This window comes from Pseudomonas sp. B21-032, assembly GCF_024748965.1.
In the GTDB taxonomy this organism is placed as follows: Bacteria; Pseudomonadota; Gammaproteobacteria; order Pseudomonadales; family Pseudomonadaceae; genus Aquipseudomonas.
Genome location: NZ_CP087180.1, coordinates 5,734,133 through 5,789,244, shown reverse-complemented (window position 1 = coordinate 5,789,244; position 55,112 = coordinate 5,734,133). Strand labels below are relative to the sequence as shown.

55 protein-coding genes and 1 pseudogene (2 of these 56 running past the window's edge) are annotated in these 55,112 nt (G+C 63.1%); 31 read left to right on the top strand and 25 right to left on the bottom strand.

Going from position 1 to position 55,112, the window contains the following annotated elements:
- A protein-coding gene (locus LOY54_RS26805; protein WP_045199609.1) for a phospholipase D family protein crosses the window boundary here: on the bottom strand, positions 1-1,353 show its 5' portion. 204 nt of this gene lie to the left of the window's left edge; only the first 1,353 of its 1,557 coding nucleotides appear in the window; the start codon lies at positions 1,351-1,353; its stop codon lies off the left edge, out of view.
- A 59-nt stretch (positions 1,354-1,412) separates the two neighbouring features.
- On the bottom strand, positions 1,413-2,843 hold the full coding sequence (locus tag LOY54_RS26800; protein WP_093378042.1) for a PLP-dependent aminotransferase family protein: 1,431 nt from the start codon (positions 2,841-2,843) through the stop codon (positions 1,413-1,415).
- A 178-nt stretch (positions 2,844-3,021) separates the two neighbouring features.
- Here LOY54_RS26800 and LOY54_RS26795 point away from each other — a divergent pair, with 178 nt between their 5' ends.
- A complete protein-coding gene (locus tag LOY54_RS26795; RefSeq protein WP_045199613.1) occupies positions 3,022-3,252 on the top strand; it encodes a DUF1127 domain-containing protein in 231 nt (76 codons plus the stop codon).
- On the opposite strand, the gene LOY54_RS26790 is transcribed toward LOY54_RS26795, so the two are convergent.
- Positions 3,249-4,553 carry an FAD-binding oxidoreductase gene (locus LOY54_RS26790; protein WP_258608628.1) on the bottom strand — a complete coding sequence of 435 codons (1,305 nt, stop codon included), beginning with the start codon at positions 4,551-4,553 and terminating at the stop codon, positions 3,249-3,251. The genes LOY54_RS26795 and LOY54_RS26790 overlap by 4 nt on opposite strands.
- Positions 4,554-4,667: 114 nt before the next feature.
- On the opposite strand from LOY54_RS26790, the gene LOY54_RS26785 reads away from it, so the two are divergent.
- Positions 4,668-5,021 (top strand): YkgJ family cysteine cluster protein, encoded by a 354-nt coding sequence (locus tag LOY54_RS26785; protein ID WP_038998046.1) that lies wholly within the window; start codon positions 4,668-4,670, stop codon positions 5,019-5,021.
- Positions 5,022-5,024: 3 nt separating this feature from the next.
- On the opposite strand, the gene dadR is transcribed toward LOY54_RS26785, so the two are convergent.
- Complete coding sequence (dadR, locus tag LOY54_RS26780; protein WP_008366790.1) at positions 5,025-5,513, bottom strand: transcriptional regulator DadR; 489 nt, start codon at positions 5,511-5,513, stop codon at positions 5,025-5,027.
- Positions 5,514-5,669: 156 nt separating this feature from the next.
- On the opposite strand from dadR, the gene dadA reads away from it, so the two are divergent.
- From dadA to LOY54_RS26750, 6 genes are all read left to right on the top strand, one after another.
- A complete protein-coding gene (dadA, locus tag LOY54_RS26775) occupies positions 5,670-6,971 on the top strand; it encodes a D-amino acid dehydrogenase (protein ID WP_045199621.1) in 1,302 nt (433 codons plus the stop codon).
- Positions 6,943-7,296 carry a RidA family protein gene (locus LOY54_RS26770; RefSeq protein WP_010225843.1) on the top strand — a complete coding sequence of 118 codons (354 nt, stop codon included), beginning with the start codon at positions 6,943-6,945 and terminating at the stop codon, positions 7,294-7,296. The genes dadA and LOY54_RS26770 overlap by 29 nt, the downstream gene beginning before the upstream one ends.
- A 96-nt stretch (positions 7,297-7,392) precedes the next feature.
- Positions 7,393-8,466, top strand: coding sequence for an alanine racemase (gene alr / locus LOY54_RS26765; RefSeq protein ID WP_258608626.1), 1,074 nt, complete (start codon positions 7,393-7,395; stop codon positions 8,464-8,466).
- 108 nt (positions 8,467-8,574) lie between these two features.
- On the top strand, positions 8,575-9,123 hold the full coding sequence (locus LOY54_RS26760) for a cupin domain-containing protein (RefSeq protein WP_010225839.1): 549 nt from the start codon (positions 8,575-8,577) through the stop codon (positions 9,121-9,123).
- 157 nt (positions 9,124-9,280) lie between these two features.
- Positions 9,281-9,685 (top strand): cytochrome c5 family protein, encoded by a 405-nt coding sequence (locus LOY54_RS26755; protein WP_045199625.1) that lies wholly within the window; start codon positions 9,281-9,283, stop codon positions 9,683-9,685.
- A 122-nt stretch (positions 9,686-9,807) separates the two neighbouring features.
- Positions 9,808-11,721: an acetyl-CoA hydrolase/transferase C-terminal domain-containing protein gene (locus LOY54_RS26750; RefSeq protein WP_258608624.1), complete on the top strand. Its 1,914-nt coding sequence runs from the start codon at positions 9,808-9,810 to the stop codon at positions 11,719-11,721.
- A 67-nt stretch (positions 11,722-11,788) separates the two neighbouring features.
- On the opposite strand, the gene LOY54_RS26745 is transcribed toward LOY54_RS26750, so the two are convergent.
- Together LOY54_RS26745 and rep are read right to left on the bottom strand one after the other, a co-directional pair.
- Positions 11,789-12,361 (bottom strand): xanthine phosphoribosyltransferase, encoded by a 573-nt coding sequence (locus LOY54_RS26745; protein WP_045199628.1) that lies wholly within the window; start codon positions 12,359-12,361, stop codon positions 11,789-11,791.
- A gap of 63 nt (positions 12,362-12,424) precedes the next feature.
- The gene (rep, locus tag LOY54_RS26740; protein ID WP_038998055.1) at positions 12,425-14,434 is read right to left on the bottom strand and encodes a DNA helicase Rep; all 2,010 of its coding nucleotides are present in this window, start codon (positions 14,432-14,434) and stop codon (positions 12,425-12,427) included.
- A gap of 265 nt (positions 14,435-14,699) precedes the next feature.
- Here rep and LOY54_RS26735 point away from each other — a divergent pair, with 265 nt between their 5' ends.
- Positions 14,700-16,370 (top strand): bifunctional diguanylate cyclase/phosphodiesterase, encoded by a 1,671-nt coding sequence (locus tag LOY54_RS26735; protein WP_258608622.1) that lies wholly within the window; start codon positions 14,700-14,702, stop codon positions 16,368-16,370.
- A gap of 28 nt (positions 16,371-16,398) precedes the next feature.
- Here the strand turns inward: LOY54_RS26735 and LOY54_RS26730 are convergent, their stop codons facing one another.
- Positions 16,399-17,790, bottom strand: coding sequence for a NorM family multidrug efflux MATE transporter (locus tag LOY54_RS26730; RefSeq protein WP_093378066.1), 1,392 nt, complete (start codon positions 17,788-17,790; stop codon positions 16,399-16,401).
- Positions 17,791-17,945: 155 nt separating this feature from the next.
- On the opposite strand from LOY54_RS26730, the gene LOY54_RS26725 reads away from it, so the two are divergent.
- Together LOY54_RS26725 and LOY54_RS26720 are read left to right on the top strand one after the other, a co-directional pair.
- Positions 17,946-18,890, top strand: coding sequence for a LysR substrate-binding domain-containing protein (locus LOY54_RS26725; protein WP_045199635.1), 945 nt, complete (start codon positions 17,946-17,948; stop codon positions 18,888-18,890).
- A 155-nt stretch (positions 18,891-19,045) separates the two neighbouring features.
- Positions 19,046-21,025, top strand: a complete 1,980-nt coding sequence (locus LOY54_RS26720; RefSeq protein WP_258608619.1) for a methyl-accepting chemotaxis protein — start codon at positions 19,046-19,048, stop codon at positions 21,023-21,025.
- 96 nt (positions 21,026-21,121) lie between these two features.
- Here LOY54_RS26720 and LOY54_RS26715 read toward each other — a convergent pair whose 3' ends face one another.
- Both LOY54_RS26715 and LOY54_RS26710 read right to left on the bottom strand, forming a co-directional pair.
- Positions 21,122-22,519, bottom strand: coding sequence for a VOC family protein (locus LOY54_RS26715; RefSeq protein ID WP_258608617.1), 1,398 nt, complete (start codon positions 22,517-22,519; stop codon positions 21,122-21,124).
- A gap of 95 nt (positions 22,520-22,614) precedes the next feature.
- Positions 22,615-23,511 carry a LysR family transcriptional regulator gene (locus LOY54_RS26710; RefSeq protein WP_038998061.1) on the bottom strand — a complete coding sequence of 299 codons (897 nt, stop codon included), beginning with the start codon at positions 23,509-23,511 and terminating at the stop codon, positions 22,615-22,617.
- Positions 23,512-23,646: 135 nt separating this feature from the next.
- Between LOY54_RS26710 and LOY54_RS26705 the strand changes: the two genes are divergently transcribed.
- Together LOY54_RS26705 and LOY54_RS26700 are read left to right on the top strand one after the other, a co-directional pair.
- Positions 23,647-25,137 carry an aldehyde dehydrogenase family protein gene (locus tag LOY54_RS26705; RefSeq protein ID WP_258608610.1) on the top strand — a complete coding sequence of 497 codons (1,491 nt, stop codon included), beginning with the start codon at positions 23,647-23,649 and terminating at the stop codon, positions 25,135-25,137.
- A gap of 111 nt (positions 25,138-25,248) precedes the next feature.
- Positions 25,249-26,535, top strand: coding sequence for an FAD-binding oxidoreductase (locus LOY54_RS26700; protein ID WP_258608609.1), 1,287 nt, complete (start codon positions 25,249-25,251; stop codon positions 26,533-26,535).
- Positions 26,536-26,538: 3 nt separating this feature from the next.
- On the opposite strand, the gene LOY54_RS26695 is transcribed toward LOY54_RS26700, so the two are convergent.
- The 4 genes from LOY54_RS26695 to LOY54_RS26680 form a co-directional block, all read right to left on the bottom strand.
- Positions 26,539-27,969, bottom strand: coding sequence for a mechanosensitive ion channel family protein (locus LOY54_RS26695; RefSeq protein WP_093378095.1), 1,431 nt, complete (start codon positions 27,967-27,969; stop codon positions 26,539-26,541).
- A gap of 55 nt (positions 27,970-28,024) precedes the next feature.
- Positions 28,025-29,518, bottom strand: coding sequence for a YifB family Mg chelatase-like AAA ATPase (locus LOY54_RS26690; protein WP_258608608.1), 1,494 nt, complete (start codon positions 29,516-29,518; stop codon positions 28,025-28,027).
- Between the two features lie 260 nt (positions 29,519-29,778).
- The gene (locus LOY54_RS26685; protein WP_258608605.1) at positions 29,779-30,132 is read right to left on the bottom strand and encodes a gamma-glutamylcyclotransferase family protein; all 354 of its coding nucleotides are present in this window, start codon (positions 30,130-30,132) and stop codon (positions 29,779-29,781) included.
- Positions 30,133-30,139: 7 nt separating this feature from the next.
- Entirely contained in the window at positions 30,140-30,403 is a 264-nt protein-coding gene (locus tag LOY54_RS26680; RefSeq protein ID WP_195885308.1) for an accessory factor UbiK family protein, read from the bottom strand.
- A 329-nt stretch (positions 30,404-30,732) separates the two neighbouring features.
- On the opposite strand from LOY54_RS26680, the gene glnK reads away from it, so the two are divergent.
- The 3 genes from glnK (at position 30,733) to sutA (ending at position 33,237) form a co-directional block, all read left to right on the top strand.
- Positions 30,733-31,071 carry a P-II family nitrogen regulator gene (gene glnK, locus LOY54_RS26675; protein WP_002555808.1) on the top strand — a complete coding sequence of 113 codons (339 nt, stop codon included), beginning with the start codon at positions 30,733-30,735 and terminating at the stop codon, positions 31,069-31,071.
- A gap of 40 nt (positions 31,072-31,111) precedes the next feature.
- Positions 31,112-32,446 carry an ammonium transporter gene (locus LOY54_RS26670; protein WP_045200968.1) on the top strand — a complete coding sequence of 445 codons (1,335 nt, stop codon included), beginning with the start codon at positions 31,112-31,114 and terminating at the stop codon, positions 32,444-32,446.
- Between the two features lie 464 nt (positions 32,447-32,910).
- Positions 32,911-33,237: a transcriptional regulator SutA gene (gene sutA / locus LOY54_RS26665; protein ID WP_045200970.1), complete on the top strand. Its 327-nt coding sequence runs from the start codon at positions 32,911-32,913 to the stop codon at positions 33,235-33,237.
- A gap of 56 nt (positions 33,238-33,293) precedes the next feature.
- Here the strand turns inward: sutA and LOY54_RS26660 are convergent, their stop codons facing one another.
- From LOY54_RS26660 to lptM, 6 genes are read right to left on the bottom strand one after another with little or no spacing between them, the layout of a single operon-like run.
- Positions 33,294-33,989: an HAD family hydrolase gene (locus LOY54_RS26660; protein WP_045200972.1), complete on the bottom strand. Its 696-nt coding sequence runs from the start codon at positions 33,987-33,989 to the stop codon at positions 33,294-33,296.
- Positions 33,986-34,885 (bottom strand): tyrosine recombinase XerC, encoded by a 900-nt coding sequence (xerC, locus tag LOY54_RS26655; protein ID WP_213602900.1) that lies wholly within the window; start codon positions 34,883-34,885, stop codon positions 33,986-33,988. The genes LOY54_RS26660 and xerC overlap by 4 nt, the downstream gene beginning before the upstream one ends.
- Positions 34,885-35,622 (bottom strand): DUF484 family protein, encoded by a 738-nt coding sequence (locus LOY54_RS26650; RefSeq protein WP_045200976.1) that lies wholly within the window; start codon positions 35,620-35,622, stop codon positions 34,885-34,887. The genes xerC and LOY54_RS26650 overlap by 1 nt, the downstream gene beginning before the upstream one ends.
- 13 nt (positions 35,623-35,635) lie before the next feature.
- Complete coding sequence (gene dapF, locus LOY54_RS26645; RefSeq protein ID WP_045200978.1) at positions 35,636-36,466, bottom strand: diaminopimelate epimerase; 831 nt, start codon at positions 36,464-36,466, stop codon at positions 35,636-35,638.
- Between the two features lie 4 nt (positions 36,467-36,470).
- Complete coding sequence (gene lysA / locus LOY54_RS26640) at positions 36,471-37,718, bottom strand: diaminopimelate decarboxylase (RefSeq protein WP_093378127.1); 1,248 nt, start codon at positions 37,716-37,718, stop codon at positions 36,471-36,473.
- 9 nt (positions 37,719-37,727) lie between these two features.
- The gene (gene lptM, locus LOY54_RS26635; RefSeq protein ID WP_045200983.1) at positions 37,728-37,865 is read right to left on the bottom strand and encodes an LPS translocon maturation chaperone LptM; all 138 of its coding nucleotides are present in this window, start codon (positions 37,863-37,865) and stop codon (positions 37,728-37,730) included.
- Positions 37,866-38,060: 195 nt separating this feature from the next.
- Between lptM and cyaY the strand changes: the two genes are divergently transcribed.
- From cyaY to rnk, 3 genes are all read left to right on the top strand, one after another.
- Positions 38,061-38,393 carry an iron donor protein CyaY gene (gene cyaY / locus LOY54_RS26630; RefSeq protein WP_045200985.1) on the top strand — a complete coding sequence of 111 codons (333 nt, stop codon included), beginning with the start codon at positions 38,061-38,063 and terminating at the stop codon, positions 38,391-38,393.
- Positions 38,393-38,614, top strand: a complete 222-nt coding sequence (locus tag LOY54_RS26625; protein ID WP_045200987.1) for a DUF1289 domain-containing protein — start codon at positions 38,393-38,395, stop codon at positions 38,612-38,614. The genes cyaY and LOY54_RS26625 overlap by 1 nt, the downstream gene beginning before the upstream one ends.
- 133 nt (positions 38,615-38,747) lie before the next feature.
- Positions 38,748-39,167: a nucleoside diphosphate kinase regulator gene (rnk, locus tag LOY54_RS26620; RefSeq protein WP_045200989.1), complete on the top strand. Its 420-nt coding sequence runs from the start codon at positions 38,748-38,750 to the stop codon at positions 39,165-39,167.
- Positions 39,168-39,170: 3 nt separating this feature from the next.
- Here rnk and LOY54_RS26615 read toward each other — a convergent pair whose 3' ends face one another.
- From LOY54_RS26615 to LOY54_RS26605, 3 genes are all read right to left on the bottom strand, one after another.
- Entirely contained in the window at positions 39,171-42,017 is a 2,847-nt protein-coding gene (locus tag LOY54_RS26615) for a class I adenylate cyclase (protein WP_258608599.1), read from the bottom strand.
- 178 nt (positions 42,018-42,195) lie between these two features.
- Complete coding sequence (locus LOY54_RS26610) at positions 42,196-42,441, bottom strand: TIGR02647 family protein (protein ID WP_045200993.1); 246 nt, start codon at positions 42,439-42,441, stop codon at positions 42,196-42,198.
- Positions 42,442-42,525: 84 nt separating this feature from the next.
- On the bottom strand, positions 42,526-42,810 hold the full coding sequence (locus tag LOY54_RS26605; protein ID WP_045200994.1) for a hypothetical protein: 285 nt from the start codon (positions 42,808-42,810) through the stop codon (positions 42,526-42,528).
- A 146-nt stretch (positions 42,811-42,956) separates the two neighbouring features.
- On the opposite strand from LOY54_RS26605, the gene LOY54_RS26600 reads away from it, so the two are divergent.
- Together LOY54_RS26600 and LOY54_RS26595 are read left to right on the top strand one after the other, a co-directional pair.
- A complete protein-coding gene (locus LOY54_RS26600; protein WP_045200996.1) occupies positions 42,957-43,619 on the top strand; it encodes a glutathione S-transferase in 663 nt (220 codons plus the stop codon).
- Positions 43,620-43,738: 119 nt separating this feature from the next.
- Positions 43,739-44,440, top strand: coding sequence for a glutathione S-transferase family protein (locus tag LOY54_RS26595; RefSeq protein WP_258608596.1), 702 nt, complete (start codon positions 43,739-43,741; stop codon positions 44,438-44,440).
- Here the strand turns inward: LOY54_RS26595 and argH are convergent.
- Positions 44,437-45,831 (bottom strand): argininosuccinate lyase, encoded by a 1,395-nt coding sequence (gene argH / locus LOY54_RS26590; RefSeq protein WP_045201000.1) that lies wholly within the window; start codon positions 45,829-45,831, stop codon positions 44,437-44,439. The two genes, LOY54_RS26595 and argH, sit on opposite strands and share 4 nt — an antisense overlap.
- 219 nt (positions 45,832-46,050) lie before the next feature.
- On the opposite strand from argH, the pseudogene LOY54_RS26585 reads away from it, so the two are divergent.
- From LOY54_RS26585 to LOY54_RS26550, 8 genes and pseudogenes are all read left to right on the top strand, one after another.
- Positions 46,051-46,158, top strand: a pseudogene (locus LOY54_RS26585) (sensor histidine kinase); the annotation flags it as partial.
- Positions 46,155-46,901 carry a LytTR family DNA-binding domain-containing protein gene (locus tag LOY54_RS26580; RefSeq protein WP_123566917.1) on the top strand — a complete coding sequence of 249 codons (747 nt, stop codon included), beginning with the start codon at positions 46,155-46,157 and terminating at the stop codon, positions 46,899-46,901. The pseudogene LOY54_RS26585 and the gene LOY54_RS26580, both read left to right, overlap by 4 nt.
- Before the next feature lie 121 nt (positions 46,902-47,022).
- Positions 47,023-47,964 (top strand): hydroxymethylbilane synthase, encoded by a 942-nt coding sequence (hemC, locus tag LOY54_RS26575; protein ID WP_045201004.1) that lies wholly within the window; start codon positions 47,023-47,025, stop codon positions 47,962-47,964.
- Positions 47,961-48,728: a uroporphyrinogen-III synthase gene (locus tag LOY54_RS26570; protein ID WP_093378157.1), complete on the top strand. Its 768-nt coding sequence runs from the start codon at positions 47,961-47,963 to the stop codon at positions 48,726-48,728. The genes hemC and LOY54_RS26570 overlap by 4 nt, the downstream gene beginning before the upstream one ends.
- A gap of 46 nt (positions 48,729-48,774) precedes the next feature.
- A complete protein-coding gene (locus LOY54_RS26565) occupies positions 48,775-49,866 on the top strand; it encodes a uroporphyrinogen-III C-methyltransferase (protein ID WP_195885299.1) in 1,092 nt (363 codons plus the stop codon).
- A complete protein-coding gene (locus LOY54_RS26560; RefSeq protein ID WP_045201010.1) occupies positions 49,863-51,101 on the top strand; it encodes a heme biosynthesis protein HemY in 1,239 nt (412 codons plus the stop codon). The genes LOY54_RS26565 and LOY54_RS26560 overlap by 4 nt, the downstream gene beginning before the upstream one ends.
- 216 nt (positions 51,102-51,317) lie before the next feature.
- Positions 51,318-51,839 (top strand): disulfide bond formation protein B, encoded by a 522-nt coding sequence (locus tag LOY54_RS26555; protein ID WP_045201012.1) that lies wholly within the window; start codon positions 51,318-51,320, stop codon positions 51,837-51,839.
- A gap of 227 nt (positions 51,840-52,066) precedes the next feature.
- Positions 52,067-52,537, top strand: a complete 471-nt coding sequence (locus LOY54_RS26550) for an Rsd/AlgQ family anti-sigma factor (RefSeq protein WP_045201014.1) — start codon at positions 52,067-52,069, stop codon at positions 52,535-52,537.
- 15 nt (positions 52,538-52,552) lie between these two features.
- On the opposite strand, the gene LOY54_RS26545 is transcribed toward LOY54_RS26550, so the two are convergent.
- Positions 52,553-53,218, bottom strand: coding sequence for an FKBP-type peptidyl-prolyl cis-trans isomerase (locus tag LOY54_RS26545; RefSeq protein ID WP_045201016.1), 666 nt, complete (start codon positions 53,216-53,218; stop codon positions 52,553-52,555).
- A 226-nt stretch (positions 53,219-53,444) separates the two neighbouring features.
- Between LOY54_RS26545 and LOY54_RS26540 the strand changes: the two genes are divergently transcribed.
- Positions 53,445-54,521 carry an AlgP family protein gene (locus LOY54_RS26540; protein WP_258608589.1) on the top strand — a complete coding sequence of 359 codons (1,077 nt, stop codon included), beginning with the start codon at positions 53,445-53,447 and terminating at the stop codon, positions 54,519-54,521.
- On the opposite strand, the gene LOY54_RS26535 is transcribed toward LOY54_RS26540, so the two are convergent.
- Positions 54,497-54,979, bottom strand: a complete 483-nt coding sequence (locus LOY54_RS26535) for a TIGR02444 family protein (RefSeq protein WP_258608587.1) — start codon at positions 54,977-54,979, stop codon at positions 54,497-54,499. The genes LOY54_RS26540 and LOY54_RS26535 overlap by 25 nt on opposite strands.
- A 50-nt stretch (positions 54,980-55,029) precedes the next feature.
- Here LOY54_RS26535 and LOY54_RS26530 point away from each other — a divergent pair, with 50 nt between their 5' ends.
- Positions 55,030-55,112: the beginning of an ATP-binding cassette domain-containing protein gene (locus tag LOY54_RS26530; protein ID WP_195885294.1), read on the top strand. It continues 1,828 nt past the right edge of the window; only the first 83 of its 1,911 coding nucleotides appear in the window; the start codon lies at positions 55,030-55,032; its stop codon lies beyond the right edge, outside the window.

Genomic DNA, 55,112 nt, shown 5'->3' with positions numbered 1-55,112 from the left:
CGGGCTGTCGACCAACACCCCGACCTCGGTGTTCCACAGCACCGAGCGTGGGTCGAAGTTGAACGAGCCAATGAAGGTCTTCTTGCGGTCGAAGACGATCGCCTTGCTGTGCAGGCTCGAGTCCGAGCTGCCATGAAAGCGCAAGCCGCGGCGCGAGCCCGGATCGCCTGGCTGGCGGCGTAGTTCATACAGGTGCACGCCGTGCTCGAGCAGTGCCTTGCGATAGGGCGCATAGCCGCCATGCACCGCCGGCACATCGGTGGCTTCCAGTGAATTGGTCAGCAATTTTACCGATACGCCTTTGTCGGCATGGCTGGTCAGGTAGAGCAGGCCGGACTCGCGGGGCACGAAATAGGCCGAGATCAGGATCAGCTCGTGCTGGACGTTGTTCAGGTCAGGTGCCAGCTGTTGGGTCATCAGCAGTTGCGGGTCGGGCTCATCACGGGCCAGTACCTTGCTCGGCGCGTCCCAGAGCGCCTGGTTATGGGCCCAGATCAGCTCGTTGCGCCACACGTCGAGGCGCGGCCGGGCTTGATAGGCCATCAGCCGCTCATACAGAGCCTTGCGCTTGACCCGCGCATCGGCCAGTGACGCCTCAAGGCGCTGGCGGCTGTTGCGCAGGTCGTCGGCATCGGGTTGGGTGAACAGAAAATCGCCAATCGGCCTGCTCAGCGCGCTGTTCCAGTACTGGTCGAAACTGTGCCCCAGCTGTTCGGCCACCGGGCCTACGCCGAGCAGGTCGATGTCAGTAAAGTTGAGGTTGGGTTCGGCATCGAAATACTCATCGCCCAGGTTGCGCCCCCCGACAATGGCCATGCTGTTGTCCACCAGCCACAGCTTGTTGTGCATTCGCCGGTGCTGCAACGACAGGTTGAACAGCCGGCCCATGGCCCGGGTTACGCCAGTGCTGCGGCCCAGGTGCAAGGGGTTGAACACGCGGATGTGAATGTTCGGATGCGCGGCCAGGGTGCCGATCATTTCGTCGAGGCCATCGCTGGTGGTGTCGTCGAGCAGGATGCGCACGCGCACCCCGCGGTCGGCGGCCTGCAGCAGCTCGTGCACCAGTGCGCGGGTGCTGAGGCCGTCGTGGACGATGTAGTACTGCAGGTCGATGCTCGACTGGGCGTTGCGAATCAGCTCGGCGCGGGCGCGGAAGGCTTCGTTGCTGTTGGGCAGCAGGCGAAAGCCGGAACGCCCGTCATAGGCAGAGGCCTGGCGCTGCACTGAACGGCCAAAGGCCGAGTCACTGGCCGGCAGCGCCTGGCTGACTTCCCTTGGCTGGCTGACGCTGGCACAGCCGCCCAGGCCGAGCAGTAGCGACAGCAGTAGTGGCAGCACCCGCTGGCTTTTCAAAAAGATCGTCCTGTTACAACTGAGGCGTAAGAATATGGACCGCGAGCGGCGGCGCAAAGTTACCCGGCGCCGTGCTCCTGGGCCAGTAGACGAATGGCGGTTTCGCCAACCTTGCGCACTGCCGCTTCGATTTCGGCACTGGGGCGTGCGGCGAAGTTCATCCGCAGGCAGTTACGGTACTTGCCCGAGGCCGAGAAAATACTGCCGACGGCAATCTGCACGCCCTGCCCAAGTAAAGCCCGGTTCAGGCGCAGTGTGTCGAAACTTTCCGGCAATTCCACCCACAGCATGAAACCACCCTGGGGCCGGCTGGCGCGGGTGCCCGGTGGAAAGTAGCGGGTAACCCAGTCGCTCATCTGGTCGCGCCCGCGCTGGTACTGGCTGCGCATGCGCCGCAGGTGCGGCTGGTAGTGGCCGCCTTCGATGAAGTCGGCAATTGCCAGTTGCGGCTGGGTGGCGGTGCAGCCGGTGCTGATGTACTTCATGTGCAGCACCCGCTCCAGATACCGCCCCGGGGCCGCCCAGCCAATGCGCAGGCCTGGCGCCAGGGTCTTGGAGAACGAGCTGCAGAGCAGCACTCGACCGTCTTCGTCGAACGACTTGATGGTCCGCGGTCTGGGATAGGTGTAGGCAAGGTCGCCATACACATCGTCTTCCAGGATCGCTACGTCGAAGCGTTGCGCCAGGGTCAGTAAGGCCTTCTTGCGCGCCTCGGGCATGATGTAGCCGAGCGGGTTGTTGCAGTTCGGGGTGATCTGGATGAGCTTGATCGGCCACTGCTCCAGGGCCAGTTCCAGGGCTTCGAGGCTGATCCCGGTGAGCGGGTCGGTGGGGATCTCCAGGGCCTTCATGCCCAGGCCCTTGAGGGTTTGCATGGCGCCATGAAAGCTGGGCGAATCCACTGCGACGATATCGCCGGGCTGGCACACCGCGCGGATGCTGCTCGACAGCGCCTCGTGGCAGCCGGTAGTCACCACCAGGTCGGCCGGGCTGACAGTGCAGCCGGAGTCGAGCATCAGCCGGGCGATCTGCTCGCGCAGGGCGCGGGTGCCAGAGATGGTGTCGTAATACAGGCCGGGCATGTCCTGGCGTCGGCTGAGCTGGGCCAGGCTGCGCAGCAGCGGCTTGAGGGTCGGGCTGTCGATATCGGGCATGCCGCGGCCCAGTTGCACCACGTTTTTATTCGGCTCGCTGCGGATCAGCTCGATGACCTGCTCCCATTGGGAAATATCCACCGGCCGTTGTGCCGGGCGGCTGACATCGGGGAGGGCGGGCAGGCTGCGGTTGTTGGGCACGAAGTAGCCGGATTTTGGCCGTGGTGCAGCCAGGCCGTTGTCTTCCAGCAGGCGATAGGCCTGCTGCACCGTGCTCAGGCTGACACCATGTTCGATGCTCAGGGCGCGTACCGAAGGCAAGCGGTCGCCGGGACGGTATAGGCCTTGTTCGATACGGGCACCGAGCAGCTCGGCGAGGTTGATGTACAACGTCATGGCATACTCCGGAAAACGACTACAGCGACAGACCAATACAGATGAGGAAAAAATACAGCATTCAGTAGGAAATCTACCAATTCTGTATGGAAATAATAGTCGGTCTTTGGATCTGTAATGGTTTTGCCTTGACGCGCATGCTTTCTCCACGGTTCACACACCCTGGAGGTAACAAGCAATGAGCGGCATGAGCGATGTGCGCCTGAAACTGTATGCCGAAGAACTGAGCCGCGAGCAGCGTACCCAGCTGTTCAGTGCGCCCACCGGTCTCAGTCGCTGGGGCCTGATGGCGCACCGTTGGCATACCCGCAGGGCACTACTGGCGCTGGACGCAGCGCAACTGCGCGACGTCGGCCTGACTCCTGAGCAGGCCCGTGAGGAAGGCTTGAAGCCGTTCTGGCGGTCTTAGACCAGCTCTTTCATCCGATGCCAGAGCATGCCCAGGGCCAGCAGCGGCGAGCGTAGGTGTTTACCGCCCGGGAAGGTGATGTGCGGCACCCGCGCGAACAAGTCGAAGCGCCCGCTGTGCTGGCCACTGATGGCTTCACCGAGCAGCCTGCCGGCCAGGTGCGTGGCATTCAGGCCGTGGCCGGAGTACGCCTGGGCGAAGTACACGTTGGGCTGATTGGGTAGGCGGCCGATCTGCGGCAGGCGATTGGCACCGATGCCGATCATTCCGCCCCATTGATAGTCGATGCGCACATCGGCGAGCTGCGGGAACACCTTGAGCATTTTCGGCCGCATGTAGGCGGCGATGTCTTGCGGATCGCGTCCGGAGTAATGACAGGCACCGCCAAACAGCAGCCGGCGATCGGCCGACAGACGGTAGTAATCGAGGGCCACGCGCTGGTCGCAGACGGCCATGTTTTGCGGCAGCAACTGGCTGGCCTGGGCTTCGCTCAGAGGCTCGGTGGCGATGATGTAGCTGCCGGCGGGCAGCACCTTGCCACCGAGTTCGGGGTTCAGGTCGTTAAGGTAGGCGTTGCAACCGAGCACCAGGGTGCTGGCCAATACCGAACCTTGCGCGGTGTGCACGCGCACCTGCTGGCCATAGTCGATGCGCGTCACCGCAGACTGCTCGAACAGGCGCACGCCTAGCTTGCCAGCCACCACGGCCTCGCCCAGGGCCAGGTTGAGCGGGTGCAAATGCCCGGAGCCCATGTCGATCAAGCCGCCAACGTAGCGGTCCGAGCCGACCACGCTGTGCATCTGCTCCGGCGATACCAGGCGTAGCTCGTGGCGGTAACCGAGGTTGCGCAGTTCTTCGGCATCCTCGGCGAAACCTTGCAGGTCGCGCGGTTTGTTGGCCAGGTCGCAGTAACCCCAGGTCAGGTCGCACTCTATGCTGTGCCGCTCGATACGCTCGCGGACGATGTCTACCGCTTCCAGGCCCATCAGCTTGAGCTCGCGCACGCCGTCGCAACCAAGGATCGAGGTGAACTGCTCAAGGCCGTGGCCGACGCCACGAATAAGCTGCCCGCCGTTACGCCCACTGGCGCCCCAGCCGATTTTGCGCGCTTCCAGCAGGATCACATTGAGGCCGCGCTCGGCCAGTTCGATCGCCGTGTTCAGCCCGGAAAAACCACCGCCGACAATACAGACGTCGCAACTCAGTTCGCCCTGCAGCTGTGGATAATCCGCTTGTGGGGCGCTGCTGGCAGCGTAGTAGGAAGCGGTGTGCGAGGCGGGCTGCTGAACGCCGGCGTTCATGGCGATGTCCTGGTTCTGAGTGTTTGGAAAATTTTACGCAGGATAAGCTGCGCTTTCAGGGGTGGGCAACCGTAGGGCAAAATAGAGCGCCAGACTTCTTTGCCGCAGGCCGCCATGAGTTGCAACAGCCACAAGATCCGCTTCCTGCGCGAGCAGATCCCGTCGTTTGAATGTGTGCCGGGCTGTCACGACTGTTGCGGGCCGGTCACCACTTCGTCAGAAGAAATGGCCCGCCTGCCGCGCAAGAGCGCCGCCGAGCAGGAAGCCGCGCTGGCGGAACTGAACTGCGTGCACCTGGGCCCCAACGGTTGCACCGTGTACGAAGAGCGGCCGCTGATCTGCCGCCTGTTCGGTACCACGCCGAAGCTGCCATGCCCCAATGGCCGCGGCCCGGCCGAGATGATCGATCCGCAGGCCGAGAAGCTGGTCCACCAGTACATCGCCAGCACCCGCCAGGTGCTGGTCTGAACCTCAGTCCGGAATCGGCAGGTTGAGGCTTTCCTTCACCTCTTCCATGACGATGTAGCTCTTCGACTCGCGCACATGCGGCAGCTTGAGCAGGATGTCGCCAAGCAGCTTGCGGTACGAGGCCATCTCGGAAATCCGCGCCTTGACCAGGTAATCGAAGTCGCCCGAGACCAGGTGGCACTCGAGCACGTGCGGCAACTTCAGCACGGCACGTCGGAACTCTTCGAAAGTGTCGCCCGACTTGTAGTCGAGGCTGATCTCGACGAACACCAGCAGGCTGCCCTTCAAATGCTGCGGATTGAGCCGGGCGTTGTAGCCCATGATGATCCCTTCGCGCTCCAGGCGCCGGACCCGCTCGGTGCAGGGGGTGGTCGACAGGCCGACCTTTTCGCCCAGTTCAGTAAACGAGATGCGTCCATCGGCCTGCAGGATGCGCAGGATATTGCGGTCGATCTTGTCCAGTTCACGCTTGCTTTGGTGCTGGGTTCTCATAGTGGATGCCCCTCCGTAAAAGCCAACCTTGCCGAGAATTCTCGCCAAATATAGGCTTTTATATAGTGAAAAGCACTGGTCATACCTTCCTATACTGCGCGCATCTACGCCATTAACAACAAATGTCAGCGGTACGCTGCGTCGAGGGTAATAAACATGCGAGTTCTGGTACTTGGTAGCGGTGTGATCGGAACCGCCAGTGCCTACTATCTGGCACGGCAAGGGTTCGAAGTCGTCGTGGTCGACCGTCAACCGGCAGTCGCCATGGAAACCAGCTTTGCCAACGCCGGCCAGGTCTCGCCTGGTTACGCTTCGCCCTGGGCTGCCCCGGGCGTGCCGCTCAAGGCCATCAAGTGGCTGCTGGAGCGCCACGCGCCCCTGGCCATCAAGGCCACCGCCGACATCGACCAGTACCTGTGGATGGCGCAAATGCTGCGCAACTGCACCGCCAACCGTTACGCGGTGAACAAGGAGCGCATGGTGCGCCTGTCCGAGTACAGCCGTGACTGCCTCGACGAGCTGCGCGCCGAAACCGGCATTGCCTACGAAGGCCGTACCCTGGGTACTACCCAGCTGTTCCGCACCCAGGCGCAACTGGACAACGCCGCCAAGGACATCGCCGTCCTCGAGCAGTCCGGCGTGCCGTACGAAGTCCTCGACCGCGAAGGCATTGCCCGCGTCGAGCCGGCCTTGGCCAACGTGACCGATATCCTTGCCGGCGCCCTGCGCCTGCCCAACGACCAGACTGGCGACTGCCAGCTGTTCACTACCCGCCTGGCGGAAATGGCGATCAAGCTTGGTGTCGAGTTCCGCTTTGGCCAGGACATTCAGCGCCTGGACTACGCCGGTGATCGCATTAACGGTGTATGGATCGACGGCAAGCTGGAAACCGCCGACCGCTACGTGCTGGCCCTGGGCAGCTACTCGCCGCAGTTGCTCAAGCCGTTGGGCATCAAGGCCCCGGTCTACCCGCTCAAAGGCTACTCGCTGACCGTGCCGATCACCGATCCGGCCATGGCCCCGACCTCGACCATTCTCGACGAAACCTATAAGGTCGCGATCACCCGTTTCGACAACCGCATCCGCGTCGGCGGCATGGCTGAGATCGCCGGTTTTGACCTGTCGCTGAACCCGCGTCGGCGCGAAACCCTGGAGATGATCGTCAACGACCTTTATCCTCGTGGCGGCGACCTGAGCCAGGCCAGTTTCTGGACCGGCCTGCGCCCGACCACCCCGGACGGTACGCCGATCGTCGGTGCTACCCCGTTCCGTAACCTGTTCCTCAACACCGGTCACGGTACGCTGGGCTGGACCATGGCCTGCGGTTCCGGTCGCCTGCTGGCCGATCTGATTGCGCGCAAGAAGCCGCAAATCAGCGCTGAAGGCCTCGATATCTCTCGCTACGGAAAACACCAGGAGCCTGCCAAGCATGTCAGTCCAGCGCCAGCTCACCAATGAGCGCATGAGCCAGATCGTTACCCACAACGGCACCGTGTACCTCGCGGGCCAGGTCGGTGACGACATGAACGCCGGGATCGAGCAGCAAACCCGCGAGACCCTGGCCAACATCGAGCGCCTGCTGGACCTGGCCGGCACCGACAAGAGCCGCCTGCTTTCGGTGACCATCTATCTCAAGGACATCGACGCGCATTTTCAGGGCATGAACGCGGTGTGGGACAAGTGGCTGCCAAAAGGCGTCGCCCCGGCCCGTGCCACCGTTGAAGCCAAGCTGTGCGAGCCGGAAATCCTTATCGAGCTGTCGGTGGTCGCCGCACTGCCGTAATACCCGATCCCTCACCCGGTGCCGCCGGCGGCCGACCAGCTGCCTTCGAGCACCGGGCTTTTTACTTCTAACCAGACTGCCCAGAAGGCTGCCGTCATGCGTCCCGCCCGTGCCCTGATCGATCTTCAAGCCCTGCGTCACAACTATCAACTTGCCCGCGAACTGACCGGAGCCAAAGCCCTGGCCGTGATCAAGGCCGATGCCTATGGTCACGGTGCCGTGCGTTGCGCCCTGGCCCTGGAGCAGCACGCCGATGGTTTTGCCGTGGCCTGCATCGAAGAGGCGCTGGAGCTGCGCGCAGCCGGGATCAAGCCGCCGGTGCTGTTGCTCGAAGGCTTCTTTGAAGCCAGCGAACTGCAACTGATCGCCGAGCATGACCTGTGGTGCGTGGTGCATTCGCTGTGGCAACTGGAGGCGATCGAACAGGCGCACCTGAGCAAGCCGATTACAGTCTGGCTCAAGCTCGACTCGGGCATGCACCGGGTTGGCCTGCATGCCAAGGACTACCAGGCCGCGTACCAGCGCCTGCTGGCCAGCGGCAAGGTTGCACGTATCGTGCTGATGAGCCACTTCGCCCGTGCCGATGAGCTCGACAGCGAGGCCAGCAACGAACAACTGGCGGTATTCCAGGCCGCACGCCAGGGCTTGAGCGCCGAGGTCAGCCTGCGCAACTCGCCGGCCGTGCTCGGTTGGCCGAACATGCCCAGCGACTGGGTGCGCCCGGGCCTGATGCTGTACGGCGCCACGCCGTTCGAAGTGCCCCAGGCTCAAGCGACGCGCCTGCAGCCGGTGATGACCGTGCAATCACGAGTGATCAGCGTGCGTGAGCTGCCAGCCGGCGAGCCGGTAGGCTACGGTGCCAAGTTTGTCAGCCCGCGGCCGACCCGGGTTGGTGTGGTGGCCATGGGTTACGCCGATGGCTACCCGCGCCAGGCGCCAAACGGTACGCCGGTGCTGGTGGCCGGCAAACGTACCCAGCTGATTGGCCGGGTATCGATGGACATGCTCTGCATTGACCTCACCGACGTGCCTGAAGCGGGCCTCGGCAGCCCGGTGGAACTGTGGGGCAAAAACGTGCTGGCCAGCGAAGTGGCCATGCACGCTGGCAACATCCCTTACCAGATTTTCTGCAACCTCAAGCGCGTACCGCTGGACTACAGCAGCGATTAAGGCGCCAAAGCGGACAGGCTGCGGGTCGAAGTGTTGTAAATACTGAACGCTGTTGCGATGATAACGTTCAATTTCGACCCCACTCGTTCGTTTAGGAGGGCTCCAGCTTTGGACGTCGGTGAACGACTGCAAGCCATACGCAAGCTCAAGGGCCTGTCACAGCGTGAACTCGCCAAACGTGCGGGCGTCACCAACAGCACCATCTCGATGATCGAGAAGAACAGCGTCAGCCCTTCCATCAGCTCGTTGCGCAAGGTGTTGAGCGGTATTCCGATGTCCATGGTCGAGTTCTTTTCCGAAGAGCTGCAACCGGAAAACCCCACCCAGATCGTCTACAAAGCTCACGAGCTGATCGACATTTCGGACGGCGCGGTGACCATGAAGCTGGTCGGCAAGGCGCACCCGAGCCGGGCCATTGCCTTTCTCAACGAGGTTTACCCACCGGGTGCCGACACCGGCGAAGAAATGCTCACCCACGACGGCGAAGAGACCGGCATCCTTCTTGAAGGTCGTCTCGAACTGGTAGTAGGCCTGGAAACTTTCATCCTCGAAGCGGGCGACAGCTACTATTTTGAAAGTACCAAGCCGCACCGTTTCCGCAATCCTTACGATGAGCCGGCCCGGCTGATCAGCGCGGCGACTCCGGCCAACTTCTAGCGGGTATTGCGCGGCGGATTGTCGCGGCTAAGACCCTTTGGACACTAGGGTTGTTTCGGTGAGGCAGGGTTCCCGTTATACTTGCGCCGCCTGCGAAACCGTGGCCGCGGGCGTGACTAGCCACCATGAGGGTGTACGCGTGAATCTAATCAAGAAAATGCTGGCCGTACCAGCTGCCGTATTGGCCCTTTGGGCAGTCAGCGCTCAAGCTGCGACCAACGACGACATCGCCAAGCGACTGGAACCGGTCGGCCAGGTGTGTGTTCAGGGGCAGGAATGCAAGGGAATGGAAGTCGCAGCCTCTGCTGCTGGCGGCGGTGCCAAGACCCCGGATGAAATCATCGCCAAGCACTGCAATGCTTGCCATGGCAGCGGCCTGCTCGGCGCGCCGAAAATCGGCGATACCGCCGCCTGGAAAGAGCGCTCCGACCACCAGGGTGGTCTGGACGGCATCCTCGCCAAGGCCATTACCGGTATCAATGCCATGCCGCCGAAAGGCACCTGCGCCGACTGCTCGGATGACGACCTGATGGGCGCCATCAAGAAGATGTCCGGCCTGTAAGCCCAGCGCTTGCCCAACAAAGCCCGCCACGTGCGGGCTTTGTGCTTTTTAGCGCTGGCCAGCGCAGCAATCTGGCGGCATGCTCGGTGCAACCTGTTCAAGGAATGCCACAGGAGGCCGCGATGGCGTACAGCTGTTCGATCGACGATGCCGTAGACCAGGTGCTGGCGCGCCTGCCCGCGCATATCCACATGGGCCTGCCGCTGGGGCTGGGCAAGCCCAACCGCTTCGTCAACGCCCTGTATGCGCGAATCCGCCAGTTGCCCGAGCGGCAACTGACCATTTACACCGCTTTGAGCCTGGGCCGCCCGGACCTGGGCGACGGCTTGCAGCGGCGCTTTCTTGAGCCCTTCATCGAGCGGGTGTTCGCCGACTACCTTGAGCTGGACTACCTGCACGACCTGCGCCGCGACCAGTTGCCGGCCAACATCCGTGTCGAGCAGTTCTTCATGCAACCCGGCAGCCTGTTGCACAGCACCATGGCCCAGCAGGACTACGTCAGCAGCAACTACAGCCATGCCGCCCGCGATATCAACGCCAAGGGCTTGAACCTGGTGGCGCAGCTGGTAGCCGAAGATCCGGCACATCCCGGCCAGTTGAGCCTGAGCTGCAACCCGGACATCACCCTCGACCTGCTGCCAATGATTGCCCGCCGCCGGGCAGCCGGCGAAACCATCCTCATGCTCGGCCAGGTGCATGCCGAACTGCCGTACATGCCGGGCGCGTCCGAGCTGCCCCGCAATGACTTCGACCTGCTGATCGACCGCCCGGAAAACACCCGGTTGTTCTCCACGCCGAACATGCCGGTGACCACCCAGGACCATTTCATCGGCCTGCATGCCAGCACCCTGGTACGCGATGGCGGCACCCTGCAGATCGGCATTGGTGCCATGGGCGATGCGCTGACCGCAGGGTTGCTGGCGCGACAGGCTGACAGCGAGGCGTACCAGGCATTGCTGGCAGATATCAACCTGACGCCCTGGCATAGCCTGATCGAACGCGAAGGCGGCCTCCAGCCCTTTGCCCGCGGCCTGTACGGCTGCAGCGAAATGTTCGTCAACGGCCTGCTGGCACTGGTCGAAGCCGGAATCATCCGCCGCCCGGTGTACCCGGACGAGTCGCGCCAGCAGGCGGCCAACAACGGCGAGCTGGATGACCAGGGTGTGCTGGTGCATGGCGGCTTCTTTCTTGGCCCTCAGGCGTTTTACCAGCGCCTGCGGGAAATGCCGCCAAGTCAGCGCAAACGCTTTGCCATGAGCGCCATCAGCTACATCAACGAGCTGTATGGCCAGGAGTCGCTCAAGCGCCTGCAGCGCCGGGATGCGCGCTTTATCAATACAGTGTTCACCATGACCTTGATGGGCGCCGGGGTCGCCGACCAGCTGGAAGACGGCCGGGTGCTCAGCGGGGTCGGCGGGCAGTACAACTTCGTTGCCCAGGGCCATGCCCTGGAAGGCGCGCGTTCGATCCTGCTGCTGCGCAGCTGGCGTGAGTCAGGCGGGGAGGTCAGTTCCAACCTGGTCTGGGAATACGGCCATTGCACCATTCCCCGGCACCTGCGCGATATCGTCGTCACCGAATACGGAATCGCCGACCTGCGCGGGCAGACCGATGCCGAGGTGATTGCCCGTTTGCTGGCGATCACGGACTCGCGCTTTCAGCCCGAACTGATCGAGCGGGCGCAGAAGGCCGGCAAGTTGCCGAAGGATTTTTGCCTGGATCAGCGCTTCAGCGACAACACCCCCCAGCGTTTGCAGGCGCTGCGTGACCGCCACGCACGGTTGTTCCCCGAGTATCCGCTGGGCAGTGATTTCACCGCCGAGGAGCGCGATTTGCTGCGGGCGCTGAACTGGCTCAAGAGCAAGTTCAAGTTGAGTGAGGTGCTGGAACTGGGCAAGGCGGCGCTGGATGCACCGGCGCCCGAGGCGTTTCCTGCGCAGTTGGCGCGGATGAACCTGGCGCAGCCGCAGGGGCTGAAGGAAGATCTGTATCAGCGGCTGTTGCTGGCGGGGTTGCAGGCGACAGCTTATAACTGATCGCGGGGCAAGCCCGCTCCTACAGGCTGGTAGGAGCGGGCTTGCCCCGCGAAAAAGTCGGCGTTGATTACTCGATGAAAGTAACCACGCCATCTTTCAGCGACTTGACCCGGGCCAGCGATTCAACGCGGTAGCCCTGGCTGTCCAGCTCGGCGCGGCCGCCCTGGAACGATTTCTCGATGACGATACCCAGGCCGGCAACGGTGGCACCGGCTTGCTTGATGATCGAGATCAGCGCCTGGGAGGCTTTGCCGTTGGCCAGGAAGTCGTCGATCACCAGCACGCGGTCGCTGCTGTTGAGGTGGCGCGGGGAGATCGCCACGGTGTTCTCAGTCTGCTTGGTGAAGGAATACACCGAAGCCACCAGCAGGTTTTCGGTCAGGGTCAGCGACTGGTGCTTGCGCGCGAAAATCACCGGGACGCCCAGTTTCAGGCCGGTCATCACCGCCGGGGCAATGCCCGAGGCTTCGATGGTGACGATCTTGGTGATGCCCGAATCGGCAAACCGGCGGGCGAACTCGTCGCCAATCAGTTGCATCAGCGCAGGGTCGATCTGATGGTTGAGAAACGCATCGACTTTGAGAACCTGATCGGAAAGCACGATGCCTTCTTCGCGAATCTTCTGGTGCAGTGCTTCCACTGTGGTATTTCCTCGATGTAGCAAGAGTGGCCACGGCAATACGCCGCAGCAAAGGTTGATTATCTAACGTTTGAGCATGGCACGGATATCGGCCAGTGCGTTGTTGCCGCGAGCGGCCTTCACTTCGGTTGGCGCGTCGTCCAGGCCCTCCCAGGCCAGGTCGTCGTCGGGCAACTCGTCCAGGAAGCGGCTCGGCGAGCAATCGATGATTTCGCCGTACTGCTTGCGCTTGGCAGCAAAGGTGAAGGCCAGGGTCTGACGTGCTCGGGTAATCCCGACGTAGGCCAGGCGCCGTTCTTCTTCGATAGTGTCGGCTTCGATGCTGGAACGGTGCGGGAGGATTTCCTCCTCCATGCCCATGATGAACACGTAGGGGAACTCCAGGCCCTTGGAGGCGTGCAGGGTCATCATCTGCACGCCTTCGGCGCCGTCTTCCTCTTCCTGCTGGCGCTCGAGCATGTCGCGCAAAACCAGCTTGCCGATGGCCTCTTCGATGGTCATGCCGCCGTCTTCGTCTTTCTCGAGGGTGTTCTTCAGCGCCTCGATCAGGAACCAGACGTTGCTCATGCGAAAATCCGCAGCCTTGTCGCTGGAGCTGTTGGTGCGAATCCAGTTTTCGTAGTCGATGTCCATGATCATGCTGCGCAGGGCTGCGATCGGGTCTTCCAGGGCAACCTGTTCGCGGACCTTGTCCATCCAGCGCTTGAAGCGCTGCAGGCGGTCGGTATAACGGCTGTCCAGGTGCTCGCCAAGGCCCAGCTCCTCGCTGGCGGCATACATCGAAACCTTGCGCTCGGTGGCGTAGTTGCCGAGCTTTTCCAGGGTGGTCGAGCCGATTTCCCGGCGCGGTACGTTGATCACCCGCAGGTAGGCGTTGTCATCGTCCGGATTTACCAGCAGGCGGAAGTAGGCCATCAGGTCTTTGACTTCCTGGCGTCCGAAGAAGCTGTTGCCGCCCGACAGGCGATACGGCACCTGGTGGTGCTGCAGCTTCAGCTCGATCAGCTTGGCCTGGTAGTTGCCCCGGTAAAGAATGGCGAAGTCGCTGTAGGGCCGGTCGGTGCGCAGGTGCAGGCTGAGGATTTCCATGGCTACCCGTTCGGCCTCGGCTTCCTCGTTCTTGCAGCGGATCACGCGGATCTCGTCGCCGTGGCCCATCTCGCTCCACAGCTGCTTTTCGAAGGCATGCGGGTTGTTCGAGATGAGCACGTTGGCGCAGCGCAAAATGCGGCTGGTGGAGCGGTAGTTCTGCTCGAGCATCACCACTTTCAGCGACGGGTAGTCGTCCTTGAGCAGCATCAGGTTCTCGGGCCGCGCGCCGCGCCAGGCGTAGATCGACTGGTCGTCGTCGCCAACCACGGTGAACTGGTTGCGCGTGCCGATCAGCATCTTCACCAGCAGGTACTGGCTGGCGTTGGTGTCCTGGTATTCGTCGACCAGCAGGTAACGGACCTTGTTCTGCCACTTTTCGAGGACATCGGGGTTGTCCTGGAACAGCTTGACCGGCAGCAGGATCAGGTCGTCGAAGTCCACCGCGTTGAACGCCCGCAGGGTGCGCTGGTAGTGCGCATAGACTACCGCGGCGGTCTGCTCCTTGGGGTTGCGGGCGTTTTCCAGGGCTTCGGGCGGCAGGATCAGGTCATTCTTCCAGGCACCGATCATATTCTTGATCTCGTCGACACCGTCGTCGCCCGAGTATTCCTTCTGCATGATGTCGGTCATCAGGGCTTTGACATCGGTCTCGTCGAAAATCGAGAAGCCCGGTTTGAAGCCCAGCCGTTCATGCTCCTTGCGGATGATGTTCAGGCCCAGGTTGTGGAAAGTCGACACGGTCAGGCCGCGGCCTTCGCCCTTGCGCAGCAGGGTGCCGACCCGCTCTTTCATCTCCCGCGCGGCCTTGTTGGTGAAGGTCATGGCCACGATGTACTGGGCACGGATGCCACAGTTCTGGATCAAGTGCGCGATCTTGCGGGTGATCACGCTGGTTTTGCCGGAGCCTGCACCGGCGAGCACCAAAAGAGGGCCGCCGACGTAGTTCACGGCTTCTTGTTGCCGGGGGTTGAGTCGGGACATGACGAAAACCGGGGACGCTAGAAAAATAGCCGGGCATTTTAGCAGGGGTAGAAAGTTTCTGCCGCGACCGTCTGACAGTGTGACGTACCACGCGATCTAAATTTGCCGCATTTGATACTTTCCCGCAGGATGCGTGGCGAAACCTGCGGGATGTCGGCAATGGAATGGCATGACTTTAAGTGAAAATCATTTTCATTAATGGTTTAGGATACGCATTCTCGCTGCCCATCGTCATTTGACTGTGTCTACGTCCTAAGGAGCCAGCTTGTCTACGCCCGTCGAACCCTTGCGTTTGCTCCTGCTGGCCGATGAGCCGGAATGGGCCATTGTGTTGCGCGAGTGTCTGCTGCCGATGGCGGGCCAGGCGGTATTGCTGACCGCCCCGAACTGGGAGGCGGTCGACAGCCTGTTTGCCAATGACCGCAATGCGCTGGTGCTGGCGACCCCGCAACTGCAGCCGGCACCCGGGCGCTGCGTACTGCCGATGGTATTGCTGCTCGAGCATGAACCGCAGGTGCCGCCGCCGGGTGTCAGCGACTGGCTGATTCGTGACCAACTGACCAGCAATATCCTGCGCCGCAGCCTGCGCCATGTTCGCGAGCGCGGCGTCCTCGAAGCGACCCTGCAACGCCTGGCCGAACAGGACCCGCTGACTGGCATCGCCAACCGCCAGGGTTTCCAGACCCTGCTGGCTGCGCGCCTGGCCGACAACGAAGGGCGCGGCGTCGCCCTCGGGCACCTGGACCTGGACAACTTTCGCCATGCCAACGACGCCCTCGGCCACCAGGCCGGCGACCGGTTGATCCTGCAGGTGGTGGGCCGGCTGAAGAGCCAGCTTGAAGCCGGCGACCAGGTTGCACGTCTGGGCAGCGACGAATTCGCCCTGTTGATCGATACCCGCCGCGAGCCGCAGCGCGCCGAATGGATGGCCGAACGCATCACCGAAGCCCTGGCCGAACCTTACTGGATCGACGGCGAAAGCCTGTTGCTCGGCTGCAGCCTGGGGGTTGCCCACGCCCGCGCCCAGGGTGGCGCCGACCCGCTGATGTGGCATGCGCACATCGCCATGCAGCAGGCCAAGAGCACCCAGGGCTGTACCTTTCACGTCTTCAACGAACGCATCAACCGCAACGCCCGCAGCCTTGCCGACCTGGAAAGCGAGCTGCGCCGGGCGCTGCGCCGCGACGAGCTGGAGCTGCATTACCAGCCGCGACTGAACCTGTCCGACGGGCGCATTGTCGGCCTCGAAGCCCTGGTGCGCTGGCGCCATGCCGAACGCGGGCTGCTGCCGCCCAGCGAGTTCGTACCGCTGGCCGAGCAGAGTGGGCTGATCGTGCCTTTGGGCTACTGGGTCATCTCCCGGGCCCTGCGCGACATGCAGGCGCTGCGTGAGCAGGGCCTGGCGCCGTTGCACATGGCGGTGAACCTGTCGTTTCGCCAGTTTCAGGACAGCCAGCTGTTGGCGACCCTGAGCCGGCTGATCATCGAACACGGCGTCGATGCCCGCTGGCTGGAGTTCGAGCTGACCGAAACCGCCGTGATGCGCCGCAATGACCTGGTCAAACAGACCATGGACGCCCTTGGGCGCCTGGGCGTGCGCTTCTCGCTGGACGATTTCGGCACCGGCTTTTCGTCGTTCGTGCACCTCAACAGCCTGCCGATCACCTTGCTCAAGGTCGATCGCAGCTTTGTCGGCGGCATGGAGCAGCGTGAAGAAAACCGCAAGCTGGTGCACGCGATGATCAACCTGGCGCACAACCTCAACCTCGAGGTGGTGGCCGAGGGCGTGGAAACCCCGGAGCAAATGGACCTGCTGCGCAGTTTCGATTGCGATCAGGTGCAGGGGTTTCTGATCAGCCGGCCGTTGCCGATTGATGCGTTGATGGCGTATTTGCTGCGCGGGCCGGCGCAGCAAGCAGCATCGCGGGTCATGTAGGAGCGGGCTTGACCCGCGATGGGGCCCTTCAAACCACTGAAGCAGTCACCTTGTTCACCCCAGCGGCACTGCCCAGCAAGCGCTTCATCCGCCATTCGAATGCCAGGGTCAGGCTCACCGCCGCACACGCCAGGCCCAGCGCCAGCCCCCACCACACGCCTACCGCGCCCAGGCCGAGGTTGAAGGCCAGCAGCCAGGCCGCCGGCGCACCGATCACCCAGTAACAGAACAGCCCGACCAGGAAGGTGGTCTTGGCATCCTTGAGGCCTCGGATCGAGCCCATGGCAATGGTCTGCACGCCGTCGAACAGCTCGAACCAGGCGGCGACCATCAACAGGCTTACCGCCAGCTGGATGATGTCGGCAAAGGCCGGGTCACCGTGGTCGAGGAACAGCCCCACCAGCGGGTCTGGCAGCAGCCAGAAGAGGATGGCGAACATCAGCATCATCGCCGCGCCAAAACCGATACCCACGCGGCCGGCATGCCGTGCCCCCAACAGGTTGTCGGCGCCGTAATAGAGCCCTACACGCATGGTCACGGCGTACGACAGGCCGGCCGGAATCATGAATGCGGTAGAGACGATCTGCAGGGCGATCTGGTGCGCGGCAAGCTCGGTGCTGCCGAGCACGCCCATGCACAGCGCGGCGAAGGCGAACAGGCCGACCTCGACGGTGTAGGTGCCGCCAATCGGCAGGCCCAGGCGCCACAGCTCACGCAGGGCTGGCCACGACGGGCGGCTCAGGCCCTGGCGAATCGGGTAGGGTGCATAGGCCGGGTGCCAGCGGATATACAGCGCCATGGCCACGGCCATGCAGTTGGCAACGATTGCGGTCACCAGGCCGATACCCACCAGGCCCAGCTTCGGCAGGCCGAACATGCCTTCGATCAGCGCATAGTTGAGCAGGAAGTTGGCTACCGTGCCGATCAGGCTGATGACCATCACCGGCGTCGAGCGGCCAATGGCGCTGGTAAAGCCGCGCAGGGCCATGAAACTCAGGTAGCCGGGCAGGGCGAAGGGCAGCAGCAGCAGGAACTGCGCGGCCGCCTCGACGTTGTTCGGGCTCTGGCCGAGCAATAGCAGTACCGGCTCCAGGTTCCACAGCGCCAAAGCCGCCACCAGGGCCATGACCCAGGCCAGCCACAACCCGGCCTGGGTCAGGCGGGTGGCGCCGGCGATGTCGCCAGCACCCTTGCGAATCGCCACCAGGGTGCCGACGGCGGCGATCACGCCCAGGCAAAAGATCGACACGAACGAATAGCTCGCCGCGCCCAGGCCGCCACCGGCCAGGGCCTGCGGGCTGATGCGGGCCATCATCAGAGTGTCGGTGAGCACCATCAGCATGTGCGCCAACTGCGAGGCAATCAGCGGCCCGGCCAGGCGCAGCAAAGCCTTGAGTTCTTGGGTAGGCGCAGCCTGCATGGAGTCGTCCTTTTCTTACGCGATAGATTCAAAGCGTGAAAGTCTGAGGCTTGGTGCGGTTATCCACAAAAGGATAATAGCGATGGTTGGCATGATTAAAACTCATGGGAGTATGATCCAGTCGATTGCCTGTGGATAACCCGGAGCCCGCCGCCATGTCTCGCCGTTTACCGCCTCTGTATGCACTGCGGGCCTTCGAAGCGGCGGCCCGGCATAGCTCGTTCACCCGCGCCGCAGATGAGTTATCGATAACCCAGAGTGCCGTCAGCCGGCACATCCGCACCCTTGAAGAGCACTTTGCCTGCCGTTTGTTCGTGCGCAATGGCCGCAGCCTGCAACTCAGCGAAGCGGCGCGTTTGCTGTTGCCAGGGGTGCGCGAAGGCTTTGCCGCGCTGGAGCGGGCCTGCAACACCCTGCGCAGTGAAGACGACATCCTGCGCATGAAAGCCCCTTCGACCCTGACCATGCGCTGGCTGCTGGCGCGCCTCAGTCGCTTTCGCCACCTGCAGCCGGGCAACGAAGTGCAACTGACCAGCGCCTGGATGGATGTCGATCATGTCGATTTCAACCATGAGCCTTTCGACTGCGCGGTATTGCTCAGCGACGGTCACTTTCCGCCGGACTGGGAGGTCAAGCGGCTGTTTTCCGAGCTGCTCATCCCGGTAGGCGCGCCCGAGCTGCTCAAGGAAGGGCCGTGGGACGAGCGGCGCCTGGCCGGCGTCGAGCTGCTGCATCCAACCCCCGACAAGCGCGACTGGCGCAGCTGGCTGGCGCGCATGGACCTCACCGACAAGGTGTCGCTCAAGGGCGGCCAGGTATTCGATACCCTGGAGCTGGGCATGATCGCCGCCGCTCGCGGTTATGGCGTGTCCATGGGCGACCTGCTGATGGTTGCCGAAGACGTCGCCCAGGGCCGCCTGAGCCTGCCGTGGCCGACAGCGGTTGCCAGCGGCCTGGATTACTACCTGGTCTGGCCGCGAACCCGCCCCGGTGGCGAGCGTCTGCGGCGTCTGAGCGACTTCCTGCAGGGCGAGGCGGATTCGATGGACTTGCCCAAGGTTCAAATTCTGGGGACATCAGCGGCAATCGGAGCGAGTTGACCGTTTGCGCAGGATAACCCTGTTGCACGCTCAAGTATTGCGTCAGGCCGCCGAAGCAGAGGCATCAGAGCCACGCCTAGATGGTTCGATTCCCGTATCGATGCGGACGGTCAGCGTGATCAGGACGATCCCGGCCCCTCTTGCCAGGAGCTTCCATGTCTCAACCCCGTGCCCGGATTGCCTCGCAACTCGGTATCGCCCTTGCCATCGTGCTGGCTGTGGTGATTACCGGTAGCACCCTGTTTGCCCTGCGTTCGCTGGACAACGCCAACCTGAATACCCGCCAGGAACACCTGGCCAGTGAAGCGCGCCTGCTCGCCGATCAGCTCGACACTTTCCACAGTACCCTGCGCGAAAGCACCCAGCGCCTCAGCGGGCTGTTCGAGAAGCGCTTTGCTGCCGGTTTGCAGCTGCATCCAGGGGAGTCGGTGACGGTTGCCGGGGTTGCCACGCCTGCGCTGTATCTGGGCGAGCAACTGCTCAACAACGACTTTCGCCAGGTGGATGATTTTCGCCAGATGACCGCAGGCGTTGCCACCTTGTTCGTGCGCAGCGGCGACGACTTCATTCGCATCAGCACCTCGCTGACCAAGCAGGACGGCAGCCGCGCCATTGGCACCCTGCTGGATCGCCAGCATCCGGCCTACGCGCGCTTGCTAGCCGGTCAGGCCTACGTTGGCCGGGCCAACCTGTTCGAGCGCGACTACATGACCCAGTACACCCCGGTGCGTGACGGCAGCGGGCGGGTGATCGCGGTGCTGTTTGTCGGGTTCGACTACACCGACGCGCAGAAGGCCCAGTTCGCCAACCTCGGGCGTTTTCGTATCGGCCAGACCGGTTCACTGGCCTTGCTCGACGACAAGCAGCACTGGTTGGTGCCGCCAGCAGGTGTGCGTGCGGACAGTCAGGCGGCGCAGGCGCTTGCCGGCTTCACTGCGGGCGAAGGGCGTTTCTGGCATGACGGCGTCGAAGAGCTGTTCAGCGTGACCGTGGCGTTTGCCGGCGGGCCGTGGACGGTGGTGGCAAGCATGCCGAAGGCGGAAATCCGCGCAGTGACCTGGAGCGTCGGCACGCGCCTGGCCATCGGCAGTTTGCTGGCGATGTTGCTGGCGGTCGCCGCCACCCTGTGGCTGTTGCGCCGCCGTCTGCGCCCCTTGGCTGACCTCTTGCAGCAGGCGCAGGCACTTGGCGCCGGTGACCTGCAGGCGCGCTTGCGGGTATCGAGCGATGACGAAATCGGCCAGTTGGCGCACAGTTTCAACCAGATGGGCGAAGCCCTGGCGAGCATGGTCGAGCACATTCGCGCAGCAGCGGAGCAAGTCAGCAGCCGCGCCCAGGCCTTGTCGGGCATGTCCTCCGGGGCCTGTGAGGGCATGGAGCAGCAGTCTGGCGAAATCACCAGCATGGCCGGCGCTGTCGAGCAGTTCAGCGCCACCTCGATGAACATCGCCGAGAACATGGGCAGCACCGAACGCATGGCCCAGGACAACGTCCAGCAAACCCACATTGGCCGTGCCTCGATGAACCAGGCGTCATCGTCCCTGGAGCAGATCGCCAGCGCCCTGGCCGGCACCGCCACGGTGATCGACACCCTGGGCCTGCGCTCCGAAGAAATTGGCGGCATCGTCGGCGTGATCACCTCGATTGCCGAGCAGACCAACCTGCTGGCCTTGAACGCTGCCATCGAAGCGGCGCGGGCCGGTGAGCAGGGCCGGGGCTTTGCCGTGGTCGCCGACGAGGTACGCAACCTGGCCTCGCGCACCCGTCAGGCCACCGATGAAATCTCGGCGATGATCGGCAGCATCCAGCAGGAAACCGGCAATGCCATCAGCACCATGGAGCAGGGCAACCGCCTGATGCAAGAAGGCCTGGAACGCAATGCCAAGGTTGCCGCAGCGCTGGCGCAGATCGATGAGCGCAGCCGCTCGGCGGGTGAGCAGTTTGCCGCCATTACCACCGCTACCCAGGAGCAGAGCAGCACGGCGAACGTGCTCAGCCGCAACCTGCAGAGCATTGCCCTGGCCAACAGCGAGCAGCATGAGGTGGCGACTAACCTGGCGGCTACCGCGCGTGAGCTTGAGGGGTTGGCGGGGCAGTTGCGGCAGGAAGTGGACAGGTTTCGGGTTGGGCGGTGACGCCATCGCGGGTTAAATCGAGGCGTCGCACCGCCGCTCCCACAGACTTTGTAGGAGCGGCGGTGCGACGCCTCGACTTGACCCGCGATGAGGCCCTCAAAGCCCAGGCATATCCAGCGCCTGCGCACAGGCCATCAGCGAGCGCCGCTCACTTTCGGCATACAACGCCAACTCATCCTGCACCGGCTTGCCCAGCGCCTGTTCGAAGGCGTCGCGGTTGGCGTTGCTGCCGTACTCGCTCTGCGCATCATCACCCAGATTCGACTGGAAGATTCCCGCCGCACTGACCGGCAGAAAGTCCTCGTACACCAGGGCCTCGAAGTGGATATGCCCGGCATCGATCAACGCCTGCAGTGACGTCGGCCGCTGAGCATCGCCGCGCGCCGCCAGGCCACGCTCGGTGGCAAAGTAGCGGAAGTACGCCAGCCCCTGCTCGCGCATCTGCGCCAGGTCATCGGGGAAGGCCTTGAAGCTGTCGCTGAGCAGGCTCATGTAGCGCTCGGCATTGGCCTCGGCCGGCACACCACCTAGCGCCGCCCGGGCGCGATCGAGCAGTTGGTCGTAAAGCTCGCGGCCCTTCGGCGTCAGCGCCGCACCCCGTTGTTCGATCTCGCCAAAGCGCGCGGTATGGCTGCCGCTGCCTTCACCATGCTGATCGGTGAACGCGACCTTTTCCTGCAGCGCCTTGAAGCTGGTCTGACGCAGCAGTATCGGGCAGCGGCGCGGTGGCGGCCCTTCGATCACGGCTTTGGGCGGAATGCCCTTGGCCGGCATGCCCAGCTGAATGGCATCGATGTCCAGGGTGCGTGGGGTCAGGTGATTGATGTGCGGGCCCTTGAAGGCCACCACATCGGCAATCAGGCGGTGCTGGTCGTGCAGTTGCTGGTACTGCTCGGCGGTCACCGTGGCGTCCCGGTGCCAGCGGAAGGTATGCAGGGCTTCGTCGACAAACGCCTGGGCATCGTCGGTATTCAGGCCGCCAGCACGCTCGAACTGTTCGATCAGTTGCAGCGCGCGCGGAGTGAAGATCTGCCGCCGGGCAAGAATCTCGCGCGCCAGTTCACGCAGCGCCGGGTTGTCGATCAGTTCCAGGCGCAGCAAGGAGGTGAAGACCCGGAACGGGCTGATGTGCAGCGCTTGCTCGTGCACGGCGCGAAAGGCGGTGGAATGCACCGGCACACCGGCGCAGCTCAAGTCGTAGTAGCCCACCGGCTGCATGCCCATTACCGCGAACAGGCGGCCGATGGTCGCAAGCTCTTCGGCGGTTCCGACGCGAATGGCGCCGTGGCGTTCCTGGTCGAGGCGCTCGATTTCGCCGGTCCAGCGCAGGGCCTGGGCAACTTCGGGTTGCTTAGCCATCACCTGCTGATTAATTTCGCTCACCAGCGACAGCAGCGTGCCGTACAGCGGCACTTCTTGCTTGTACATGAGCGACATGGCGGCCGAGAACTGCGCGCGAATGCTGTCCGGGCTGACGAAATCTTGAGCGGGCATCGAAAGCTTCCTGGTAAGTGGGCACCCTTACATGAAAGCGAGGAATGCAGTACCTGCACAAGCGAAAAAAAGTCGATGCGTCATTCCAAAAATTATCAATCTTGCCCGGCCAGCTCAGCGCGAATCCAGTCGACCAAGGCGCGCACCTTCGGCACTTCGGCGGCATGCTCGGAAAACGCCAGGAAATGCGCGCCATTGCTACGCATGCTGTGCTGCCAGGGCACGACCAGTTTGCCCTCGGCCAGCTCCTGGGCCACCAGGTAGCGCGGCACCAGGGCCACGCCGCAGCCGGACTGGGCAGCACTGAGGCTCATATAGAAGGTGTCGAAGCGCGGCCCGTGATAGCTATGGGCCGAGTGCAGGCCTTGCTCCAGGAACCACTCATGCCAGGCCTCCGGGCGCGAGGTGCTTTGCAGCAGCACCAGTTCGGCCAGTTCGCTGGCGTCCTTGAGTGTGCGCCCCTGCAACAGCTCTGGCGCACACACCGGCAGCACTTCTTCACCGAACAGCTCGATGCAGGTCGCGCCAGGCCAGGTGCCCTGGCCAAAGAAGAACACCACGTCGGCGGTCGCCTGCAACAGGGCGAAGGGTTCCATTTCGTTGCGGATGTCGAGGTGGATGTTCGGGTGCTGCTTGCCGAAGCCCTTGAGGTGCGGAATCAGCCAGCGCACGCCAAAGCTCGGTTGAGTGGCTACCTTGAGGACTTCGGTCTGCTCGCCGTAGGACATGATGTAACGGCTGGACATATCGACCTGGGTGAGAATCTTGTTGACCTCGGCCAGGTACAGCGCGCCTGCTGGTGTCAGCTGCAGGCGCCGACGGATGCGCAGAAACAAATGATGGCGGAGCATCTCTTCAAGCTGGGCCACCTGCTTGCTCACTGCGCTCTGGGTCAGGTGCAGCTCCTCGGCGGCGCGGGTGAAGCTCAGGTGCCGGGCGGCAGCCTCGAAACACTGCAGGGCGGCCATCGATGGCACCAGACGTTTGGACATAGCGGTCTCTAAGCCAGTAGATCATTACCTGGCGGAATGATATGCAGAATAAAGGTCGTTTGTTGCGCCAGAGTGATCGGATTAATACTGATCCCTATCACTATTTCAACCACTCATCGCATGCAGGAGAAGAAAATGGTTGATGGACTGCTTGACCGCCTCGGTGTCCCGGCCACTGCCTACACCCACGGTAACCATCCCGTTCACACCCCTATCGATGGCAGCGCGATTGCCGCGGTGCACCTGGAAAGCAAAGCCCAGGTAACCGCCAAGATCGATCAGGCCGAAAAAGCCTTCCAGGCCTGGCGCAACGTCCCGGCCCCACGCCGCGGTGAGTTGATCCGCCTGTTCGGCGAAGTATTGCGCAAGCACAAGGCCGAGCTCGGCGAGCTGGTGTCGATCGAAGCCGGCAAGATCACCCAGGAAGGCCTGGGCGAAGTGCAGGAAATGATCGACATCTGCGACTTCGCCGTCGGCCTGTCGCGTCAGCTCTATGGCCTGACTATCGCCTCCGAGCGCCCGGGCCACCATATGCGTGAAACCTGGCACCCGTTGGGCGTGGTTGGAGTGATCAGCGCCTTCAACTTCCCCGTCGCGGTCTGGGCCTGGAATACCACCCTGGCATTGGTGTGCGGCAACGCCGTGGTCTGGAAGCCGTCGGAGAAAACCCCGCTGACCGCGCTGGCCTGCCAGGCGCTGTTCGAAAAAGCCCTGAAAGCCTTTGGTGATGCGCCAGAAGGCCTGAGCCAGTTGATCATCGGTGATCGTGAGGCCGGCGAAGCGCTGGTCGACGATCCGCGCGTGCCGCTGGTCAGCGCCACCGGCAGCACCCGCATGGGCCGTGAAGTCGGCCCGCGGGTGGCTGCACGTTTCGGCCGCAGCATCCTCGAACTCGGTGGCAACAACGCGATGATTCTTGCACCGAGTGCCGACCTGGATCTGGCCGTGCGCGGCATCCTCTTCAGCGCCGTCGGTACTGCTGGCCAGCGCTGCACCACCTTGCGCCGGCTGATCGTCCATCGCTCGATCAAGGACGAAGTGGTTGCCCGGGTCAAAGCCGCCTACGCCAAGGTTCGTATCGGCGACCCGCGCAAGGACAACCTGGTCGGCCCGCTGATCGACAAGGCTTCGTTCGAAGGCATGCAGGACTCTTTGGCGCGCGCCCGCGATGAAGGCGGCCAGGTGTTTGGCGGTGAGCGGCAGATTCAGGACCAGTACCCGAATGCCTACTACGTGGCCCCGGCGATCGTCGAGATGCCTGGCCAGAGCGCCGTGGTTCGTCATGAAACCTTTGCACCGATTCTCTACGTGCTGGCGTACGACGAGTTCGAAGAAGCCCTGCGCCTGAACAACGAAGTGCCGCAAGGTTTGTCGTCGTGCATCTTCACCACCGACCTGCGCGAAGCCGAGCGCTTCCAGAGCGCCGCGGGCAGTGACTGCGGGATTGCCAACGTCAATATTGGCACCAGCGGTGCGGAGATTGGCGGGGCGTTTGGCGGTGAGAAGGAAACCGGCGGTGGCCGTGAGTCGGGCTCGGATTCGTGGAAGGCCTACATGCGCCGGCAGACCAATACCGTGAACTATTCCCGCGAGCTGCCGTTGGCGCAGGGGATCGTGTTCGACTGACGGGCCCTATCGCGGGGCAAGCCCGCTCCCACAGGGGAGGTGATCTCTGTGGGGGCGGGCTTGTCCCGCGATCAGAACACCACCGCACAAGAATAAAACAGGAAGCCGGCCATGCCAGAACTGCGTCAACAATGCCTCTGGGAACACGTCACCCAGCCCGCCGCGTCATCCCGTGTGCTGAGCGCCGAACTCAAGGCCGATGTGTGCATCATCGGCGGCGGCATCACTGGCCTGTCGGCAGCCATCCACCTGCTTGAGCAGGGCAAGTCAGTCATCCTGCTCGAAGCCTGGAAAATCGGCCACGGAGGTTCCGGGCGCAACGTTGGCCTGGTCAACGCCGGCACCTGGATTCGCCCGGACGACGTCGAAGCGACCCTGGGCCAGAAGCAAGGCAGCCGCCTGAACAAGGTGCTGGGCGAAGCGCCGGGCGAGGTGTTCGCCACCATCGAACGCCTGGGTATCGACTGCCAGGCGCACAACAGCGGCACCCTGCACATGGCCCACAACGCCACCGGCGTTGCCGACCTCGAAGCCCGCCACCAGCAATGGAGCAGTCGCGGTGCCGATGTCGAACTGCTGACCGGGGCAAAGTGCGAAGAATATTGCGGTACCGACAAGATTTCCGCCGCGCTGCTCGATCGCCGCGCCGGCACCATCAACCCCATGGGGTATACCCAGGGCTTGGCCGCTGCGGTCGAGCGCCTGGGCGGGCAGATCTTCCAGCAGTCCGTCGTGCAAGGCCTGGAGCGTGAAGGCAGCAATTGGCGAGTGAAAACCGCCCAGGGTTCGGTCAGTGCCGACAAGGTGGTGATCTCCACCGGCGCCTACACCGAGGGCGACTGGACCAACCTGCAACGCCAGTTCTTCCGCGGTTACTACTACCAGGTCGCTTCGGTACCGCTGCAAGGCGCCGCTGCCGACAACGTGCTCAAGCACGGCCAGGGTTCATGGGATACGCGCACGGTGCTCAGCAGCATCCGTCGCGATGATCAGGGGCGGCTGTTGCTCGGCAGCCTTGGGCGGGTCGACAACAAGCCGGCCTGGTTCATCCGCAGCTGGGCCGATCGCATCCAGAACCATTACTTCCCGCAACTGGGCAAAGTCGAGTGGGAAATGCATTGGACCGGTTGCATCGACTTCACCCCGGACCACCTGATGCGCCTGTTCGAGCCAGCGCCGGGCATCGTCGCCGTTACCGGCTACAACGGCCGTGGCAACACCACCGGCACAGTGATCGGCAAAGCCTTCGCCCAGTACCTGTTGTGCGATAACCCGGATGCCTTGCCGATTCCGTTCTCGGCAATGAAACCGGTGTCGGCGCCGGCGCTGCGGACCGGCTTCTACGAAACCGGGTTCTCGCTGTATCACGCCGGGCAGTGCTTGCGCGTGGTGCTCTGACCGCTACTTGTGCAGCCAGCTGAGAAAGCCGCCTTTCTTGATGGCTGCAGGTTTTTGCTCGAGCAGTGACTGGCGGGTTTGCTGGCGGATGCGTTGCAACTTGATCAGAGCGGTCTTGACCTCGGTGCGTTGTTCCAGGCAACTGCGTACTTCGTCCTTGTCGATACGGTAGAGGATGCAGCTGGTCAGGGTGCGGAACTCGGCAGTGGAGTCTTCCGCTTCGAGCAGGCCTTCCACCCCCAACACCTCGCCCGGACCCATGCGCCCGGCTTCGAGCTGCTTGTCGCCATCACTAACACCCACCGACACTACCCCGGTGCCAATCACCAGCAGGTAATCCGAGCTGTCGCCGACGCCGAGGATCACCTGGTCGGCCAGGTATTCCACGGCGGTCATGCGCTGGCTGAGGTTGTCTTTTTCCTCGTTGCTGAGCGAACGGAAGATGCGCACGTCTTCGAGCAGGGCGCGCTGACGGTTCCACACCTGGCCTTGCTGGGAGTCGCTGTTCCACACTACGCCGGCGGCTTCCAGGTGCCGGTGGGCGAGGTCGAACATATGGTTACGCACCTCGGTCTTCTGGCTCATGGCACTGACAAAACCGCTGGCCTCGTACTCCACCGATTCCAGGCTCGAACTCTTGATCGTGGCTTTCGGTGCCGGGCTGGTCAGCAAGGTACGTGTGCCTTGCAGGGTTTTTTCCAGGGCATCGAGCACCCGTCGCGGGCGTACCTTGGCCGGCACCACGACGCTGATGGAGACGCCATGCACATCGCTGGGCTGGCTGAAATTAAGCAGCTTGGCCTTGGCCGCCACCGAGTTGGGAATCACCGCCATGCTGCCGTTGCCAGTTAGCAAGCGGGTGGCGCGCCAGTCGATCTCGATGACCTTGCCTTCGGTACCGTCGATGCTGATCGAGTCGCCGATCTGATAGGGGCGGGTGGTGTTCAGCACAATGCCGGAGAACACGTCGCTGAGCGTGCTCTGCAGCGCCAGGCCGATGACGATCGCCATCACCCCCGAGGTTGCCAGCAGGCCTTTGACCGGCAACTGCAACACATAGGCCGCCGCAGCCACAATGGCCACCAGGAAAATCACCGCCCCCAGCACATCCTGCAGCAAGCGCCCGGTGTGGCCGCTACGGGCCACCAGCACCAAGCCAATCACCACCGTCGCGGTACGCGCCGCAAACAGCCACCAGGCAATCCCCAGCACCGTAGCGAGCAGATTACGCGGCACATCCTCGACCCAGGGCGCAGGTTGTAGCGGGCTGACCCCGGCGCTGATCAGCACCCAGGTGAACAGCGAAAACACCAGCAAACGCGCAGCGATGCGCCAGGGCCGGCGATTGACGGGTATCAGTTGCCAGAGCGTGAGGTCGAGCACGATCAGGGTAATGCCGAGCAACAGCGGGTAACTCTGGGCGAATGCGAACATACCGGTCTCGGTGCGGTGGGCTGTTGCCAAGTTAAGAGCAGAATGCGGGCAATTACTACTGGTTGCTCGGGCGATAGTGCAGCGCTTCAGCCAGGTGCCCGCGTCCGATGTTTTCAGCCTGTTCCAGGTCGGCCAGGGTGCGCGCCACCTTGAGCAGGCGATGGGCGGCGCGCAAGGACAGGGTCAGGCGTTCGCAGGCGCTTTCCAGCCAGCTCTGGTCGGCTGTGGATAACCCGCAGTAATGGCGCAGGCCGGGCAGGTCGAGGAAGGCGTTGGCACAGCCCTGGCGCTGTTGCTGGATGTCGCGGGCGGCGGTGACTTGCGCGGCAATGGTGGCGCTGCTTTCGCCGTGGCTGCTGTTGGTGGACAGTGCCGTGGCTTCGCGGGCGACGGTCAGGTGCAGGTCGATACGGTCGAGCAGGGGCCCGGAGAGTTTGTTGCGGTAGCGCTGGATCTGTTCGCTGCTGCAGCGACAGCGGCCGGTGGGGTCGCCAAGATATCCACAGGGGCAGGGGTTCATGGCGGCGACCAGCTGGAAGCGCGCTGGAAAGCGGATTTTGTCCTTGGCCCGGGCGATGACGATTTCGCCGGATTCCAGCGGTTCGCGCAGCACTTCCAGTACCCGCCGCTCGAACTCCGGCAGTTCATCGAGAAACAGCACGCCGTGATGGGCCAGGGTTATCTCTCCTGGTTGCGGTCGGCTGCCACCGCCGACCAGCGCAGCACCGGAGGCCGAGTGATGCGGATGGCGAAACGGCCGCTGCGGCCAACTGTTCAGCGGCACATGGCTGGCCACCGACTGTATCGCCGCCACCTCCAGCGCTTCGCGTTCATCCAGCGGTGGCAACAGGCCGGGCAGGCGGCTGGCGAGCAGGGTCTTGCCGGTGCCCGGTGGGCCGCTGAACAGCAGGTTGTGCGCACCGGCGGCGGCAACCAGCAGTGCGCGCTTGGCGGCTTGCTGGCCCTGTACTTCGTTGAGGTCGGGGTAGGGACGGATCTGTAGCAACAGGCCGTTGGCAGCGTAGGGATTGAGCGGGCTCTGGCCGTTGAAGTGGGCGACCAGTTCCAGCAGGTGACTGACTGCAAACACTACCAGGCCCGATGCTAAACAGGCTTCTTCGGCATTCTCTTGCGGCACCACCAAGGCCCGGCCGGCTTCTCGTGCCGCCAAGGCAGCGGGCAGTACGCCTTGCACCGAGCGGATTGCCCCGGACAGCGCCAGTTCACCCAGGCATTCCACCTCGCCAAGCGCTGCAATCGGGAACTGGCCGTTGGCGGCAAGGATCCCCAGGGCGATGGCTAGGTCAAAGCGTCCGCCATCCTTGGGTAAATCCGCGGGAGCAAGGTTAAGGGTGATGCGCCGGGCGGGGAATTCCAGGCCGGAATTGAGGATCGCGCTGCGCACCCGATCCTTGCTTTCTTTCACGGTCGCTTCCGGCAGGCCAACCAGGGTCAGTGCCGGCAGACCATTGGCCAGATGCGCTTCAACACTGACCGCCGGGGCCGAAACACCGACCTGGGCACGGCTGTGGACAAGGGCGAGGGACATGAACGCTCCATGATCTAGACAAAGCCGCGTCCTGCGGCTCTGCAAGCGTAGTGGGGTGGAGCGGATCGGGGCGGGGAAGAGTGAGTCTGGTTTTTACAGGACCACTAGTGCGAGCGCTGCGCACTCGATCGCCGGCAAGCCAGCTCCGACAGGTTCAGCACTGTTCTCAGGCTTGTAGGAGCGGGCTTGACCCGCGATGAGGCCAGTACAGCCAGCCACGCCGAGCGTTATGGGCGACGCCTTGACCACTACCGCGTCGCTCAGGCGCGCACGTAAACCCAGGCCGTCAGACCAGAGGCCAGGGTCACCGCAACCCGCTTGTAGTCGGACACTTCATAGGCATCCGCCGCGGCAAGTTCGGCTTCGCTGATCTGCAAGACCATGCCGGCCACGCTGTCGTCGGCATTGCTGCTGGGGGTGACGATCGGGTGGTGGGTCTTGCCGCTGGTGGCCAGGACTTGCGGGTCGGTGATTTCCACCCAGGCCTGGCTGTAACCGAGCATCTGGTCCTCCTGGCCGACCAGTTCACGGCCGAAGTTGGCCAACTGCACAGCTTTGTCCTGCAGGGTGCCATAGGAGAACAACAGCACCGGGTACTCAGTAGAAGGCGTCATCGCAAGCTCACTCGGCAGCAGGCGGGTTCAGGCGTGCTTCCATTTCCGCGACCTTGGCTTCGAGCGCCTCAAGACGGGCGCGGGTGCGGGCCAGGACGACCATCTGGCTGTCGAATTCTTCCCGGCTGACCAGCTCGAGTTTGCTGAAGCCGCTTTGCAGCAGGGCTTTGAACTGGCTTTCGATTTCGCTGCGAGGCTGCGAGGTGTCGCTGCTGAACAGGCGCGAGGCCTGGTCGCTCAGGGCATCAAGAAAGGCTTTGGGCGCGAGCATGTTCGGCTGTCCACAGTATGCAATGGGGCGCCAGTGTAACACGCAGCCTCAGCGCCCCAATGCTGCACGCTTTTCGCGCATGGCGGCGAAACGCCGCGCACCGTTGTTGTGCAGCAAACCCGTGCTGGCGACTGGCCAAGTCGGGTTGTGCAACCTAAGTCCCTGTAATTCTGGGCTTTAACCATTCTGGCAAGGTTTCTGCTATGTCCTTCATGACCCATGCACTGATGCAGTCACCATGACGACGCGTTACAAAGCCAGGCACTGCGCTTAGACTTGAGTCGGGTTTGTTTTCCTGGGGCAAGTCCACCAATTCGGGAGAGAGTTTCATGAAGCTAGTCACTGCCATCATCAAGCCGTTCAAGTTGGACGACGTGCGCGAGTCGCTGTCCGAAATCGGCGTGCAGGGCATCACTGTCACTGAAGTCAAAGGTTTCGGCCGGCAGAAAGGTCACACCGAGCTGTATCGCGGCGCTGAATATGTGGTCGATTTTCTGCCCAAGGTGAAGATCGACGTCGCCATCGACGACAAGGATCTGGACCGGGTCATCGAGGCGATCACCAAGGCGGCCAACACCGGCAAGATCGGTGACGGCAAGATTTTCGTGGTCAATCTGGAGCAGGCGATTCGCATCCGTACCGGCGAAACCGATACCGACGCGATCTAAAAAAGCCTCACCAAACCCCAACGCCCCAGGAGATAACAATATGACTCTGCGTCAGTTCGCAGGGCTAGGAGCCCTTTTGTCCCTCGTAATGCCTGGCCTGGCCCTGGCAGAGGAGGCGGCAGCCCCCGTGCTCAACTCCGGCGACACCGCCTGGATGTTGACCGCTACAGCCCTGGTGCTGTTCATGACCATCCCTGGTCTGGCCCTGTTCTACGGCGGCATGGTGCGTTCCAAGAACGTGCTGTCGGTGATGATGCAGTGCTTTGCGATCACCGGCCTGATCAGCGTCCTGTGGGTGGTTTACGGCTACAGCCTGGCCTTCGATACCACCGGTATGGAGCAAGGTGTCGTCAACTTCAATTCCTTCGTTGGCGGTCTGTCCAAGGCGTTCCTCGCCGGCGTGACCCCGGCGAGCCTGACCTCTTCGGCGGCGCTGTTCCCTGAAGCGGTGTTCATCACCTTCCAGATGACCTTCGCGATCATCACCCCGGCGCTGATCGTCGGCGCCTTTGCCGAGCGCATGAAGTTCTCGGCGATGCTGATCTTCATGGCCATCTGGTTCACCCTGGTCTACGCGCCCATCGCCCACATGGTCTGGAGCGGTAACGGCGGCCTGATGTGGGACTGGGGCGTGCTCGACTTCGCGGGCGGCACCGTGGTGCACATCAACGCCGGTATTGCCGGCCTGGTGGCCTGCCTGGTATTGGGCAAGCGCAAGGGCTTCCCGACCACGCCAATGGCGCCGCACAACCTCGGCTATACGCTGATGGGCGCGGCCATGCTGTGGATTGGCTGGTTCGGCTTCAACGCAGGCTCCGCCGCTGCCGCCAATGGCACCGCCGGCATGGCCATGCTGGTGACCCAGATCGCTACCGCCGCAGCGGCCCTGGGCTGGATGTTCGCCGAGTGGCTGACCCACGGTAAGCCAAGCGCACTGGGCATCGCCTCGGGCGTGGTCGCAGGTCTTGTGGCCATCACCCCGGCTGCCGGCACTGTCGGGCCGATGGGCGCCCTGGTAATCGGCCTGGTGGCGGGCGTGATCTGCTACTTCTGCGCCACCAGCCTCAAGCGCAAGCTGGGCTACGACGACTCCCTGGATGCCTTCGGCGTGCACGGCATCGGCGGTATTGTCGGCGCGATCCTCACCGGCGTGTTCGCAGCCCCGGCACTGGGCGGCTTCGGCACCGTCGAAGACATCGGCGCGCAAGTCTGGATTCAGGCCAAGGGCGTCGGCTTTACCGTGATCTACACCGCGATCGTCACCTACGTGATTCTCAAGGTGCTGGATCTGGTCATGGGCCTGCGGGTCAACGAAGAAGAAGAGTCGGTCGGTCTCGACCTGGCGCAACACAACGAGCGCGGCTACAACCTGTAACGTCCTCGAAAAAATCTTGCCCGGCTTGCCGGGCATTTTTTTGTCCGGATTTTGTCACTTCTCTCAGGCGCAAACGGTTTCTTGCCGCGCTTTGATGGCTGCGTGCGACGTGGGCAGAAAACTTACAGCGCTCAGTGAAATTTAGGCACTTTGCTTTTTCTCTGAGCACGCTAGAATGCGCGCCGAAGGGTGCTGACGAGCTGTCCGCAAACTTCCGTACCCTTTGCTAGGCTTGCCAATAAGCGAGTCGATCATGCCAGGGTATGTCGGCGCATTACCGCCGCCCGCTCTTTATTTGTACAGACCTCGCCCGTGACGTGGGGTTTGCCCGGTTCTCGCCATTCGTTGTGGCGCAACCACGGCCCGCAGCCTGCCTGCGGCGCTTGAATTTTTTCTGGCAGCTGTCGATTTTCGACGTTGCTGGTCTATAACTAATCTGCTTTTCGCAAGTCATGAGGTAGAACATGAGCGACGACGATCTGGAAACTGACGACCTCGAAGTAGGCGATGAAGACGAAGGCGATGAAGGCCTCGAAGCGGCAGCCGATGATGTGGCTGACGACAGCGGCGACGACAGCCCGGCTCCCGTAGCCAAAGGCAAGTCGAAGTCGGCGGCAGTCTCGGTAGAAGACATGCCGAGCATGGAAGCCAAGCAGAAGGAGCGAGATGCCCTGGCCAAGGCCATGGAAGAGTTTCTCTCCCGTGGTGGCAAGGTGCAGGAAGTGGAGGCCAACGTGGTCGCCGATCCGCCCAAGAAGCCGGACAACAAGTACGGTAGCCGCCCTATCTGAGTGGCCCCGTCAGCAAGAAAGCCCGCCGTCGCTGCGGGCTTTTTTGTGTCTGCGCTTCAGCGCCAGCTGTTGAGCAGTTCAGGCAGCTGCGACAGGCGCTGGATCTCCGCGTCAGGGCGGTTCTCGGCTTCCCAGGCCTTGCCCTGGGGGTTGAACCAGATCGCCCGCAGGCCGGCGCGCTGGGCCCCGGCAATGTCATCGCCGGGGTGATCGCCAATGTGCACCGCCGCAGTCGCCTCGACTTCGCCCTGGCGCAGGGCTTCGAGGAAGGGTTGCGGGTCGGGTTTGCCGATGCCTAGGTCTTCGGCGCACAGGGCAAATTTGAAGTAATCGGCCAGGCCCAGGCGGCGCACATCGGCGTTGCCATTGGTGACCACGCCCAGGGTGTAGTGGTGACGGAGGATCTCCAGCACCGGCTGCACCTCAGGGAAGATATCGATCTGGTGGCGGGCGTGGAGGAACACTTCAAAGCCTTCGTTGGCCAGCTCACGGGCTTTGTTCTCGCTGTAGCCGACCTCTTCCAGGGCATGGAACAGTACGCGCCGGCGCAGGGCGCTGATGCGGTGCTTGAGCCCGGGTTCTGCCTGCACCAGGCGCTCGCGAATGGCGTACAGGTGCTCGACCGGAACCGCGCCCAGGGTTGGCGCATTGGCCGCTAGCCAGTCGCGCAGGGTGGTCTCGGCGCTGACGATCACTGGTGCGGTGTCCCACAGGGTGTCGTCGAGGTCGAAGGTGATCAGCTTGATGCTCATGAGTCACTGCCCTTACTGCGTTTGGCCCGGGGGTGGGCGCTGTCATACACGGCGGCCAGGTGCTGGAAGTCCAGGTGAGTGTAGATCTGCGTGGTGGCGATGTCGGCGTGGCCGAGCATCTCTTGTACGGCGCGCAGGTCCTGGGACGATTCCAGCAGGTGGCTGGCGAAGGAGTGTCGCAACATGTGCGGATGCAGGTTCTGGCCCAGTTCGCGGGCGCCAGCGGCTTGCACCCGCAGTTGAATGGCGCGTGGGCCCAGGCGCCGGCCCTGCTGGCTGACGAACACCGCGCCGTCCTGCGGGCCGCTGCCGGCGCGCAGCACCAGCCATTGCTCCAGCGCCTCGCGGGCTTTGCGCCCGACCGGCAGTACGCGGGTCTTGCTGCCCTTGCCGTGGACTTGCACCAGGCCGCCGGGCAGGTCGAGCTGCTCCAGGTTGAGGCTGGTCAGCTCCGACAGGCGCAGGCCGGAGGAGTAGAACAGCTCGAGCATGGCCTGGTCGCGGCGGGCGAGAAATTCATCTTCGACCGCGCCTTCCAGCAGTTGCAGGGCACGGTCGGTGTCGAGGGTCTTGGGCAGGCGCCGTTCGCCCTTGGGCGCCGACAGGCCGTTGGCCGGATCGTGGCTGCAGTGGCCTTCACGGTTGAGGTAACGGTAGAAGCCGCGCACCGCTGAGAGCAGGCGGGCAAGGCTGCGCGAGGACTGGCCCTGGTGATGCTGGCGGGCGATCAGTTGGCGCAGGTGCTGGATCTGCAGGGCGTTCCAGCTGTCGATGCCGCTCTTGGTGCAGAACGCCAGGACGCTTTCGAGGTCGCGTCGGTAGGCCAGCTGGGTGTGTTCGGACACCTGGCGCTCGTTGCGCAAGTGCGCGCAGAAGGCCTCCAGCTGGCGTTCCACTAGCGCACCGGACGCAGGGTCTGGGTATGGCGCGGGACGACCCGGCCGAGTACTTCGGCGATGTAGCTGAGGAACAGGGTACCGACTGTGCTCTTGTAATGCTGCGGGTCGCGACTACCGATCGCCAGTACGCCGTGCAGGCCCTGGTGGTTGAGGGTGGCGACGGCGCTGGAGCCGACTTCCTTGCGCTGCTCTTCGCCGAACAGGAAGTCCAGCTCATGATCGCGCAAGTTGCCGCTGACCGTCTTGCCGGCGCACAACAGGCCACCAATGGCTTGCTGGGCGTCGCCGCTGTTGACCCAGCGGCCGACCGGCGCGGCGGTTTCACCGAACAGAATCAGGCTGACGAAGGGCACCTTGAACTCCTGGCGCAGGCTGTCTTCGACGGCCATCACCACGCTTTCGAGGCTGTCAGCATCGAGCAGGTCGAGGATCAGCCGGCGGGTCTTGTCGAACAGCCGGTCGTTGTCGCGGGCCACGTCCATCAGTTGCGACAGGCGGTGACGCATCTCGATATTGCGGTCGCGCAGCAGCTTGAGCTGGCGCTCGACCAGCGACACGCTATCGCCACGCTGATGGGGAATGTGCAGCTCGCTGAGCAGTTCGTCGTGCTCGGCGAAGAACGTCGGGTTGTCGCGCAGGTAGGCAACCACGGCCTCAGCCCCGAGGGTGGGCGTCGAGCCCTCGGCGCTAAGGTCGGTGGGCTGTTCGGCGGGAGCCTGGGGCTGATCGGTCATGGCTGGTACTCACTCATAGACGAACCTGTCCTTCAAACACACGTACGGCGGGGCCGGTCATCAACACCGGTTTGCCCGGGCCTGCCCATTCGATGGACAGGCGCCCACCCGGCAGGTCGATCAACAGCGGTGAATCCATCCAGCCCTGGCTGATCGCCGCCACGGCAGCGGCGCAGGCACCGGTACCGCAGGCCTGGGTTTCGCCCGCGCCGCGTTCCCACACCCGCAGTTGCGCGCGGTGGCGGTCGATGACCTGGATGAAACCGACATTGACCCGCTGCGGGAAGCGCGGGTGATGTTCGATCTGCGCGCCCAGCTCGTGCACCGGCGCGGCGTTGATGTCGTCGACGCGCAGCACCGCATGGGGGTTGCCCATCGACACGGCCGCCAGTTCGACAGTGCGCCCGGCAACCTCGAGCGGATAGCTCAGGGCCTGAGCCGGCGCGTCGAACGGGATCTCGGCCGGCACCAGCCGCGGCGGGCCCATGTCGACGCTGATCTGCCCGTCGTTGCGCACGTCCAGCTCGATGATGCCGCCTTTGGTTTCAACGCGGATGCGTTTTTTCGCAGTCAGGCGCTTGTCCAGCACGAAGCGCGCAAAGCAGCGCGCACCGTTGCCGCACTGTTCGACCTCGGAGCCGTCGGCGTTGAAGATCCGGTAGCGGAAATCCACTTCCGGATTGCTCGGCGCCTCGACGATCAGCAACTGGTCGAAACCGATGCCGGTGTGGCGGTCGCCCCATTGCTTGGCGTGCTTGGGCAAAATGTGCGCATGCTGGCTGACCAGGTCGAGGACCATGAAGTCGTTGCCCAGCCCATGCATCTTGGTAAAACGCAGCAGCATGGGTTTACTCCGGCAGCAGGCTTTCGCCGGCGAACAACTCGGCCACGGTTTCGCGACGACGCACTTCGAAGGCCTGGTCACCATCGACCAGCACTTCGGCACAACGACCACGGGTGTTGTAGTTCGAGCTCATGACAAAACCATAGGCGCCCGCCGAGTGCACCGCCAGCAGGTCGCCTTCGGCCAGGTTCAGCTCGCGCTCCTTGGCGAGGAAGTCGCCGGTTTCGCAGATCGGCCCGACGATGTCGTAAACACGGCCTTCGCCGGCACGCGGTTGCACCGCCGTGACGTTCATCCAGGCCTGGTACAGGGCTGGGCGGATCAGGTCGTTCATCGCCGCATCGACGATGGCGAAATCCTTGTGCTCGGTGTGCTTGAGGTACTCGACCTGGGTCAGCAGCACGCCAGCGTTGGCGACGATATAGCGGCCCGGCTCGAACACCAGGGCCAGGTCGCGGTCGCCGACGCGCTCGCGGATGGCCTTGATGTAGTCGCCGGCCAGCGGCGGCTCTTCGTCGCGATAACGCACACCGACGCCGCCACCCAGGTCCAGGTGACGCAGGAGGATGCCGCAGTCGCCGAGGCGGTCGATCAACGCCAGCAGGCGGTCGAGGGCATCGAGGAAGGGTTCCAGGGTGGTCAGCTGCGAGCCGATATGGCAGTCGACGCCGACCACTTCCAGGTTCGGCAGTTGCGCGGCGCGGATGTACACCTCTTCGGCATCGGCGATGGCGATACCGAACTTGTTTTCTTTCAGGCCCGTGGAAATGTACGGGTGGGTACCGGCATCGACGTCCGGGTTGACCCGCAGCGAAACCGGCGCGCGTACACCCATTTCGGCGGCCACTACCTGCAGGCGCTCGAGCTCGTCGGTGGATTCGACGTTGAAGCAGTGCACGCCGACTTCCAGGGCGCGGCGCATGTCTTCGCGGGTTTTGCCGACGCCGGAGAACACCACGCGATCGGCACGCCCGCCCGCGGCCAGTACACGCTCCAGCTCACCGCCGGAAACGATGTCGAAACCTGCGCCCAGGCGGGCCAGCAGGTTCAGCACAGCGAGGTTGGAGTTGGCCTTGACGGCGAAGCACACCAGGTGCGAAACACCCTCCAGAGCATCGGCGTAGCTACGGTACTGGGCCTCGATGTGGGCGCGCGAGTAGACGTAGGTCGGCGTGCCGAAACGTTCGGCGATGGCCGACAGGGCCACGCCTTCCGCGAACAGCTGACCGTCGCGGTAGTTGAAAGCGTCCATGGGTTACCCTTACTGGTGCTTGTGCGATTGCGACTTTTTACCGTCTTTGCTGTCGTCTGGCAGGTACAGCGGGCCCTTCTGGCCGCAGGCGGAAACGAGGCAGGCAACCGCGACGAGCGCCGCGAGGGTGGAGATCAGGCGCTTCATGGCGTAATCCTTTGTAATAAGCAGTATTGCGCCCGAGTATACCGAGCGCCCGGCCCCTTGCCTATGCGGGCAACCCGCCGTCGGGCGGGGTGGTGGCTGCGCTGCCTGGCGCAGGTCGGTATCCTTTGCATTCGGCGCGCCGCGCTCGTATCTTGCCCGGCTTGCGTGTGTGCAGACATTTTTGAGGTTCTTGCAATGAGTTTGACCGAAGCGCGTTTTCACGACCTGGTCGACGCGACCCAACAGGCGCTGGAAGACCTGTTCGACGAGACTGACCTGGATCTGGACATGGAGAACTCGGCAGGGGTCCTGACCATCAAGTTCGACAACGGCAGCCAGCTGATCTTCAGCCGCCAGGAACCGCTGCGCCAGCTGTGGCTGGCCGACAAGTCCGGTGGTTTCCACTTCGACTACGACGAGCAGAACGGCAAGTGGACCTGTGAAAAGACCGAGGAGCTGCTGGGCGAGATGCTGGAGCGCATCGTCTGGGAGCGGGCGGGTGAAAAGCTCGATTTCGACGACATCTGATGAGCAGCGCAGCCAAGCCGGCCAAGCCGCTCTACAGTAACGTCAGCCCGGCAGTACCGTCGCCGTGCATCAGCACCTGCCGGCTGGATGAACACAAGGTCTGCATCGGTTGCTATCGCCATGTCGAGGACATTCGCCAGTGGCGCGCGGCCGATGACGAGCAGCGCCGGCAGATCTGCCGCGAGGCGCTGGCGCGTCGACAGCTGGCCGGGTTGGCATAGACCCTGCGGGTATTGTGTATTTACTTGGCTGTGGTAGTGTCGAACCTGTTTCGGCTGTGCCGAATTCCTGCAAACCCCGCCCTTGGGCGGGGTTTTGCTTTATATCGCCCAAAAAAAGGAGTCTGACCGGATCATGAGCACCCACCCTTCCATTATCGTCACCCGCTTGGACGTGCAGCGTCTCGAGCGTCTGATCGACAGCCTCGATGAGAAGACGCAGGACTCGCCGGGTGTGCTCGCCTTGCAGGACGAGCTCGACCGCGCCGACCAGGTCGGTCACGAGGAAGTTCCGGCCGGTGTCGTGACCATGAACTCCCGGGTTCATTGCCGCGAAGAAGCCAGCGGCAAGGACTACCACCTGACCCTGGTCTACCCGAAAGACGCCAACGCCGACGAAGGCAAGATCTCCATCCTCGCGCCGATCGGCAGCGCGCTGCTGGGCTTGTCGGTAGGCGAGCAGATCGACTGGCCGGCCCCGGGCGGCAAGACCCTCAAGCTCAAGCTGCTTGAAGTCGAATACCAGCCAGAAGCGGCAGGTGACTTCGACCTCTGAGCCTCAAGCCTGCGCCAGGGCCTCGTTGAGCGCCCGCTCCAGTTCGCCCTTGTAGCGCAGGTAGAGAATGCTCGAGCCCAGGCCATCGGCCAGCAGGCCCGACAAGTCCAGGTCGGTGATGTAGCAGCGGTAGCGCTCAGCCTCGCGGCGCTGCTCGATGATCTCGCGGGCGACCACCGCATACAGCTGGTCGCCATGCTCGAGCTGGGAAAACTCCCGCTGATTGCAGTACAGCGTGACTTGCACGTCATCGCTGGCGCCGGCCTGCAGAATCGCCTGCACTTCGTAGTAGGGCCGGTCGATGGCCTTGACCTCGACCTGGCGCGCTTCTACCTGGCGAACCTTGCCAGTGCCTGATGGCAACAATTGGTAATAAAGAATATCCAGTGAACCCTGGGCCTGCAGGCTGTCCAGTGGCAGGCGCGCATCGCGGCGAAACACGATCGATTGCAAGAAGCGCTGCAGCGGCAACAACAGGCTGTTTTCATCGTGAAACGGCAAGCGCTGCTGCCACAGGGCATTGTGCTCATCGAGTACGTAGACATCCGCCCAGGTGTCCTGCAGCCGATAGAACAGCTGGATGCACTGCGGCTGGCCCAGCGGCAGCAGTTGCGCCAGGTCGAGCTCCTGCAGGGCATTGGCGTCCAGGTGCAGGGGGCTGTAGTCGCTGCGTTCTTCACCGAGGTAGCGCAGCACCGCGTCCGGATCGTCGAGGGTCACCAGGTTTACCGCGCCGCGTTGCAGTTCCAGTACATGGGTGTGCTGCTCGACTTGCAACAGGTAGCGCTGGTTGAGGTTCTGCGCCAGCAGCGCCTGAGTGCTGGCGAACACTTCCTCGACCCGCAGGGCGATGGCCTGGGCGCGGTTGTGGCAGAAGCAGCGGACCCGCAGCCTGGGCGTGTGGCCGGCGCCCAGGCTGTTGAGGTAATCACGCAGGCAACGCAGCAGGGCATGTTCGCCGTCGTAGCGGTGCACCTGCACTTCGTTCCAGCTGTTGAGGGTGACCTGGTCGAGGGTCAGCACCAGGTTTTCGCGCACCCCGGCGTAGCTCAGCGAGTCGGTGCGCTCGGTGGTCATCAGGATGTTCAGGTCGCGGTGGTGCTGTAGCGGGTCGATGCCGACATTGACCAGCAGCAGGATCTCGTCCACCACGCTCGGTTGCAGCAGGCGCTGTTCGCTGACCACCGCCAGGGGCAGGGCGACGCTCTGTTGCAGGCTGCCGAGCAGGTTGAACAGCTCATACTCGCTCAGGTCGCTGCTGCCCGGGTGCAGGGCCAGGCGCGTGCTGCTGTCGATCACACCGTTGCGGTGCGCCCAGGTCAGCAGTTCGAGCAGTTCGCGGCAGCGTTTGATCGGCGCGAAGTGCTCCCACTCGTGCACGCTGAGGTTGCCGTTATACAGGCCCCAGTGGGTCTGCCCGGGCTCTTTGCGGTTGGGTGACTGCACCAGGGTCAGGGTGTCTTCGGCGAGGTCCGGGGCGATGCCCGGGTTGATGAACTCAGCCTTGCCGGCGCGCCGTTCAAAGGCGGCGTACAGGCGCCGGCCGAGCACGCTGAGATCGCGCTGGTCGATGCGGCTGGTGGCGTTCTGGCTGCGGGCAAACTGGCAGAGGAAGCGGTAGCTGTAGTTCAGCTCGGCTACCAGCTCCCGGCGCTCGACCGCCACCTGGCGGACTTTCCATTGGCTGCGGTTGTCGAGCAGCGCCAGCTGGCGTTGATCCCAGCTCCATTCCTGGCTCAGGCGCTGCAGCAGGTCCCGCTGCCAGCTGGCACTGCGCTGGCGGGCCAGGCCGCTGAGCTTCTTGTTGACCTTCAGGTACAGGCTGCGCCGCACCAGCTCCAGCCGCTCGCGTTCGCCGCGGCCTTGCAGGTACTGCTCGATACGCCGGTAGACCATCATGTAGGGGTCGAGCTCGTCGAGGTCGAGGCGATTGCTGAACACCGCCTGCTTGAACTGCAGGCTCAGGCACTGCACCTGCGGGTGTTCACTGGCGTAGACCTCGGTAAGCAGCAGCTTGAGCACCGACTTGTAGGGCGATTCAATGCCCTTGAACAGTTGCCAGAGCCCGGCGCCGACGAATTCGCCCGGAGGGATGTGCGCCAGGTGGCCGAGGTCGAGGTGGTCTTCAGCACGCACGAAACGCTTGGACAGCAGGGTCTGGATGTATTGCCGGTAGCGTGGTTCTTCATAGACCGGCACCAGCCACCACAAGGGTGTGCGCCCGGCCAGCCAGATGGCGGTGCGGTAGAACTCGTCGAGCAGCAGGTAATGCTGGGTGGTGCCGCAGTCATCGGAGCTGAGCTGGCCGTCGCGTTCGCCCTGGACGAAGCCTTGCGGCTCGATCAAGAACAGGTGGGCTTCGGCGCCCTGGCTGGCGGCCCAGATTTCCAGCAGCAGGCATTTCTTGCGCAACTCCGCCAGTTCGCTTTCGCTCAGGTCGGCGGCGTGACAGACCCAGACGTCCATGTCGCTCTGCTCGGCCTGGGCCAGGGTGCCCAGGCTGCCCATCAGGAACAGCCCGTGAATCGGCTGGGGCGGGTTGCCGCGCCGGGCTTTGTACGAAAATGAGCGGGTCAGGCGCTGGGCTTCGGCCAGCAGTTGCGCATCAGGCTCGAAGTTGGCGACCCCCGCTGGCGTCGTGCCTGAGACATAACCGGGCAACAGTGGGTGATTGACGTGAAAAAACAGCGGCAGCAGGGTCAAGACCTGCTGCTGGCGGCTCGACAGCCCGTCCATGGCCCGCCCCAGGCGCCCCTGGTTGAGCTTCAGGAAGCGTTGGCGCAGCTGGCTGAGCACCTTGCGGTCAATGCCCTGGTCGAGGTCGGGGCGAATTTCGTGGGGGTGGTTCATGGCGAGCTGAAACCGGCCGTCTAGGGAGCAATGGCGAGTTTAAGTGGTATTTGGAATTTGACGCCATTTTATTAGCGCTTGACGCATCGCGGGGCAAGTCGGGGCGCCGCACCGCCTCACCCACCAGGCCGGTAGGAGCGGCGGTGCGGCGTTCCGACTTGCCCCGCGATTGCAGTTATCAGGCAGGTTCGACGACGTTCAGAATGTTCAGCAACACCTGCACGTTCTCGGCAGCATCGTGACCAAGGCTGGTCAGATAACCGCCATCGGGCTGGTCGGTGAGCTTTTTCTCGTACAGGCGACGCGCAGCGGCGATCACCTCCTTGGAGGCAGTGTTATGGACCTTGATGCCTTCCTGGCTGCTATCCAGGTTGAACAAGGCAAGGACTTCCAGCTCGGCAATCAGTTCGGGGGTAAACGACATAAAGACTCCGACTTCCAGACAAGGAGGGCAGCACCGTCGCCGGTGCCTGGTTTTGCAGTGTAGTCAGGGAAATCCTGCTTTGCTTCAGTCCTTTTCCGGCGGCAGCTCGGGCAGGGCGCGCAAGGCGGTTTCGTACCATTCGGTGTTGAACGCGCGGTCGTCTTCAAGCATCGCATCAATCTCGTAGGCCAGCACGTGGGCCATAAGGTTGAGGATGTCTTCACGCTCGTAGCCCACCAGGGTCAGCTTGTTGAACGTGGCCTTGGCCGCTGGCGGGTTGTCGCTTTCGATCTGGTTCTCGATCGCTTCGATCAGGGTCGACTCGGCGAACGCTTCGTCGTCGTTGTCGATATCGGTAGGTTCGCTCATGGGCGCTTTCCTCTTTTGGGGTGCCCAGTTTGCCACGGGCCCGGCAGCAATGCCTTGTTATCGACAATCTTCATGATGCTGGTCAGTACCCGGCACTTGGGTCTATAACAACCCGGCCAACCCCTTTTCGGCCTGGAGGCTGTTTCATGCTCAAGCTTCATGGATTCGCGGTCAGCAACTACTACAACATGGTCAAACTGGCGCTGCTGGAAAAGGGCGTACCGTTTGAGGAAGTGCTGTTTTTCGGCGGCCAGAGCCCCGAAGCGCTGAAAATCAGCCCGCGCGGCAAAGTACCGGCGCTGCAGAGCGAAGACGGTTTTCTCAGTGAAACCAGCCTGATCCTCGACTACATCGAGCAGACCCAGCCAGGCAAGGCACTGCTGCCGGAGGGGGTATTTGCCCAGGCCAAGGTTCACGAGCTGGCCAAGGAAATCGAGCTGTACATCGAGCTGCCCGCACGTGCCTGCTACCCCGAAGCGTTTTTCGGCGCCCAGGTCGATGAAGCCATCAAGGCCAAGGCCAAGACCGAACTGCTGGCCGGTATCGCTACCCTCAAGCGCAACGGCAAGTTCAGCCCTTATGTGGCCGGCGACAGCCTGACCATCGCCGACTTGCTGTTCTGCTTCAGCGTCGACCTGGCCTATGCCGTGGGCAAGAAGGTTTTTGCCATCGATGTGCTGGAAGACTTCCCACAGGCCAAGGCGCTGCTGGAGCAGTTCAAGAACAACCCGAACGTACAGAAGATCGTCGCCGACAAGGAAGCGCAGATGCCGGCTTTCCTCGAGATGGTGCGCTCGGGCAAGCGCTGATTGGAGCACTATTGAGGCAAAAGCAGAAAGCTCCTACGTGTCTATCGGAAGCATACGGCAGCTTTCTGGCTTGATTCGTTCCAAAAATGCAGAGACTTCACGCGGCTAGGAGGCCGGAAATGTTCCGACTGCACGGATTCTCTGCAAGCAACTACTACAACATGGTCAAGCTCGCCCTGCTGGAAAAACGCCTGCCGTTCGAGGAGGTGCCCCTGCATGGTTGCCAGAACCCGCAAGTGCTGGCGATCAGCCCTCGCGGCAAGGTACCGGTGCTGGAGGTGGCGCAGGGCTTTATCAGCGAAACCGACGCCATCCTCGATTACCTCGAAGAGGCCTGCCCTGAGGTGGCGCTGTTGCCGGCCGATCCTTTCCAGCGCGCCCAGGTGCGCGCGCTGGCCAAGGAAATCGAGCTGTATATCGAGCTGCCCGCCCGCTACTGCTATGTCGAAGTGTTCTTTGCCGGCAGGGCGACCCCGGAGGCCTTGAAGGCCAAGGCCCGGCGTGATCTGGACAAGGGCTTTGCCGCCCTGGCCCAGCGCGGTCGATTCGCCCCGTATGTGGCAGGCGAGTGCCTTACCCTGGCGGACCTGTACTTTCTCTATAGCGTCGACCTGGCCTGCCAGGTTGGCCAGCGTCTGTTCGGCATTGATTACCTGCAGCCATTGCCGGGCGCCCGGGCACTGTTCGAGCGACTGGGGGAAAATCCGAATGTGCACAAGGTCGCAGCTGACAGGAAAGCCGAAACGCCGGCTTTCCTTCAGCGCTTGCGTGTGGCTACCCAGGCAGAACTGGCTGGGCAGCAAGACGCAGGAAGGGCTTAGCGCGCGGCGAGCAGCGCCTTGCCGCGGGCTACGGCGGCGCGTACTTGCGCAGGCGCAGTGCCGCCGATGTGGTCACGGGCGTTGACCGAGCCTTCGAGGGTCAGTACGGCGAACACGTCCTGCTCGATCTGGTCGCTGAACTGGCGCAGTTCGTCCAGGCTCATCTCGGCCAGGTCCTTGCCGGTATCGACGCCGTACTTCACCGCGTGGCCAACGATTTCGTGGCAATCACGGAACGGCAGGCCGCGGCGCACCAGGTAGTCGGCCAGGTCGGTGGCGGTGCTGAAGCCGCGCAGGGCCGCTTCGCGCATGATGGCGTGGCGAGGCTTGATCGCCGGGATCATGTCGGCAAAGGCACGCAGCGAGTCGCGCAGGGTGTCGGCGGCGTCGAACAGCGGCTCTTTGTCTTCCTGGTTGTCCTTGTTGTAGGCCAGCGGCTGGCCTTTCATCAGGGTCAGCAGGCCGGTGAGGGCGCCGAACACACGGCCGGTCTTGCCGCGCACCAGCTCCGGGACATCCGGGTTCTTCTTTTGCGGCATGATCGAGCTGCCGGTGCAGAAGCGATCGGGCAGGTCGATGAACTGGAACTGCGCGCTGGTCCACAGCACCAGCTCTTCGGAGAAGCGCGACAGGTGCATCATCGCCACGCTGGCGGCGGCGCAGAACTCGATGGCGAAGTCGCGATCGGATACGCCGTCCAGCGAGTTGCCGCCCACAGCTTCGAAGCCCAGCAGCTGGCAGGTCAGTTCGCGATCGATCGGGTAGGTGGTGCCGGCCAGCGCGGCGCTGCCCAGGGGCATGCGGTTGGTGCGCTTGCGACAATCAACCAGGCGCTCATAGTCGCGGCTGAGCATTTCGAACCAGGCCAGCAGGTGGTGGCCGAAAGTCACCGGCTGCGCGGTTTGCAGGTGGGTAAAGCCGGGCATGATGGTCTCGGCTTCGCGCTCGGCCTGCTCCAGCAGGCCCTGCTGCAGGCGGGTGATCTCGGCCAGGATCAGGTCGATTTCGTCACGCAGCCACAGGCGGATGTCGGTGGCGACCTGGTCGTTGCGGCTACGGCCGGTGTGCAGCTTCTTGCCGGTGATGCCGATGCGGTCGGTCAGGCGCGCTTCGATGTTCATGTGCACGTCTTCAAGGTCGACGCGCCAGTCGAAGTTGCCGGCCTCGATTTCACCCTGGATGGTTTTCAGGCCATCGATGATGGTGTCGCGCTCGGCGTCGGTGAGGACGCCGACCTTCGCCAGCATGGTGGCGTGGGCGATCGAACCCATGATGTCGTGGCGGTACAGGCGCTGGTCGAAATTGACGGAGGCGGTGAAACGGGCGACGAAGGCGTCGACGGGCTCACTGAAGCGGCCGCCCCAGGACTGATTGGTCTTGTCGGTGCTCATGGATTCACTCTTGAAGGCGTGAACGGAAAAAGTGGCGTCGATCATAGCAGGATTGGCGGGGCTGCCGGAGTGCGGCGGTCGGGGCAAATGCGGGTTTATGTCGCAGCACAGGCCCGCGACAGCGCGCTTGCAACAGGATATTTATCGATTGAACGGCAGTGTTGCGGCAACCGTCTACAGTTGGACAGAGGCGCGGCATGTTTCCTGCCGGGCCAGTGAATCTTTAGCCATCGTGCGAGTCTGAGCGTGGATCGCCGTGACGGTCGTCACCTCACCTGTCTACGCTATCCTTGTGCGAGACTCACGCAGGAATCCAGCGCTATATGAATGTCCTGATCGTTGATGACGAACCCCAAGCCCGGGAACGCCTGAGCCGACTGCTCGGCGAACTGGAGGGCTATACCGTGCTGGAGCCCAGCGCCACCAATGGCGAAGAGGCCCTGGCCCTGATCGACAGCCTCAAGCCTGAGGTGGTCCTGCTCGACATTCGCATGCCGGGCCTGGATGGCCTGCAGGTCGCTGCCCGGCTGTGCGAACGTGAAGCACCGCCTGCGGTGGTGTTTTGCACCGGTGACGATGAGTTCACCGTCGAGTCGTTCAAGGACAGCACCCTGGGCTTCGTGCTCAAGCCGGTGCAGCCCGACAGCCTGCGCGACGCCTTGAAAAAGGCCGAACGGCCCAACCGCGTGCAACTGGCGGCCCTGACCCGCCCGGCCGCCGAGAGCGGCAGCGGCCCGCGCAGCCATATCAGCGCGCGCACCCGCAAGGGTATCGAGCTGATTCCGCTCGACCAGGTGATCTACTTCATTGCCGACCACAAATACGTGACCTTGCGCCACGAATCCGGCGAAGTGCTGCTGGACGAGCCGCTCAAGGCTCTGGAAGACGAGTTTGGTGAACGCTTTGTGCGCATTCACCGCAATGCGCTGGTCGCCCGCAACCGCATCGAACGTCTGCAACGCACGCCGCTTGGGCATTTTCAGCTATTCCTCAAGGGCCTCAACGGTGATGCCCTGATCGTCAGCCGCCGGCATGTGGCTGGTGTACGCAAAATGATGCAACAGCTTTAAGGGCGGGGACCAGGGAGCGGTCGACGGCCAGGGATGGTCGGCTCCTACCATGATTTAGATCTGCTAGCGGTCTGGACTGAGCTGTTATCATCGGGCGAATCTATCTCGTACGGATCGTTCCATGTCCACTCGCGAAATCCGCATTGCCACCCGCAAAAGTGCCTTGGCCCTGTGGCAGGCCGAATATGTCAAAGCCCGTCTGGAACAGGCCCACGCCGGCCTGGTCGTGACCCTGGTGCCGATGGTCAGCCGTGGCGACAAGCTGCTCGACTCGCCGCTGTCGAAAATCGGCGGCAAGGGCCTGTTCGTCAAAGAGCTGGAAACCGCGCTGCTGGAAAACCAGGCCGACATCGCCGTGCACTCGATGAAAGACGTGCCGATGGACTTCCCCGAAGGCCTGGGCCTGTTCTGCATTTGCGAGCGCGAAGACCCGCGCGATGCCTTTGTTTCCAACACCTTCGACAGCCTTGAGGCGTTGCCGGCCGGCAGTATCGTCGGTACCTCAAGCCTGCGCCGCCAGGCGCAGTTGCTGACCCGCCGCCCGGACCTCGAGATCCGCTTCTTGCGCGGCAACGTCAACACCCGCCTGGCCAAGCTTGATGCCGGCGAGTACGACGCCATCATCCTCGCCGCCGCCGGCCTGATCCGCCTGGGCTTCGAAGACCGTATCACCTCCAGCATCAGCGTCGACGACAGCCTGCCCGCAGGCGGCCAGGGCGCAGTGGGCATCGAGTGCCGCAGTGCCGACAGCGAAATCCATGCGCTGCTGGCGCCGCTGCATCACGCCGACACCGCCGACCGGGTGACTGCCGAGCGCGCCCTTAACAAACACCTCAATGGTGGCTGCCAGGTGCCGATTGCCTGCTACGCGGTGCTCGAAGGCGAGCAGCTGTGGCTGCGCGGCCTGGTTGGCGAACCAGCTGGCGGCAAGCTGCTCACGGCTCAGGCCCGTGCGCCGCGCGAGGAGGCCGAAGCGCTCGGTATCAAGGTCGCTGAAGACCTGCTGGCTCAAGGTGCTGAAGACATCCTCAAGGCGGTCTACGGCGAGGCCGGGCACCCGTGAGCGCCTGGCGCCTGCTGCTGACCCGGCCGGCCGAAGAGTGCAGCGCGCTGGCCCGCACGCTTGCCGAGCAGGGCGTGTTCAGCAGCAGCCTGCCGTTGCTGGAAACCGAGCCGCTGGCGCTGACGCCGGCGCAGCTTGGCCAGGTGCAGGCGCTCGACCAGTACAGCGCGATCATCGTCGTCAGCAAGCCGGCGGCGCGCCTGGCGCTTGAGCAACTGAACGCGCACTGGCCGCAGCCGCCCGCGCAAGCCTGGTTCACCGTTGGCGCTGCCACCGCACAGATCCTCGACGACCACGGTCTGAATGTCAGCTACCCGGCACAAGGTGATGACAGCGAAGCGCTGCTGCAACTGCCGGCGTTGACCGCCGCGATCAAGCGCCCGCAATCCCGGGTGCTGATCATCCGTGGCGAAGGCGGGCGCGAGCTGCTCGCCGAGCGTCTGGCGGCACTCGGGGCGCGGGTCGATTACCTTGAGTTGTATCGCCGCTACCTGCCGCATTACCCTGAGGCCACCCTGGTCCGGTGTATTGCCGGGGAACGCCTGAACGGCCTGGTGGTCAGCAGTGGGCAGGGTTTTCAACACTTGCGCCAACTGGCCGGTGAACACTGGCCGCAGTTGGCGCAATTGCCGTTGTTCGTGCCCAGCCCACGGGTGGCGGAACTTGCCCGCGCCAGTGGCGCACAGAATGTAGTGGATTGCCGTGGTGCCAGCGCCGCGGCTTTGCTGGCAACATTGCAGGAAACTCCTGCACCAGCCCCCTAAGGCGCTAAGCTGATTGGCGACGTGCCACAAAGCAAAGGATGGATACGTGAGCGAAACTGTCTTGCCCAACGATGAACTGAAGGCCCCAGAGGCTCCTGCGCAAACCCCCGTGGAACCTGCCAAACGCTCCGGCAACGGCCTGGCAGTCCTGGCCTTGCTGCTGGGCGCGGCAGGTGTCGCCGTTGGCGGATGGGGCGTATGGCAGGTTCGCCAGCTCCAGGGTAGCGAGCAGGGCCAGGTGCAGAGCCTGCAGGCCCTGAGCGAGCAAACCCTGGCCCTGCAACAACGTGAACAGCAGATGTCTGCGCAGCTGGCCGGCTTGCCGCCTGCATCCGAGCTTGAAGATCGCCGGCGTCTGGTGGCGCAGTTGCAAGGCGATCAGCAACGCTTGAGCCAGCGTCTGGAAACCATCCTTGGCGCCAGCCGCAAGGACTGGCGCCTGGCCGAGGCCGAGCACCTGCTGCGCCTGGCCAGCCTGCGCCTGTCTGCCTTGCAGGACATCGCCAGTGCCCGCGAGCTGGTCAAGGGCGCCGATGAAATCCTTCGTGAGCAGAGCGACCCCGGTTCGTTTGCCGCCCGTGAGCAACTGGCCAAGAGCCTGGCGACCCTCAACAGCGTCCAGCAGCCCGACCGCACCGGCCTCTTCCTCAAGCTGGCGGCCCAGCGCGAGCAGGTGTTGCAGCTCAGTGCGCAATCGCCGGAATTCACCAGCAATGCCGATGCGCTGGGTGCCTTGACCGCCGACGGCGATGGCGCCAGCCGCTGGTCGCAGTGGTGGGCAGAGCTGTCGAAGTACTTCCAGATCGATTTCGATGCTGACGACAATATTCGTCCGTTACTATCCGGGCAGTCACTCAACCAGCTGCGCCTGGCTCTGAGCCTGACCATCGAACAAGCCCAGTGGGCGGCGCTCAACGGCGAGGCCAAGGTTTATACCCAGGCCCTGGACGACGCCCGCAGCGTACTGCTGGCCAACTTCAACCCGGACAACCCGCAGAGCCAGGCGATGCTTGCCGCCCTCAACGAACTGGCCGAGCAGCCGGTCACCGTGCTGGTGCCGGACCTGGCCGACAGCATCAGTGCCGTGCAGGCCTACCTTGAGCGCCGGCATCAGCCAGTCGAGGGGGCCAAGCCATGAAGCGCGTCTACCTGCTGGCGGTGGTGGCCATTGCCGTGGCAGCCGCGCTCGGCATCGCGATCGCCAAGCACAGCGGTTATGTGCTGATTTCCTACGGCAGCTTTCGCTATCAATCGGGTCTGTGGGCAGCGCTCGCAGCCTTGGCCGGGATCATCCTGGCGCTGTTGCTGGTGCGCTACCTGGTGGGCCTGGTGCTGACCTCCGGCGGGGTGGTCAACCCCTGGTCGCGGCGTAACCGCAGCCGTCGTACCCAGCTGGCGATCGAGCAGGGCCAACTGGATCTCGCCGAGGGTCGCTGGGCCAGTGCCCAGCGCCACCTGCACCGTGCTGCCGAAGCCGAGCGTCAACCGCTGCTGTACTACCTCGGCGCTGCGCGTGCCGCCAACGAGCTCGGCCGCAGCGAAGACAGCGACAACCTCCTGGAGCGGGCACTGGAGCGCCAGCCCGAAGCGGAACTGGCCATTGCCCTGAGTCATGCCCAGTTGCAGATGGACCGCGGCGACAGCGACGCTGCCCTGGTAACCCTGCAGGCCATGCAGGAGCGTCATCCGCATAACGTTCAGGTGCTGCGCCTGTTGCAACGTCTGTATCGCGAGCGTGGCGATTGGTCGGCACTGATCCGCCTGCTGCCCGACCTGCGCAAGGATAAAGTGCTGCCGGCAGCGGAGTTGGCCGAGCTTGAGCGTCGCGCCTGGGGCGAGAACCTCAACCTGGCGGCCAGCCGCGAAGGCGATGAGCAAACCGCCCGGCAATCCCTTGAGCGCGCCTGGCAGCAGCTCACTGCTGCGCAGCGCCAGGAGCCTCAGCTGGTGCTGGCCTATGCCGAGCAACTGCGCCAGCTGGGCGCCGAAAGCGAAGCCGAGCAAGCCCTGCGCGCCGCCCTCAAGCGCCAGTACGAAAGTCACCTGGCGCGCTTGTACGGGCTGGTGCGCGGCAGTGACCTGGCGCGCCAGCTGCAAACTGCCGAAGGCTGGCTCAAGGACCATCCCGACGACCCCAGCCTGCTGCTGACCCTGGGCCGTTTGAGCCTGCAGAACCGCCTGTGGGGCAAGGCACGGGATTACCTGGAAAGCAGCCTGCGCGTGCAGCGCAATCCTGAAGCCTGTGCAGAACTTGCGCGCTTGCTCGCTGGCCTGGGCGATACCGAGCGCAGCAACCAGCTGTTCCAGGAAGGCCTGGGCATGCTTGATCAGCGTCTGCTGGCATTGCCGCTGCCAGAGGCCGTGCGAGCTTGAGCTACCCATGGGCGCGCGAAAAAACGCGTGCCCATGGGCTCGAACAAATCTCCTGCTTTAGCCGGTAATTTTTCCTTCAGATGCCCAGCTATCTTTCTTGCTTAGTTCGGGATACTTCCCTTGTCGTTCAGGGACGTGTCCCGGCTGTCTTGCCTTGATACAAGCCGCGCCTTTCCTCTACCGTTGTCGCCTGTCCATCGCGCTCCTGGATTCGCCATGTCGTTGGCCCGCTTGCGTTCACTGTTCTTCCCGGCGTTGCTGGCATCGGTACTGGTCCAGGCTGCCGCCTATTACCTGGAATTCGGCATGGGCCTGGTGCCTTGCCCGCTGTGCTACAGCCAACGTTTGTTTTTGGGCGCCTTTGCTCTGGTTTGCCTGTGCGCGGTAGTGCATTCCCCAGGGCGTCTGGGCACCCGCATCTATGCCGCGCTGGCGTTGTTCTTCGCCACCGGCGGGGCACTGTTGGCCGCCCGGCATGTCTGGCTGCAAGGCAATCCGGCGCTCTCGAGCATCGAATGCGAACCGGCTTTTGACTATGTCCTCGAAAGCATGCCAATGCTTCAGGTCGTCAAGGCAATGATCATCGGCAGCCCGGATTGCGTGCCAATCACCTGGAGTTTCCTCGACCTGACCATCCCTGAGTGGAGCCTTTTGTCGTTCGTCTTGCTGGCAACCCTGCCGACCTGTCGCCTGCTCGGGCGCACCCGCCCACTGTTCAGTCGCTCGGTAAAAAACTGAGGCGAAGTTTTTCACTGTGCAAGCGACCGGCGGCAAAGGATGGGCGGATTAAACACTTGTATGAACTTTGTCGCGTGCGTACCTTGAAGGCTAGGGCGCACGGGAATAATCTCCCTGCACGCATACCGAAAACACAGCTGCTCGATGCCGCTCTGCTGACTTCACCTTTGCTCTGCACATTTGCGGCGCGGGGGCAGGGGGCATTACCCAGAAGGGAAGAGATCGCCATGCTAGATAGTTGTCAGAATGCTCAGGAACGCTGGGGTGGGGTCCATAAACTCATTGACCGCTGGTTGGATGAGCGTGCAGAGCTGGTGACGGCTTTCCGCGAGCTGCGTGATGCCAAACCGGCCTTTGCCGACAAGGACAAGAGCCGGGACTTCTGTGCGGTACTGGTCGACTACGTGTCAGCCTGGCATTTCGAAGTGAGCGAGCAACTGGTCAGCGAAGCCAAGGCGTTTGGCGATACTCGCGGGCTCGAGCTAGCCAAGCAGATCAGCCCGCGCATTGATGCAATTACCGAAATCGCGTCGGCGTTCAACGATCATTGCGACAAGGGCGACTGCAATGACTCTGAGCGCTTCGCGAAAAAGCTTCGCGAGCTGGGCAGTTTGCTGCACGAACGTTTCGAACTCGAAGACTGCCTGATCGAAGTGCTGCACACCGCGCACAGCGAAGAAGGCGCAGTCCAGGCTTGAGGGTGCTGCCGACCTTCAGTCGGCAACCCCAAGCAACTCGATCTCGAACACCAGCGGCGTATAGGGCGCAATCAGGTCGCCCGCGCCTTCGGCACCGTAAGCCTGTGCCGAAGGAATCACCAGTCGCCATTTCGACCCGCTCGCCATCTGTGGCAATGCCACCTGCCAGCCCTCGATCACACTGTCCAGATTGAACCATTGCGGCTGCTGGTTCTGATCGAACACCGTGCCATCCGGCAACTTGCCAACATAGCGAACCTGGACTTTGCCGCCGGCTTTTGGCTTGCTGCCAGTACCGGCCTGCAACTCGCTCACGAGTATCCCTTCAGCCAGTTCACGCACTCCGGCCCGGGCCCGTTCAGTGGCCAGGAATCGTTTTTCCGCGCTCAGCAATTGTTCGCTTTGTGCTTGAACTGCAGCTTGGTTGGCCTGGGCATCATGTTCGCTGAGTATTGCCGCCATGCGTTCTTGGCTCAGGGCCAATGGCTTGTTCTGATAAGCCTGGCGCAAGCCATCGATCAAGGCATCGAGTTGCAGGCCGGGAACTTCCGTGCGCAGGCGCTCGCCCAGGCTGGCACCCAGGCTGTAAGCCAGGTCATGGTCGCTGGCGGGTTTAGTATCAGGCGCTGCAATTAACGCTGTTGGCAACAGCAACAGGGTAAGGACTAGATAACGCGGCACAGGCTCGCTCCTGCTTCAGAGGAAATAAAGTATGCCAGCCTTCGCTCGTCACTTCGTGTAAATATCAGCAACACTTTGTGCAGCATCTACACTTGTTTCCAGCTGCAGCGATAACAACTTTGCCCAGGCATGCAACGCGGCGCATTTAATACTGTCAACATGCCCTAGCGGCGGTAGCAGCAGAAGCATAGTATGAGCCGCAATCTCGTCAGCCAGGAGGTAAACCATGTCGGCCAATAAGAAGCCAGTAAGTACGCCGTTGCACCTGCTCCAGCAACTCTCGGGCAGCCTGCTCGATCATTTGGAAAATGCCTGCTCGCAAGCGCTGGCTGATGCTGAAAAACTACTCGCCAAGTTGGAAAAACAACGTGGCAAGGCCCAGGAAAAACTGCACAAGTCGCGGCTGAAACTGCAGGACGCTGCCAAGGCTGGCAAAGCCAAGGCGCAGAAAAAAGCCAAGGACGGGGTGAGTGAACTGGAAGGTTTGCTCGACTCGCTGAAAGACCGCCAAACGCAAACCCGCACCTACATCCTGCAGCTCAAGCGTGACGCTCAGGAAAGCCTGAAACTGGCCCAGGGCGTTGGCAAGGTTAAGGAAGCTGCCGCCAAGGCATTGAGCGTGCGTTCGGCCAAACCTGCTGTTGCAGCAGCCAAGCCCGCAGCAAAACCTGCCGCCAAAGCACCGGCCAAACCTGCGGCGAAAACCGCAGCAGCCAAACCCGCAGCCAAGCCAGCGGCTAAACCTGTGGCCAAAGCGCCAGCCAAGCCAGCGGCGAAAACCGCAGCGGCTAAACCTGCCGCCAAGCCAGCGGCCAAACCAGCAGCGGCGAAAGCACCTGCCAAGCCTGCAGCAAAAACTGCAGCAACCAAGCCTGCCGCCGCTAAAGCCCCGGCTAAACCTGCGGCAAAAACCGCAGCAGCCAAGCCAGCAGCCAAACCTGCGGCTAAAGCGCCAGCCAAGCCAGCGGCTAAAACCGCAGCGGCCAAGCCTGCCGCCAAGCCAGCGGCCAAACCAGCAGCGGCGAAAGCACCTGCCAAGCCTGCAGCCAAACCAGCAGCGGCAAAACCTGCAGCCAAGCCGGCCGCTAAACCTGCCGCAGCTAAAGCGCCGGCCAAACCCGTTGCCAAACCGGCAGCCGCTAAACCTGCAGCCAGGCCAGCCGCTGCCAAGCCAGCTCAGCCTGTAGCTGCCAAGCCTGCTACTCCAGCAGCGCCTGCAGCACCCGCTGCTTCTGCACCGGCAACCACTGCGCCAGCAGCCTCGGTAGCATCGACCACTCAGACCCCGTCTTCGGCGTCCTGAGTCGTCAGCATCACGGCGCGCAGCCTTTGCAGCGCGTCGTGATGCGCACCGGCGCCTTCGGGTGCCAGCCAGCCTATCCAGTCCACTTCGGCTTCGGGCGTTGCTGCCCAGTCTTTGCAGGCCGTCTCCAGGCGCTCCAGCAGGATGCGTTCTGCCGCTAACTCCAGGCCTTTTACCTGCTCGCGCAATACCGCCAGTTGCGCATCCTTGGCTGCTTCGTCACGCCAGGATTGGCGCAGGGCGCGCAACGGTTTCACCACCTCGGTTTGCCAAGCCTCGGCGAGTTCCTTGAGTTGTTTAACCCGTTGATCGTTCGCTGCGATACCGCGTGCGCCGAGCCACACGCCGCACAGCAGCAGGCAGACGTCGCCACCCCGGGCCTGCCATTGCAGGCAGGCGGCTTCTACGCCCGGTCGAGCGTAGAGCTTCAGGGCAAAATTCCACAGGTCGGTGTGCATGGTCCCACTCGCGCCAGTTGCCGACGAAGCTGGTAGACTCCGCGGCCATTATGATCAGACTATCGAACCTCACTTTACAGCGTGGTCCACAGCGCCTGCTAGAAGGCGCCGAGATGACCCTGCACGCCGGCCA

Excerpts from the sequence above, each read along its gene's own strand:
- LOY54_RS26800 (WP_093378042.1), bottom strand. The coding sequence starts at position 2,843 with ATGACGTTGTACATCAACCTCGCCGAGCTGCTCGGTGCCCGTATCGAA.
- LOY54_RS26795 (WP_045199613.1), top strand. The coding sequence starts at position 3,022 with ATGAGCGGCATGAGCGATGTGCGCCTGAAACTGTATGCCGAAGAACTG.
- LOY54_RS26790 (WP_258608628.1), bottom strand. The coding sequence starts at position 4,553 with ATGAACGCCGGCGTTCAGCAGCCCGCCTCGCACACCGCTTCCTACTAC.
- LOY54_RS26785 (WP_038998046.1), top strand. The coding sequence starts at position 4,668 with ATGAGTTGCAACAGCCACAAGATCCGCTTCCTGCGCGAGCAGATCCCG.
- dadR (WP_008366790.1), bottom strand. The coding sequence starts at position 5,513 with ATGAGAACCCAGCACCAAAGCAAGCGTGAACTGGACAAGATCGACCGC.
- dadA (WP_045199621.1), top strand. The coding sequence starts at position 5,670 with ATGCGAGTTCTGGTACTTGGTAGCGGTGTGATCGGAACCGCCAGTGCC.
- LOY54_RS26770 (WP_010225843.1), top strand. The coding sequence starts at position 6,943 with ATGTCAGTCCAGCGCCAGCTCACCAATGAGCGCATGAGCCAGATCGTT.
- alr (WP_258608626.1), top strand. The coding sequence starts at position 7,393 with ATGCGTCCCGCCCGTGCCCTGATCGATCTTCAAGCCCTGCGTCACAAC.
- LOY54_RS26755 (WP_045199625.1), top strand. The coding sequence starts at position 9,281 with ATGCTGGCCGTACCAGCTGCCGTATTGGCCCTTTGGGCAGTCAGCGCT.
- LOY54_RS26750 (WP_258608624.1), top strand. The coding sequence starts at position 9,808 with ATGGCGTACAGCTGTTCGATCGACGATGCCGTAGACCAGGTGCTGGCG.
- rep (WP_038998055.1), bottom strand. The coding sequence starts at position 14,434 with ATGTCCCGACTCAACCCCCGGCAACAAGAAGCCGTGAACTACGTCGGC.
- LOY54_RS26730 (WP_093378066.1), bottom strand. The coding sequence starts at position 17,790 with ATGCAGGCTGCGCCTACCCAAGAACTCAAGGCTTTGCTGCGCCTGGCC.
- LOY54_RS26725 (WP_045199635.1), top strand. The coding sequence starts at position 17,946 with ATGTCTCGCCGTTTACCGCCTCTGTATGCACTGCGGGCCTTCGAAGCG.
- LOY54_RS26720 (WP_258608619.1), top strand. The coding sequence starts at position 19,046 with ATGTCTCAACCCCGTGCCCGGATTGCCTCGCAACTCGGTATCGCCCTT.
- LOY54_RS26715 (WP_258608617.1), bottom strand. The coding sequence starts at position 22,519 with ATGCCCGCTCAAGATTTCGTCAGCCCGGACAGCATTCGCGCGCAGTTC.
- LOY54_RS26710 (WP_038998061.1), bottom strand. The coding sequence starts at position 23,511 with ATGTCCAAACGTCTGGTGCCATCGATGGCCGCCCTGCAGTGTTTCGAG.
- LOY54_RS26705 (WP_258608610.1), top strand. The coding sequence starts at position 23,647 with ATGGTTGATGGACTGCTTGACCGCCTCGGTGTCCCGGCCACTGCCTAC.
- LOY54_RS26700 (WP_258608609.1), top strand. The coding sequence starts at position 25,249 with ATGCCAGAACTGCGTCAACAATGCCTCTGGGAACACGTCACCCAGCCC.
- LOY54_RS26695 (WP_093378095.1), bottom strand. The coding sequence starts at position 27,969 with ATGTTCGCATTCGCCCAGAGTTACCCGCTGTTGCTCGGCATTACCCTG.
- LOY54_RS26690 (WP_258608608.1), bottom strand. The coding sequence starts at position 29,518 with ATGTCCCTCGCCCTTGTCCACAGCCGTGCCCAGGTCGGTGTTTCGGCC.
- LOY54_RS26685 (WP_258608605.1), bottom strand. The coding sequence starts at position 30,132 with ATGACGCCTTCTACTGAGTACCCGGTGCTGTTGTTCTCCTATGGCACC.
- LOY54_RS26680 (WP_195885308.1), bottom strand. The coding sequence starts at position 30,403 with ATGCTCGCGCCCAAAGCCTTTCTTGATGCCCTGAGCGACCAGGCCTCG.
- glnK (WP_002555808.1), top strand. The coding sequence starts at position 30,733 with ATGAAGCTAGTCACTGCCATCATCAAGCCGTTCAAGTTGGACGACGTG.
- LOY54_RS26670 (WP_045200968.1), top strand. The coding sequence starts at position 31,112 with ATGACTCTGCGTCAGTTCGCAGGGCTAGGAGCCCTTTTGTCCCTCGTA.
- sutA (WP_045200970.1), top strand. The coding sequence starts at position 32,911 with ATGAGCGACGACGATCTGGAAACTGACGACCTCGAAGTAGGCGATGAA.
- LOY54_RS26660 (WP_045200972.1), bottom strand. The coding sequence starts at position 33,989 with ATGAGCATCAAGCTGATCACCTTCGACCTCGACGACACCCTGTGGGAC.
- LOY54_RS26650 (WP_045200976.1), bottom strand. The coding sequence starts at position 35,622 with ATGACCGATCAGCCCCAGGCTCCCGCCGAACAGCCCACCGACCTTAGC.
- dapF (WP_045200978.1), bottom strand. The coding sequence starts at position 36,466 with ATGCTGCTGCGTTTTACCAAGATGCATGGGCTGGGCAACGACTTCATG.
- lysA (WP_093378127.1), bottom strand. The coding sequence starts at position 37,718 with ATGGACGCTTTCAACTACCGCGACGGTCAGCTGTTCGCGGAAGGCGTG.
- lptM (WP_045200983.1), bottom strand. The coding sequence starts at position 37,865 with ATGAAGCGCCTGATCTCCACCCTCGCGGCGCTCGTCGCGGTTGCCTGC.
- cyaY (WP_045200985.1), top strand. The coding sequence starts at position 38,061 with ATGAGTTTGACCGAAGCGCGTTTTCACGACCTGGTCGACGCGACCCAA.
- LOY54_RS26625 (WP_045200987.1), top strand. The coding sequence starts at position 38,393 with ATGAGCAGCGCAGCCAAGCCGGCCAAGCCGCTCTACAGTAACGTCAGC.
- rnk (WP_045200989.1), top strand. The coding sequence starts at position 38,748 with ATGAGCACCCACCCTTCCATTATCGTCACCCGCTTGGACGTGCAGCGT.
- LOY54_RS26615 (WP_258608599.1), bottom strand. The coding sequence starts at position 42,017 with ATGAACCACCCCCACGAAATTCGCCCCGACCTCGACCAGGGCATTGAC.
- LOY54_RS26610 (WP_045200993.1), bottom strand. The coding sequence starts at position 42,441 with ATGTCGTTTACCCCCGAACTGATTGCCGAGCTGGAAGTCCTTGCCTTG.
- LOY54_RS26605 (WP_045200994.1), bottom strand. The coding sequence starts at position 42,810 with ATGAGCGAACCTACCGATATCGACAACGACGACGAAGCGTTCGCCGAG.
- LOY54_RS26600 (WP_045200996.1), top strand. The coding sequence starts at position 42,957 with ATGCTCAAGCTTCATGGATTCGCGGTCAGCAACTACTACAACATGGTC.
- LOY54_RS26595 (WP_258608596.1), top strand. The coding sequence starts at position 43,739 with ATGTTCCGACTGCACGGATTCTCTGCAAGCAACTACTACAACATGGTC.
- argH (WP_045201000.1), bottom strand. The coding sequence starts at position 45,831 with ATGAGCACCGACAAGACCAATCAGTCCTGGGGCGGCCGCTTCAGTGAG.
- LOY54_RS26580 (WP_123566917.1), top strand. The coding sequence starts at position 46,155 with ATGAATGTCCTGATCGTTGATGACGAACCCCAAGCCCGGGAACGCCTG.
- hemC (WP_045201004.1), top strand. The coding sequence starts at position 47,023 with ATGTCCACTCGCGAAATCCGCATTGCCACCCGCAAAAGTGCCTTGGCC.
- LOY54_RS26560 (WP_045201010.1), top strand. The coding sequence starts at position 49,863 with ATGAAGCGCGTCTACCTGCTGGCGGTGGTGGCCATTGCCGTGGCAGCC.
- LOY54_RS26555 (WP_045201012.1), top strand. The coding sequence starts at position 51,318 with ATGTCGTTGGCCCGCTTGCGTTCACTGTTCTTCCCGGCGTTGCTGGCA.
- LOY54_RS26550 (WP_045201014.1), top strand. The coding sequence starts at position 52,067 with ATGCTAGATAGTTGTCAGAATGCTCAGGAACGCTGGGGTGGGGTCCAT.
- LOY54_RS26540 (WP_258608589.1), top strand. The coding sequence starts at position 53,445 with ATGTCGGCCAATAAGAAGCCAGTAAGTACGCCGTTGCACCTGCTCCAG.
- LOY54_RS26535 (WP_258608587.1), bottom strand. The coding sequence starts at position 54,979 with ATGCACACCGACCTGTGGAATTTTGCCCTGAAGCTCTACGCTCGACCG.